The organism is Longibacter sp. (assembly GCF_051155795.1).
Classification (GTDB): domain Bacteria; phylum Bacteroidota; class Rhodothermia; order Rhodothermales; family Salinibacteraceae; genus Longibacter.
Genome location: NZ_DAXETW010000050.1, coordinates 1 through 43,806, shown reverse-complemented (window position 1 = coordinate 43,806; position 43,806 = coordinate 1). Strand labels below are relative to the sequence as shown.

Annotated in this window: 29 protein-coding genes, 1 tRNA gene and 1 pseudogene; 13 read left to right on the top strand and 18 right to left on the bottom strand. The window is 61.9% G+C overall.

What is annotated here, in order from left to right:
* From ACFCU0_RS06005 to ACFCU0_RS05975, 7 genes are all read left to right on the top strand, one after another.
* Positions 1-1,335: translocation/assembly module TamB domain-containing protein (locus tag ACFCU0_RS06005; RefSeq protein WP_434972759.1), on the top strand; the 1,335-nt coding region annotated here is incomplete at its 5' end.
* A gap of 70 nt (positions 1,336-1,405) precedes the next feature.
* Complete coding sequence (locus tag ACFCU0_RS06000; protein WP_434972758.1) at positions 1,406-2,812, top strand: AI-2E family transporter; 1,407 nt, start codon at positions 1,406-1,408, stop codon at positions 2,810-2,812.
* Between the two features lie 160 nt (positions 2,813-2,972).
* Positions 2,973-3,563, top strand: coding sequence for a hypothetical protein (locus ACFCU0_RS05995; RefSeq protein ID WP_434972757.1), 591 nt, complete (start codon positions 2,973-2,975; stop codon positions 3,561-3,563).
* An 82-nt stretch (positions 3,564-3,645) separates the two neighbouring features.
* Entirely contained in the window at positions 3,646-4,776 is a 1,131-nt protein-coding gene (tgt, locus tag ACFCU0_RS05990) for a tRNA guanosine(34) transglycosylase Tgt (RefSeq protein ID WP_434972756.1), read from the top strand.
* Between the two features lie 230 nt (positions 4,777-5,006).
* Positions 5,007-6,245 (top strand): 4-hydroxy-3-methylbut-2-enyl diphosphate reductase, encoded by a 1,239-nt coding sequence (locus tag ACFCU0_RS05985; protein WP_434972755.1) that lies wholly within the window; start codon positions 5,007-5,009, stop codon positions 6,243-6,245.
* 81 nt (positions 6,246-6,326) lie between these two features.
* Positions 6,327-7,058, top strand: a complete 732-nt coding sequence (locus ACFCU0_RS05980; RefSeq protein ID WP_434972754.1) for a class I SAM-dependent methyltransferase — start codon at positions 6,327-6,329, stop codon at positions 7,056-7,058.
* A 76-nt stretch (positions 7,059-7,134) separates the two neighbouring features.
* Positions 7,135-8,502 carry a dipeptidase gene (locus ACFCU0_RS05975; RefSeq protein WP_434972753.1) on the top strand — a complete coding sequence of 456 codons (1,368 nt, stop codon included), beginning with the start codon at positions 7,135-7,137 and terminating at the stop codon, positions 8,500-8,502.
* A 26-nt stretch (positions 8,503-8,528) separates the two neighbouring features.
* Here ACFCU0_RS05975 and ACFCU0_RS05970 read toward each other — a convergent pair whose 3' ends face one another.
* The 8 genes from ACFCU0_RS05970 to ACFCU0_RS05935 all read right to left on the bottom strand — a co-directional run bounded on the left by ACFCU0_RS05970 (position 8,529) and on the right by ACFCU0_RS05935 (position 24,501).
* A complete protein-coding gene (locus tag ACFCU0_RS05970; protein WP_434972752.1) occupies positions 8,529-10,235 on the bottom strand; it encodes a sodium:solute symporter in 1,707 nt (568 codons plus the stop codon).
* Positions 10,236-10,342: 107 nt separating this feature from the next.
* Positions 10,343-12,886, bottom strand: a complete 2,544-nt coding sequence (locus ACFCU0_RS05965; RefSeq protein WP_434972751.1) for a glycoside hydrolase family 3 N-terminal domain-containing protein — start codon at positions 12,884-12,886, stop codon at positions 10,343-10,345.
* 112 nt (positions 12,887-12,998) lie between these two features.
* Complete coding sequence (locus ACFCU0_RS05960) at positions 12,999-14,891, bottom strand: T9SS type A sorting domain-containing protein (protein ID WP_434972750.1); 1,893 nt, start codon at positions 14,889-14,891, stop codon at positions 12,999-13,001.
* 129 nt (positions 14,892-15,020) lie between these two features.
* A complete protein-coding gene (locus ACFCU0_RS05955; RefSeq protein ID WP_434972749.1) occupies positions 15,021-17,588 on the bottom strand; it encodes a family 16 glycosylhydrolase in 2,568 nt (855 codons plus the stop codon).
* A 98-nt stretch (positions 17,589-17,686) separates the two neighbouring features.
* Positions 17,687-19,279 carry a RagB/SusD family nutrient uptake outer membrane protein gene (locus ACFCU0_RS05950; RefSeq protein WP_434972748.1) on the bottom strand — a complete coding sequence of 531 codons (1,593 nt, stop codon included), beginning with the start codon at positions 19,277-19,279 and terminating at the stop codon, positions 17,687-17,689.
* 91 nt (positions 19,280-19,370) lie between these two features.
* Entirely contained in the window at positions 19,371-22,448 is a 3,078-nt protein-coding gene (locus ACFCU0_RS05945; RefSeq protein WP_434972747.1) for a SusC/RagA family TonB-linked outer membrane protein, read from the bottom strand.
* Between the two features lie 540 nt (positions 22,449-22,988).
* On the bottom strand, positions 22,989-23,996 hold the full coding sequence (locus ACFCU0_RS05940; RefSeq protein WP_434972746.1) for a LacI family DNA-binding transcriptional regulator: 1,008 nt from the start codon (positions 23,994-23,996) through the stop codon (positions 22,989-22,991).
* A gap of 169 nt (positions 23,997-24,165) precedes the next feature.
* Entirely contained in the window at positions 24,166-24,501 is a 336-nt protein-coding gene (locus tag ACFCU0_RS05935; RefSeq protein ID WP_434972745.1) for a hypothetical protein, read from the bottom strand.
* A gap of 546 nt (positions 24,502-25,047) precedes the next feature.
* Between ACFCU0_RS05935 and ACFCU0_RS05930 the strand changes: the two genes are divergently transcribed.
* Positions 25,048-25,131: transfer RNA gene (locus tag ACFCU0_RS05930), tRNA-Leu, on the top strand.
* Positions 25,132-25,218: 87 nt separating this feature from the next.
* Here ACFCU0_RS05930 and ACFCU0_RS05925 read toward each other — a convergent pair.
* From ACFCU0_RS05925 to ACFCU0_RS05910, 4 genes are all read right to left on the bottom strand, one after another.
* Positions 25,219-26,322, bottom strand: a complete 1,104-nt coding sequence (locus ACFCU0_RS05925) for a type I restriction endonuclease (protein ID WP_434972744.1) — start codon at positions 26,320-26,322, stop codon at positions 25,219-25,221.
* A 231-nt stretch (positions 26,323-26,553) separates the two neighbouring features.
* On the bottom strand, positions 26,554-27,456 hold the full coding sequence (locus tag ACFCU0_RS05920) for a formate/nitrite transporter family protein (protein ID WP_434972743.1): 903 nt from the start codon (positions 27,454-27,456) through the stop codon (positions 26,554-26,556).
* A 77-nt stretch (positions 27,457-27,533) separates the two neighbouring features.
* Positions 27,534-28,268, bottom strand: coding sequence for a hypothetical protein (locus tag ACFCU0_RS05915; RefSeq protein WP_434972742.1), 735 nt, complete (start codon positions 28,266-28,268; stop codon positions 27,534-27,536).
* Positions 28,269-28,408: 140 nt separating this feature from the next.
* The gene (locus ACFCU0_RS05910; protein WP_434972741.1) at positions 28,409-28,564 is read right to left on the bottom strand and encodes a DUF1328 domain-containing protein; all 156 of its coding nucleotides are present in this window, start codon (positions 28,562-28,564) and stop codon (positions 28,409-28,411) included.
* A 277-nt stretch (positions 28,565-28,841) separates the two neighbouring features.
* On the opposite strand from ACFCU0_RS05910, the gene ACFCU0_RS05905 reads away from it, so the two are divergent.
* A complete protein-coding gene (locus tag ACFCU0_RS05905; RefSeq protein WP_434972740.1) occupies positions 28,842-29,807 on the top strand; it encodes a hypothetical protein in 966 nt (321 codons plus the stop codon).
* A gap of 36 nt (positions 29,808-29,843) precedes the next feature.
* Here the strand turns inward: ACFCU0_RS05905 and ACFCU0_RS05900 are convergent, their stop codons facing one another.
* A complete protein-coding gene (locus tag ACFCU0_RS05900; RefSeq protein WP_434972739.1) occupies positions 29,844-31,733 on the bottom strand; it encodes a right-handed parallel beta-helix repeat-containing protein in 1,890 nt (629 codons plus the stop codon).
* A gap of 687 nt (positions 31,734-32,420) precedes the next feature.
* On the opposite strand from ACFCU0_RS05900, the gene ACFCU0_RS05895 reads away from it, so the two are divergent.
* Both ACFCU0_RS05895 and ACFCU0_RS05890 read left to right on the top strand, forming a co-directional pair.
* Positions 32,421-32,636 carry a hypothetical protein gene (locus ACFCU0_RS05895; RefSeq protein WP_434972738.1) on the top strand — a complete coding sequence of 72 codons (216 nt, stop codon included), beginning with the start codon at positions 32,421-32,423 and terminating at the stop codon, positions 32,634-32,636.
* Between the two features lie 301 nt (positions 32,637-32,937).
* Positions 32,938-35,937: a PAS domain S-box protein gene (locus ACFCU0_RS05890; RefSeq protein WP_434972737.1), complete on the top strand. Its 3,000-nt coding sequence runs from the start codon at positions 32,938-32,940 to the stop codon at positions 35,935-35,937.
* Positions 35,938-35,982: 45 nt separating this feature from the next.
* Here the strand turns inward: ACFCU0_RS05890 and ACFCU0_RS05885 are convergent, their stop codons facing one another.
* Positions 35,983-37,092 carry a DUF1028 domain-containing protein gene (locus ACFCU0_RS05885; RefSeq protein ID WP_434972736.1) on the bottom strand — a complete coding sequence of 370 codons (1,110 nt, stop codon included), beginning with the start codon at positions 37,090-37,092 and terminating at the stop codon, positions 35,983-35,985.
* 220 nt (positions 37,093-37,312) lie between these two features.
* On the opposite strand from ACFCU0_RS05885, the gene ACFCU0_RS05880 reads away from it, so the two are divergent.
* Complete coding sequence (locus tag ACFCU0_RS05880; protein ID WP_434972735.1) at positions 37,313-38,566, top strand: FAD-dependent oxidoreductase; 1,254 nt, start codon at positions 37,313-37,315, stop codon at positions 38,564-38,566.
* 661 nt (positions 38,567-39,227) lie between these two features.
* The gene (locus ACFCU0_RS05875; protein WP_434972734.1) at positions 39,228-39,641 is read left to right on the top strand and encodes a co-chaperone GroES; all 414 of its coding nucleotides are present in this window, start codon (positions 39,228-39,230) and stop codon (positions 39,639-39,641) included.
* Positions 39,642-39,795: 154 nt separating this feature from the next.
* Here ACFCU0_RS05875 and ACFCU0_RS05870 read toward each other — a convergent pair whose 3' ends face one another.
* The 4 genes and pseudogenes from ACFCU0_RS05870 to ACFCU0_RS05855 form a co-directional block, all read right to left on the bottom strand.
* Positions 39,796-41,625, bottom strand: coding sequence for a hypothetical protein (locus ACFCU0_RS05870; RefSeq protein WP_434972733.1), 1,830 nt, complete (start codon positions 41,623-41,625; stop codon positions 39,796-39,798).
* Between the two features lie 50 nt (positions 41,626-41,675).
* Positions 41,676-42,455, bottom strand: coding sequence for a protein phosphatase 2C domain-containing protein (locus ACFCU0_RS05865; protein WP_434972732.1), 780 nt, complete (start codon positions 42,453-42,455; stop codon positions 41,676-41,678).
* A gap of 32 nt (positions 42,456-42,487) precedes the next feature.
* Positions 42,488-43,354 carry a vWA domain-containing protein gene (locus ACFCU0_RS05860; RefSeq protein ID WP_434972731.1) on the bottom strand — a complete coding sequence of 289 codons (867 nt, stop codon included), beginning with the start codon at positions 43,352-43,354 and terminating at the stop codon, positions 42,488-42,490.
* Positions 43,355-43,524: 170 nt separating this feature from the next.
* A pseudogene (locus ACFCU0_RS05855) lies at positions 43,525-43,806 on the bottom strand (tetratricopeptide repeat protein); the annotation flags it as partial.

The window sequence follows — 43,806 nt, the reverse complement described above, 5'->3', positions numbered from 1 at the left end:
CTCGACCCAGCCCTCATCACGGACCCAACGGGCCTACTTTCCGCCGATCTGAAGGTGGGAGGAACGCTCGGCACGCCGGAACTGAGTGGGTCCGCGACGCTCGAAGACGGCCGAGTCAGTGTAACCGACCTGGACGTGCGCTACCGCAACGCCTCGGCCTCTCTCCGTTTCTCCGGAGAAGAGATCGTGCTCGACCGCGCCTCGGTCGACGACGACAGCGGGGGTCGACTGAATGCAGCCGGCCGGATCAACCTCGCCGAGTTGACGCTGGGCGAGTACGACCTGGACCTTGACGCAAGCAATTTCACCGCCATCGACACCCGCGCCTTCAACAAAGTGCGGCTGAACGGCGACCTGGAGGTGACCGGCACCACCGAATCCCCCGTCGTGAACGGCCGCGTTACGATCATCCAGGGAGATATCTACTACGCCGAGACCCTGTCCGATGCCGAGGCCGCCGACCTGGCCACCGTTCGGTTGAATGAAGACGATCAGCGACTTCTCGAACGCCGCTTCGGCGTCCGACTCAGCGAGGCCGATACCACGACATTCGATACGTACGAGGCCCTGGCCATGGACCTGAGCGTCAACATCCGCCGGGACACGTGGCTGCGTTCCCGGGCCAACCCCGAGCTCAACATCCAGTTTACGGGGACCCTCGACGTCCAGAAGGAGCCGTTCGCGGACGCACGCGTGTTCGGGGCGATCGACGTGGTCCCCGAGCGCAGCACAGTCCGGCAATTCGGACAGGAATTCCAGATCCAGGAAGGTGTCCTGTCCTTCAACGGTGACCCGGCTGAACCGTACCTGAACTTCACGGCGGTCTACCAGAAGCAGTCTCGTACCACGAACAGCACCGAGGTGGAGATCACCCTGTCCGCGCAGGGGCGGCCCGAGGACCTGGATCTGTCGCTCAGCTCGCAGCCGCAGATGGACACCCGAAACATCCTGTCGTACCTTGCAACCGGCCAACCTGCCGATCAGCTCTTGAGCGGTGGCGGCAACGGAACGGGAGATCTGGCGGAAAACCTGGCGATCGGACAGCTTACGAGCCTGGCGGAGAATTTCGCGACCAGCAACGTGGGACTCGACGTGGTCCGGATACAGTATCAGCCCAACGGCGGATCCTACTTCGTTCTGGGTCGATACGTGACGCCTCGGTTCTATGTCGCGATCGAACAACCGGTGGCCGCCGACCAGAGCCAGGCCCAGAACGTATCAAGCCTGGCGCCCGACCTGACGCTCGAGTACGAACTCACGGACAACCTGCTGATGCGCGCGCAGAGCCGTCAGCAGTCGCTCCGCTTCAATCTCCTGTTCGAATACGCGTACTAACCCGAGTCGCAGGGCCCGTGCCCCCTTCGCGGCTGGATGGCATCTGCTTTTCCCTTTCGTTCCGCAGCCCATGACTTCCCACCGCTCATACGCATCGTCGTCTGCTTCCCCGTCCGAGTCCGAGAGACCGGATGGAGGGGCCGGCGACGCCACCCCGGACCGGCCGGCCGGCGCAGCCGCCCCCTCGGCAGAGACGCGAACCGGCGTTGCAGGCGAGGACTCATGGTTCGAGCGGATGACGGCCTTCGAGTCGGTACTGATCGCCGGCGGCGTGGTCCTCTTCCTCGTCCTGCTCTACGAGATGGAAGTGCCCCCGCAGGACGGAAGCTTCCTCAACCCGCCCCTCGTTGCGATCGCCGGGGCGATCCTGCTATGGCCGCTTCGCCGGCACCAGACGGTTCGCGCGCTGCTTCTCGCCGGGGGCGCACTTCTCCTTCTGTGGACCATGAACCAGGTGGCCGGCATCCTGGTGATGTTCGTCGGTGTCTATCTCTTCGCCTACCTGCTGAACCCGGCGGTCTCGCACCTCCGGACGAACTACCGGATCCCGCGATGGTTGTCATCGCTCATCGCCGCTCTCCTCGCGGTCGGCGTCGTCGTGCTCTTCGTGCTGCTCCTCGCACCAAACATTGCCAACCAGATCGACGCCCTCTCGCAACGGGTGGTGGGTGGGGTCGACTCGCTCCGCGCCTGGCTGGCCACCTCCGCCATCCTGGACTCGCTCGAACAGGCCGGCGTGGTCGAGAAGCAGGAGGCGATCAGCCAGATGCAGCAGTTCGTCCAGCAACAGGCTCGTCAGTTGCCTGAGGCCGCCGAACGGCTCGCCCGGAGCCTGGGGTCGCTGCTCGGCTTCGTCACGCTCCTCGCGCTCGTCCCGGTTCTCATCTTCTACACGCTGAAGGACTATCCCGCCATTCGCGATTCCCTTATCGGCCTCTTCCCGACCGCCGGCGGACGACGCGACTACCTCGTGGAGGCGGGGAGCATCGTCGGGCGTTACCTGCGCGGCCAACTCGTCATTAGCGCCATCGCCACCTTCAACGTGTCGCTCTTCCTGTTCATTTTCGACGTACCCTTCTGGCTCCTGATCGGGTTAATGGCCGGCGTCCTCAACTTTATCCCGAATCTGGGGGCGATCGCGACGATGATCATTGGCGGGCTCATAGCGTTCATCTTCGGCGGACTGGTGAAGGCACTGATCCTGGTGGCCGTCTTGCTGGGCCAGGGCTTGCTCGAACAGAGCCTCCTCACGCCGAACATCATGAGCTACCAGGTCGGCCTTCATCCCGTCCTCGTGCTTTTCTCCCTCCTCGTGTTCGGTTCCTTCCTGGGCATCTTCGGCCTACTCATCGCCGTTCCCGCAACGGCGATCCTGACAACCGCCTACCGGGCGTACCGAGAAGAACTCACACTCGAACTCAGCGACTACGCCAGCCCGGATGAGGCCAACGGAGCCAACACACGCCCGAATGCGTGAAGACTTTCCAACATATTGGCTGTAGCATCGTCATGGACTGGAGTTTTTTCGGTAATGGGTTGGCGCTTTCCGGGGCGCTTTGTACGTTACCTTACCTCGTATGCGGCGCCCGTCGCATATGCACCCTCATGCCCCCGACGTATCAACCGAACCTGTCGCTTTGACGCGCACCTTTCGGTCCTCCCGCACATTCAGTCCCACCTATTCACTCCTTGGTCGATGGATTCGGCACCTGACCGGTGATCGGTTGCGGGGCGAAGCACTGTTCATTCTGACCATCACCTCGCTGGTGCTCGGCGTGCTGATGGCTCACTACCTCGGCTGGGCCCTGCTCCAGCCGGCGATGGATGCAGGCAATCCCGAGACCTGGCAACTCTGGTTCTGGTTTGCGCAGATCGGCTCGGTCGCCCTCCTATTTTTGATCGGCGGCATTGGATGGCGCCCCTCCGTGGAGGCGACAATCGACACGGACCGCGGCGTCCTCATCGTCGAGCAGGGCAACACGTCGGCGAAAGTCCTCGTGGACGAGGTCGAAGATGTCTCGATCGTCTCGCCCCGCCTCTATCACCTGCACTATCGGCACCACGCGGCGACGCGGCCTTTCATCAGCCGACCGGGACGCGAGGTTATCATCCTCCGAACGGGAGACGGCCCCGTCGCGCTATCCCTGGATGAGGCGGATGCCGGCGCACTGGTAGACCTCGTCCGCCGGCGCGACGAGGTCATGGTCGAGTCCGCAGCCGCCTCCTGAAGAGCGCGCAGCCTGCGAACCGGAGCGGGCGTCTGTCGTATCGCACGGTCCGCATTCTTCGACCGCTGCCCCTCCCCCCCTCGTGCAGTTTCACCTCGACCACACCGACGCCGGCACGGACGCCCGCGCCGGACGCATCGTTACCGATCACGGCGTGATCGAAACGCCAACGTTCATGCCTGTCGGCACGCTCGGCTCCGTGAAAGCGGTTGAGCCTCGGGAACTGCATCGCGACATCGACGCCGACATCATCCTGGGCAACACCTACCACCTCTTCCTTCGCCCGGGAACCGACGTCCTCGAATCGGCCGGCGGCCTGCACCGCTTCATCAACTGGGACGGTCCCATCCTGACGGACTCAGGCGGGTTTCAGGTCTTTTCGCTGGGCCACCGGGCCGAGTTGTCGGAAGAAGGCGTCGAGTTCCAGAACCACATCGACGGCGACAAACACCTCTTCACGCCCGAGTCCGTCGTCGATATGCAGCGCTCCATCGGCTCCGACATCATGATGGTACTGGACGAGTGCCCGGCTGCCGACGTGTCGAAGGAGTATGCGCGAACCTCCAACGAACTGACCCTTCGCTGGGCCGAGCGGTGCAAGACACGCTTCGAGGAAACGGAGCCGCACTACGGACACGAACAGGCGCTGTTTGCTATCGTGCAGGGCGTGGTCTACCCGGACGTACGGCGCGAGTCCGCCCGCGAACTAGTCGACATGGACTTTCCCGGCTATGCCATCGGTGGGCTCTCCGTCGGGGAAACCCACACGGAGATGTACGACATGGTTGAGGCGGTCACGCCGCTCCTGCCGGAGGACAAGCCGCGCTACCTCATGGGTGTCGGAACACCGGAGAACCTGCTGGAGAACGTGGCGCGCGGGATCGACACCTTCGACTGCGTAATGCCAACCCGAAACGCGCGGAACGGCACGATCTTTACGACGCGGGGACGGATGAATATCAAGAACGCGCAGTTCGAGAAAGACCATACGCCCATCGACCCCGGTCTCGACAATCCGGTCTCGCAGAACTTTTCCCGAGCCTACCTTCGGCATCTACACAAGACCGGTGAGATCCTCGGCCTCCAGCTCGCCTCGATCCAGAACCTCGCCTTCTATCTCTGGCTGATGAAGACCGCCCGGGAAAAGATCATCGCCGGACACTTCGACTCCTGGAAAGCCGACATCCTTCCCGAGATCAATCACCGGTGGTGAACGGGGTTCGGTTTGAAGGACTGTATATGGGGAGGTTTGTATGTGGGTAGGTGGTGGGCCCGGCGGTCGGTGGGCATGTTGAACGCTGAACCTTGAACGCCGACCTTGAACGCTGACGTTGAGCCCATCTTCCGAACCCGAGCGGCGTCCTTTCGTACGTACCGGCCAGGGCGTGAGTCACGTTTTACCGCGCCGACCTGTCCCTCTCGACACCGACCTCACCTGCTTCCATGAAACAGTTTGATGTCCCGGTTTTCTACCGGAGCCCCATCATTTCGAAGGTCAAGGACGCCCGGAAGTCCCTCGATCCGCGGAAGAAGGATCTGTCACCGTCGGTGATCGATTTCGGGCCGGTCCGCTTCAAGATTGCCCGGCATTTCGGATTCTGTTACGGGGTTGAGAACGCCATCGAGATCGCCTATCGGGCTCTCGATGAAAACCCAGACCGGCGCGTTTTTCTGCTGTCGGAGATGATTCACAACCCGCACGTTAACAACGATCTTCAGGAGCGGGGCATTCAGTTTCTTCGAACCACGAGCGGGGAGCAACTTATCCCCTTCGAGGAGCTCACAGAAGACGACGTTGTCATCATCCCGGCGTTCGGCACCACACTCGAAGTTGAACAAACGCTTGCTGACCTCGGCGTCGACACCGAGTCGTACGACACGACGTGCCCGTTCGTGGAGAAGGTCTGGCGCAAAAGCAAACAGATCGGCGATGACGACTACTCCATCGTCGTCCACGGCAAACGCTACCACGAGGAGACGCGGGCGACCTTTTCCCATGCGAAAGAGCAGGGCCCGGTCGTCGTCGTCCGGGACAAGTCCGAAGCCGAAGATCTCGCTCGGGTCATTCGTGGCGAGGAAGACGCCTCCTTCTTCTACGAGCGTTTTGACGACAGATACAGCGATGGGTTTGACCCGACCAGCGACCTCAAGCGCCTCGGCGTGGTGAATCAAACCACGATGCTCGCGACGGAGACGAAGGCGATTGCGAATCTTCTCCGAGAGGCGGTGATGGACCGTTACGGCGTCGACAACGTCACGGAGCACTTCGCGGACACCAGCGACACGCTGTGCTACGCGACCAACGAGAATCAGGACGCGACGCTGGAGCTGATCGAAGACGGAGGAGATCTCGGTATCGTCGTCGGTGGCTACAATTCGTCGAACACAAGCCATCTCGTCGAGCTTTGTGAGGAGCACATGCCGACGTACTTCATCCGCGGGGCCTCGGAGTTTGACTCCCCGGCGGAGATTCGTCACTTCGATCTGCACAAGCACGATGAGACGACGACCGAAAACTGGTTTCCCACGAACGACGGTCCGGTTGACGTCGTACTGACGTCCGGTGCCTCGTGCCCGGACGCGCTCCTCGACGAAGTCGTCCGTAAGATCGTCGCGTGGTTCCCCAACGCTCGACCGATTGACGAGGCCCTCGCCCCTTTCGACGAAGCCGAGGACGAGTAACTCTGGCCTGGCGCCGGTCTCCATCTCATCCGGTGTCCGATCACGCCGTACATTCCCCCCGACCGACTCGATCCGTCGCCGATGCCGTGGTACGACTCCTGGTTTGGTAGCGATGCCTATGAACTCGTGTACCGCCATCGGGACGCCGACGAGGCACGTGCTATCATCGATCTCGTGGAATCCTGCACCCAACCGGAGCCCGGCGCTCGCATCCTGGATGTTGGCTGCGGACGCGGACGGCACTCGATCGAACTCGCGCGCCGCGGATATCATGCCACGGGCATCGACCTGTCCGAGGCCTCCATCGAGGAGGCGCGCGAAGCGGCAGCAGAGGCCGGTCTGGAGGTCACGTTTAACGTCGGAGATATGCGCGAGCCCTACTGCAACGGGTGCGTGGACGGTGTTGTCAACCTGTTTACGACGTTCGGTTACTTTCAGGATGACGCCGAGAGCGAACGCGCCATCCGGGCGATGACAACCGCCCTACGTCCCGGCGGCTGGCTCGTGCAGGACTTTCTCAATCCCCCGCACGTCCGAGCCACGCTGGTTGAGGAGGACACCGTCCGCCGCAACGGCGCGCACATCCGGCAGCGTCGGTGGATCGACGACGGTCGCGTCCACAAACGGATCGACGTCGACGACGGCGAAACGACTCGCACCTTTCGCGAAAGCGTGCGCCTCTTCACCCTCGCAGACTTCGAATCCATGTACGACCGGGCCGGACTGTCCGTGAAGGAAGTCTTCGGCGACTACGACGCCTCCCCCCACTCGGAAAGTAGCCCCAGGACCATCCTGTACGCCGTCCGCAACTAATGCCCGAAGCCCCAACGCCCCAACGATTCAACGCCTCAACGATCATCCGCCCCAACGATTCAACGCTTTAACGCCCATGAACGAAGCCCTAACGTACGCCAACGATCATTTCGACCGGTTCACGGAGGAGTTGGAAGATCTTCTTCGCATCCCGTCCGTGAGCACCGATTCGTCGTACGCTGACGATGTAAAGGACGCCGCCAACTGGCTGTCAACGAATCTGTCCGAGGTCGGCGTCGAGCATGTCGAGATCGTCGAGACGGGCGGTCACCCCATCGTGTACGCCGAGCACCACGTGAGTGATGAGAAGCCCACGGTGCTTGTCTACGGTCACTACGACGTGCAGCCCCCGGATCCTCTCGAGCTATGGGAGACGCCCCCGTTCGAGCCGAAGCGCGAAAACGGTACGCTGTACGCCCGAGGCGCCTGCGACGACAAGGGCCAGATGTTCATGCACGTCAAGGCCACGGAGGCCTACCTGCAGCAGGAAGGGGAGCTGCCGGTGAACCTGAAGTTCCTGATCGAGGGCGAAGAAGAAACGGGCTCCGTCCACCTCGCGCCGTTTATCGAGCAAAACCAGGAGAAGCTGGCGGCGGACGTCGTCCTCATTTCCGATACGGCGATGTTTGCGCCGGGCGTGCCGTCGATCACGTACGGTCTGCGCGGTCTCGCCTACACCGAGGTCACGCTTCGCGGCCCGAATCGCGACCTTCACTCCGGGATCTACGGCGGCGCCGTCGACAACCCGGCGAATGCGCTCAGCCGCATGATCGCCGACCTGCACGACGACGATCACCGGATCACCATTCCGGGATTCTACGACGGCGTGCGCGACCTCACGGACGAGGAGCGGGAGACGTACGCGTCCCTCCCCTTCGACGAGGAGCGCTGGAAGGATGAGATCGGCGTCGACGCGCTCCGCGTCGAGGAAGGATACTCCGCCGTCGAGGCGATTTCAGCCCGGCCGACGCTTGACGTGAACGGGATCTGGGGCGGCTACACCGGGGAGGGTGCGAAAACCGTTCTGCCGGCCGAGGCCCACGCCAAGATCTCTATGCGCCTCGTGCCGAACCAGCGGACCGAGGACATCTACGACAAGCTCGAAGCCTTCCTTGACGAGCGGTGCCCGGACACGATGACGCTCGACTTCAAACGCCTGCACGGCGGGAAACCGGTCCTCGTCGATACCGAATCGTCCGCCATGCAATCGGCCAAGCATGCGATGGGCGAGGTGTTCGGGAAAGAGCCCTTCTTCGTCCGAAACGGCGGCTCCATTCCCGTCGTCGCCGACTTCAAGGATATCCTCGGCCTGGACAGCGTACTGATGGGCTTCGGACTTGACTCCGACGCCATTCACTCCCCGAACGAGCACTTCGGCCTCGACCGCTTCCAGAAGGGGATCGAATCGATCATTCGCTTCCACGACCACTTCGGGAACGGGTGATCTGATGCGCGATCCGACGCTGGCGGTCAGCTGAAATAGATCCAGATCACAGCCACGACCGCGAGCAGTCCGACGGTGAACTGAAGGTCGAGCCGCTGCCAGGCCGGGTCGGTCGCCGGCTCGCCATTGGCGGCTGCCGGCTCAGCACGATCCCACTCTGCAGCAGCGTCGTCGGTAACAACCTGCTCATCGGCAGTAGCATACGTCAGCCCTGCAACCTTCGCCGGTTGCGGGGTTTTCGTTATCAGGCTGACGCCGATCAGAAGCAACACGCAGATCAGGAACAGGAAGAACGCGAAGTGCAGAAAGTTGACCTCGGCGAACGTTTCGAGCATAGAGCCGGCAGCGAGTCCGTCCTTTGCCGGGCCGTTGTACAGCTCGAACCCGAGGCGCAGCACGCCGATCACGAACCCACCGAGGAGCGATGCCATGGCCCCTGTTGCGTTCACCCGTTTCGAGAAAATCCCGAGCAGGAAGACCGCCGCGATCGGCGGCGATATGTACCCCTGTACGCTCTGCAAATAGGTATAGAGCTGGCCGCTGATGCTATCCATGAACGGGATCCAGGCCAGACCGAGCACGGTGAGCACCACGGTGGAGAGCCGGCCGACCCATACGAGCTGGCGCTCCGTGGCGTCGGGGTTGAGTTCGCGGTAGACGTCCCAGGTGACGAGCGTCGAGCACGAATTGAAGACGCTGGAGAGGGACGACATGAGCGCCGCCAGCAGTCCCGCGACGACGATCCCTCGCAGGCCCACGGGGAGCAGAGCCCCGACCAGAACGGGCAAGGCCTGGTCCGGGTCGGCAAGTTGCAGCGCCCCCTGCTGGCTCAGCGCATACGCCACAATTCCGGGAATCACGAAAATAAATACGGGAAGCAGCTTGAGCCAGCCCGCGAAAATCGTCCCTCGCCGCGCATGATCAATGTTTTTTGCCGACAACGTGCGCTGCACGATGAACTGGTCGGTGCACCAGTACCAGACGCCGAGGATGGGAGCGCCGAACACGATGCCGGTCCACGGGAAGTCGGGGTGACTCATCGGCTTCCACATATCGAAGAAGCCTGTCCCGGCGGCCGCCTGCAGCTCGGCCCAACCGCCGAGCTTGCCGATTCCGATGACCGTCACTGCGACCGCCCCGCCGATCAGCACGAAAACCTGAACGAGATCTGTGTAGAGGACGGCGCGTAGACCGCCCAGGATGGTGTACGCCCCGGTGACGGTTACGACAATCAGCGCGCCCGTCCAGAACGGAACCCCGATGGCCGTGAAGACAACGCCGCCCGCGAAGATGGTGACGGAGATCTTTGTCAGGACGTAGGCGATGATGGAGATCGTCGCCAGATACCGGCGAGCCCCGGCGGAGTAGCGACGTTCGAGAAACTCAGGCATCGTGAAGACGCCGCTCTTCACGTAGAACGGGACGAACACCCAGCCGAGCAGAAGCAAGATGATCGAGGCGAGAATCTCGAACTGGCCCACAGCAACGCCACTGGATGCTCCCGTCCCCGCCAGGCCGATGAGATGCTCCGATCCGATATTCGATGCGAACAGGGACGCGCCGATGACGAACCAGCCGACGTTCCGGCCGGCGAGAAAGTAGTCCGCGGAGTTTTCCTCTCCGGACCGCTCCTGGATCGTCGCCCACGCGGCCACGCCGAAAATGATGAGGAAGTAAAGGACGATGACGCCCCAGTCTGCAAATCCGAGGGCGAGTTGTTCGACTTCCTCCATGGAGTTTCGGGTTGAGAAATTCGGATGGCGCCCCGCGTGGAGACGTACGGAGCCGGGCCGCTACGGAGCTCACAGAGACCCGAGCGATGGTTTTCCCCTTAGCAGGTTTACGGGGCTGGGGGTACTTCGAACCGTTCTCCCGTCACCTCCAGATCCCTACGCTGGTCCTCGATGCGAATCTGAAATGTCCCGGGTTCAACGACGGCCGCCCCGTCGCGACCGATAAAGCTGAGATCGTCGCGGGACAGGGTGAACGTCAGGCGACGGCCCTCCCCGGGCTCCAGATCGACTTTGGCGAACCGCTTTAGGCGTCGAGCCGCAGGCGTGACCGTGGCCACGCGATCGCTCACGTAGAGCTGGGCGACGTCTTTCCCCGCCCGGTCGCCCGTGTTCTGAATTGTCACCTCCACGCGGATCGTATCCCCATCACGCACGTCGGAGGCCGAGATCGTTGCCGGCGTCACCTGCAGGTCTCGGTATGCGAAGGACGTGTACGACATCCCGTCCCCGAAGGCGAACAGGGGCTCAGCTCCTTCCATCCCAAAGTCCGAGGCCAGGCGTTCGCTCGGCTTGTGGTCATAGGTCGCGTACCCCGTTGGCGTTGACGGGTACGTATAAGGTAGGTGGCCAGACGGATTGACGTTGCCGTACAGCACGTCCATGATCGCCTGCCCGCCTTCCGGTCCCGGGTTGGACCCGGCGAGGACCGCGTCGGCTGCTTCATGCGTCGCGCCAAGCGTACGGGGCCGTCCCTGCAGAAGGACGAGCACGACCGGGGTGCCAGTGGCTGCGATCTGTTGCAATAGCGTACGCTGCGCCTCCGGCAACATCAGGTCGCGAATATTGCCGGCCGTTTCCGCATAGGCGCCCTCCCCGAGGGCAACGACGGCAACGTCCGCGAGTCGGGCGGCAGCGACCGCTTCGTCCATACGGTCTGCCGTTTTAAGCGTCGCGCCCGGCACGTAGGTCATCTGATCAGCTCCGATTCGTTTGCGAATCGCCTCCATGACCGTTGGGCGACCATCATGAAACATCTCCTGAGATGCACCGCCGCCCTGCCAGGTGTACGTCCATCCGTTGTTGAGCGACTGCATCGAGTGAGCAGTCGGTCCCGTCACCAGCACCCGCTGATCGTTCGAGAGAGGCAGAAGGCCGTTCTCATTGCGTAACAGCGTGATGGATTCACGCGCCGCCTGAAGGGCCACCTGCCGATCCTCATCCGTCCCGATCGCCTCGGCCGCCTGAAGCCCGGTCAGTGGATTCTCGAACAGGCCGAGCTTCATCTTCACCCTCAAGATGCGCCGTGCCGATGCGTCAATTCGGGCCTCGCTTACCTCACCGCTTCGGACAAGATCCAGCGTGTGTTCGATGAACGACACATCCGAGGGGACCATGCTCATGTCGATCCCCGCCCGAAGAGCCATGCGCGTCGCCTCCCGCTCCGTCTCGGCGACCCGATGAAGACTGACCAGCTTCTTGATATCAAGCCAGTCGGTTACGATCACGCCATCGAAGCCCAGTTCACCCCGAAGCAGATCCGTCAGAAGATGCTTGCTTGCATGCACAGGGACCCCGTTCACCTCCCCGGAATTGACCATAATCGACGCTGCGCCGGCATCCACGCCTGCGCGAAACGGAGGCAGGTAGGTTTGCCGGAGTTCGATGTCGGGAATGTGAGCCGGGGTTCGGTCCCGACCGCTATCCGATCCAGAGTACCCGATGAAGTGCTTCAGGCACGTCGCCACATGATCGGGGTCGGAGAGATCATCCCCCTGCATCCCCCGGATCGCCGCAAGGCCCATCACGGTTGTCAGATATGCGTCCTCACTCGGTGATTCGTACAGGCGCGGCCAGCGAGGATCCCGCCCGACGTCGAGCACGGGCGCGAAATTCCACGGAATGCCGCTCGAGCGAACATCCCGCGCCGTGATGGCGGCCGCCGTTTCGGCGAGCGCAAGGTTCCACGTTGCCGCCATTCCCTGGCTCTGCGGAAAGAGAACCGCTTCCTGCGTATAGTTCGCTCCGTGGACCGCGTCAATGCCGTAGAGGACCGGTATGCCGAGATCGGACGCCATCGCCTCGTTTTGAATCGAGCGGATCAGCGTGTGCCAGTGTTCGACCGGGAATGCCGCGCTCACCACATTCAGAATAGACCCGACGTGGTGCTCGCGAACGATCCGACGAAGCTTCTCCGGGTCGATCGACTCGGGGTACACCTCTCCATCTGTCACCATGCCCAGCTCCAGCTGGGTCATTTGCCCCACCTTTTGCTCCAGGCTCATGCGCGCCAGCAGCCGGTCGACACGGGCGTCGACGGAATCTGTGCTAGACCCGGCCGGATTCTCAATCACTTCGGACGCATATGCTCCGCTTGACAGCCCCGGTTCATCAACCGGATCGGTCCTCATTTCCACAAGATACACGGACCGATCCAGCGGCATCGTCGCCCCTTCAGCATCGGCGACCTGCCCCGTCTGACTGACGTCATTCGACCCCATCGTGCCTTCGTCCGTGACCACCGGTGTAGTTCGTCCAGATTGCGTTTGCGCACATCCGAGCACGAGGACGGAAAGGAGCATGCCGGATGCAAGGAGCAAGAACGTCATTGGAGCGGTCAGGAACGAGAGCGTCTTTCGGGGTCGGCGCGTCATATGGTTCAATCAGATGCAAGGATCGGACAGGGCCGGTGAGCACGGGGCTTGTGGCAAATGGCGTGGGCCGCCCCGCCTCGATGGAAGGACATCCGCGAAGCGGCGGGTGCAGTCAACGTACGACCGTCAGTTTTTCGGTTCGAGAAAAGCTCCTCCCCTCGAAGCGAACGAAGTATACGCCGCTGGCAAGCGCCTGCGTGGAGAAGGTTGCCGTCGACGGCGTGTCCGGGTGTGACATCCCGGACGCCAGCGTCTGGATGCGCTGACCGAGGAGATTGTACAGTTGCACCGTTACGCGCTCTCGCTCCGCCACGAGATATTTCAGACGCACCGTTTGACCCGACCGGACCGGATTCGGCGTATGCTGCAGGATTACGAACGGCGACTGGGCCCCGACGGATACCGTAACGACATCCGAGAGGCTGGATGACCCGTCGAGGTCCACCTGGCGAAGGCGAAACTCGTACGAACCGGGGTCCAGATCACTCACGCGATATCGATACTGCTGGACTTCAGAGGTCGTCCCCGCTCCCTTCACCGAGCCGACGGTGCGAAACCCACCGGATCGTGCGACCTGAACGTCGAAGCCGGCATTGTTCGTCTCTGAAAGGGTTTGCCAGGACAGGACCGCGTCACGACCATCGAGGCGGACATCGAAGCCTGAGAGTTCAACCGGAAGGGGCCCGTCGGAGGTGAACGAGATAGCATCGATCAGCAGTTGTCCGCCTTCTGGATCGCCGACGCCGTCATCCGGCGTTGCACTGGTGATCGAGAACACGACACCGGCCACCGTTCCGTTGAACAGGCCATCCCCGCCGGCCTGACCGTTCTGGTTTCGCTGCAGGGCGTCAATCTCCACAGACGCCAGTCCGTACGATGAGGACCCCGGCACGCGAAGTTTGAGCCGGAATTCGTCGTCTACGTTCGGATCGTAACTCCCGTCGCCATCTTCATCTTCCTGGACGTTTGCCTCGAGAACGAACGACGTACCCGGCGACCCAGCGTTGAACTTGTAGTAGAAATTCAGGCGCGGAGACGCAAATCCGGATAGATCCGCGTTGATGTCGTTCTTACCAAAGCCCCCGATGAAGCCCCCCTGACTGCCATCGCCAGATGCAAAATCGGCCGTGAGAGCAACGTCACCGCCGTTCTGGGGCGGTGTATCGCCGCTTGTGCCGAGGGATACACCCGTTTCGCCGGCGAACGTGAAGTACTCCGAGACGTCATCGTCCTCCATGTCGTCAAACGTCGTCAACGTACCGAGCGGAGGCTCCGGCTCAATGGGATCGCCGTCGGAGAAACTGATGTAGTCGACGACAAGCTGTCCCCCCTCGGCATCGCCGGCTCCGTTGTCCGGGGTCGCTTCGCTAATGGCGAATACGACGCCCGCCACGGTGCCGTTGAATACGCCGTCACCGCCAGACTGGCCGTTCTGATTGAGCAGCATGCGTTCGATCTCTGCTGAAGCGAGCGTGTACTGCGACTCGCCCTGTACACGAATGAACAGGCGAAATTCGTCGTCGACGTTCGGGTCGTACGCGCCGTCTCCATCCTCATCCTCCTGAATGTTCACCTCGAGGGTGAAGGCCGTCTCCGGGCTGCCGGCGTTGAACTTGTAGTAGAAATTCAGCCTTGGAAGCGAGAACGCGGACAGGTCGACGTTGATGTCGTTCTTTCCAAAGCCGCCGACGAACCCCCCCTGACTCCCATCGCCCGCTGCAAAGTCGGCGGTGAGTGCCGCGGTGCCCCCGTTCTGGGCCGGCACCTCCGTCCCGGTACCCAGCGTCACACCGGTCTCACCGGCAAACGTGAAGTATTCCGAGACATCATCGTCCTCGAAGTCGTCATATACCTCCGTCGCAGGCTGGGCGAGGCTGAGCGTGGAGGCTCCGAAGGCAAGAAGGAACAGGGTTCCGACCACAGCAACGAGCGTCCTACCTGCGATCCCGTATGTATCAGTGTCCCGCCGCGCGGAATGTGGAGTCGTAGTGTCAGATCGAATCATGGGTGCCTCATCGTTCAGTGAAAGGGGTACTGGCTGATGCCGCTCCCGGCTCGAGGCGCGGCTTTCCGTCGTGTATGTGCTGTCGTTTATGTGCTGTCGTGTATGTGGAGTCCTTCCCTGATTCCGTGGTCAGTTCGCCGGGCGGTAGAATCGAACCCAGTCATACTCTGCCCGGACGGGGAAATTGCTGTCGTCGATTTCCCCCGCGAAGCTCGGCGAGTTGGAGACCCAGAGGTTCATCATAATCTGCATCTGCAGGTCAGGGATTTCGCCGGGGCTCGCCCCCTCGACCGTTGCCTGCTTTACGAGCTGACCGTCCCGGTACCACTTGATTTCACCGGGAAGCCACTCAAACGCGTAGTTGTGGAATTCCTCGGACGCGTCGTACGAGAGGCCCGCGGTTTCCGGAAACGGCGGCACCTGGTACGCGTCGTTGTTCGTCGCGCCTTCCGGGCCGTCGTTGTAGTAGATGTTGGTCAGCATCGAGCGGTTGTTTTTCCCCACGATCTCGATGTCGATCTCCTGCCACGGGTTGTACCGATAGGCGAAGAAGGACGAGACCGTGCCGCTCGGACCGGCGGACTTCATTCGTACCTCGTAGCAGCCGTAGCTGTAGAAGCCGGTCTGGTTATCCGTCCGAAGTTCGGCGCCGGTATACGGCTTGCCGTTGAACTGCTCTTTCTTCAGGTTCAACACCATCTTGCCGTCCTCGTAGGTGATGTTCTCCGGTCGGAAGGTGGCCAGATTTCCGTTGAACGTGGCGTTGCCGCGATCCCAGAACGTTTCGTTGGGCGCGTCAAAGTTGTCCTCGAAGAACAGCTCGTAGTCGCTCCCGCACGCACTCTCGACCGTCCCACCGCCGGATCCCAGATCGGTATCGGAGTAGATGATGTCATCGATCGTGAGCGTAAAGGACTCCGCCGGCAGGTTGCCAATGGCAAACACGAGGTTGGCAATTCGTGAAGACAATTGCCCGTCGCCGCCGCTGTTGACGGCATTGTCATCCTCAAAGGCGCTCAGCGGAACGCTGATTCGGGTGTAACCCGACGCGCTTGGCTCTACGACGTACTCGTACTCGAACTCATCGTCGGTCGCACCGCTACCATCGAAGGCGTCATTGCCGTCCTGGTCCTCCTGCAGGTTGATCTCCAGCGTATACGTCGACGTCGCATCCGACTGCAGGTACATCGTGAAGTAGGGGTCGCTCCCCAGGTCGGAGACATCGACACCGTCGTTTCCGTTGCCGAACTCCTTACCGAACCCGGCAAAGCCACCGCCTCCGCCGCCATCGATCGTGGCCTCGAGGGCCGACATGCCCCCTGCGTCCATGGCGGCGTCGGAGCTTTCGGCGAGGCCGATCCCGGCCCCGCTGCCCTGGAAGGTGAAGTACTCATCGGCTTGAATGCCATCCTCGAAGTCATCGTAGAGGATTCGGCCATCCCCATCGGCATCGCCCCGAAACGTGTTCTCACCTGCAGAACCATCGGAGACCGTAATCGGCTGCGTGGTCGTGTCGGAGGCGCCTTCGTCGTCCGTCACCGTCAGCGTCACGGTATAGTCGCCCGCTGCGGTGTATGTATGGGAGGGGGACGGGCCGGACGCGGTCGAGCCATCGCCAAAGTCCCAGTCCCGCGAAACGATCGAGCCGTCGTCGGTGGATTGATCGGTGAAGTTCACCGCGTCGCCCACCGCCGGCGCATTCGGTGCGAAGATGAAGCGGGCGGAGGGCGACTGGTTGCCCCCCTCCTCCCCGGGGATATTTTGTCGACGGGCGAGCCGGTCTACCGATAGCGTACCGGTGAAGCTGTCCGAACGACCCAGGAAGTCCAGCGAGGCCCCGTCGTTGACCAGGAGGACCACTTCGCTCAGGTTCGTCGGATCGACGGGCGCACCGTCGAACTGGACGAAGAGGTCGCGAAAGTCGAAGTAGTAATCCTGATACTCGCCGTCGGCCGGCACCTCCTTAATCAGGGGGGTCGCGCTGCTGTTGGCGTCGGGAAGGTCGCCGGCCTGGTTCAGGGCCATGCGAACGATCGCGGGCCCGGGGCTATCGGCGGAAACCTTCATTCGAGCCACGACCACGGGGGTCGCGCCGAAATCCGGCAACTCCGTCAGGGTGTGAGCCACCCCGGGAAATTGTCCCGGACCGCCAGCGTCCGATCCGGGCACTGACAGCTCACCGTCTACAGCAGCAGCGCCCTCCAGGCCGTTGAACCCGAAGAAATCGTCCACGATACCGGTGCCTGCGTAATCCGTGATCAACTCGTCATCGAAACCCACGAAGCCGAACAGCTGGATCGTCACGTATCGCCGACCGGCGGTAAAGACCACCTTCTCTGTGAAGCTCGAGCTTTCCTCGGTCGGAGAGAAGGTGACGTCGTACACCGAACTGCCATCCGCCGGCGATCCGCTTTCCTCGACGAGTTCGATGGTGAAGGGCCCCGGCACGTCCCCGGGCTGCGGCCGCGTATCAAGCGCCGTGTAGGTCAGCGTCAGCTCCTGCGTCGTGTCCGCCGCTCCGGGGCGCACCTCAAAGCCCACGCGGGAGGTGCTCGGAGCGATGAAATTGTCGCCATCGTCGTTCATGCCCCCCTGGTCGCAGCCGGACAGCGCTGCGAGCGTAGCAACGCTAAGGATGCTGAAGAACAATCCCAGAACGATGGTTCGGAACGGCGATGGAGTGGTAGAAGCGTGCATGTTCATGTCAGCCAGGCGCTAAGGATGAAGCAAAAATGCCGAGATAGAAGATCGGGGGCACCACAGGAGACAGCCTCGCGGGACCGTCGTTGCCGTGCTTAGTATCCGGGATTTTGTTTCAGCAGCCCGGCGCTCAGGTCGATCTCGCGCTGAGGGATGGGCATTCGCTCATGCGTGCCGCCGATGAACCCCGCATCGCTCAGTACGTCTTCTGCACGACCCTGACGGACGAGATCGAAGAATCGCAGGTCTTCCATCGCCAACTCCAGGCGCCGCTCCCGGTAGATCGCCTCTCGAAGCTCGGCCTGGTCGTTCGTCGTGACGTCAGGCAACACGCCGGCCGGGTCGTTATTCGGGTTGTTGTCCGTATCCCTCGCCCGGGCACGGACTCGGTTCAACGACTCACGCGCATCGGGCAGATTCCCGTTCTCATTCGCGGCCTCGGCGTGCCACAGCAGAACGTTGGCGAGGCGAATGTAGCGCACGTTGCTGGGGCCGGCGAACACACCGATTCCCTGTGCCTGCGGGTATTCGTCCGTCGGAATCCAGACCTTCTCATTGTGGTATCCGGACCGACTGCTTCCGCCGTCTACGACGGTTCCGTCCGGCATCTGCTCTCCCGGCTCGATGATGGTCGCGTCGCGCCGGGGGTCGTTGTTGTCGAACGCGTCGTAGAGGTCCTCCGTCGGGTTATTGAAGCCGAACCCCCAGGTCGACCGGCTCGCCTGGTAGACATTGCCGAAGTACCCTTCCACCTGATTCGGAAGCGTTGCGTAGTTGATCTCGAAGATCGAACCCGGGCCGTGCTCGCCACTCAAGCGAAAGATGCTGGAGAAGTCGGCAGCCAGCTGGTATTCCCCCGACGTGATGACCTCCATGGCAAGCGGCTCCGCTGCCGGCCAGTCCTTCTGAAAGATGTGGGCCTTCACGAGAAGAGCCTTTGCGGCATTCTCCGTCGCCCGACCGTATTGCTCCGGCCCCCGTTCACTCTTGGTCGGAAGCTCGTCCGCTGCCGCCTGAAGATCCGTTTCAATCTGCACCCACACATCCGGCTCCGGCGTGCGTTCTTTATCGGCACCGCCGATGGTCACCACGTCGTCCACGATGACGATCCCCGGCCCGGTGTTCGTTTCCGGATCCATGCCAAAGGACTGAAGGAGGTAGAAGTAAGCGTAGGCGCGCAGAAAACGGGCCTCCGCGATGATGTCCGCCTTCTCCTCAGCGTCCATGTCAATATCCGGCACACGGTTGATCACGCGGTTCGCTCGCGTCACGACCTCGTAGAGGCTGCTCCACATCTTCGCGATGTACAGGTTGTTCGGATCGAGCGTGAATGTCTGCACGTCATCGATATCCGGCTGGTCGTTGCGGCTCTCCCCGCCCTTGAAGGCGTCGTCGGACGCGACGCTGCCGAACACCATATCGTAGCCGGCGAGAAACTCCGGGGCACCCTGATAGGTGAGCCGCTTCTGCTGCTGAATCGCAGAGTAGACGCCGGCGATGGCCCGATCCGCATCCTCGGCGGTCCGGAAGAAGTTGGCAGAGGTCTGCTCGCCTTGCGGCTCGATGTCGAGCATGCTGTCGCACCCGCCCATAGAGACGCTGAGCGCGGCAATCAGAAACCCGATGACGAGCGTCGAAAGCGAAGGAGAAGGGCGACGTACGACCGTCGAAATCGCGGGAAGAATCATGGATACGAAGCGAGGTCAAGGTGATTCGGAAACGATGCCGGCACGCACACAATCGGCGCGCGGCAGAAGCGGGGTGCAGTACGGCCGGCGACTAAAACTGAAAATCGATACCGACCGTGTAGGTGCGGGCCTGAGGGTACACCCCTCGGTCAATCCCGCGGTCGAGGACACCACCCCGTTCGCCGATCTCCGGGTCAAACCCGTTGTATCCGGTGAACGTGAGCAGATTCTGCCCCCCGACGAAGATTCGGGCTTTGCGAACATCCGCGCCGACGGCCTCAAAAAGGCGTTGCGGCACCGTGTAACCGATCGTCAGGTTTTTCAGTCGCAGGTACGACCCGTCTCGGACGTACCGATCGGAGATGCGGGTATTCTGATTCGGATCGTTCACCGTAAGGCGAGGCATGTCCGTACTTGTCCCCGGCCCCGTCCAGCGCCCGAGCGCCTCTTCTTCCAGGTTGAAGATCCCGGATCCGAGGGTGTAGTACTCGTAGGCAGCGAAGAGCTCATTCCCTTCCACTCCCTGCAAAAAGAAGCTGAGGTCGAAGCCTCGATACGTCACCGTCCCATTGAGCCCGTACGTGAAGTCGGGAAACGGATTGCCGAGGAACGTCCGGTCGGCGTCGTTAATGACGCCATCGCCGTTCAGGTCTTCAAAGCGAATGTCGCCGGGCGCCGTGTTCTGGTCCTGAAAGGCGGCATCGTCGATCTCAGCCTGCGTCTGGAAGAGGCCGTCCGTGACATAGCCGTAGTACGAGCCGATCGCCACGCCCGGCACCGTCCGCGTGATCAGCCCCTGACGATACGCACCGCCCTCGAGGTCACTCGACGCACCGAGACTCTTCACCTCATTCGATGCCTGCGCGATGTTCGCTCGGACGTCGTACGTGAGCTCGCCGTCGAGGAGCTCGTCCGACCAGCCGAGCAGTACCTCGAAACCGATATTTTGGATATCACCCGCATTTTGCACCTGACCGAACCGCTGCGCGCCACTCGTCGATAGCTGCGGGACGTTGATCAGGACGCCCTTCGTGTTCTTGACGAAGAAGTCCACCGTCGCCGTGAGGCGCGAATCGAGGAGCGTGGCGTCGATCCCTGCACTCGTCTGGCGGGACTCCTCCCATTTGAGATCAGGGTTGCCCGATCCGGCCACCGTAGCGCCGGGAAAAACGTTCGCATTCGTGCCCAGGGTATAGTTTCTGAACCCTTCGATGCCGGTCAGAAAGAGGAAGTCACCGATCCCGTCATTTCCGTTGATGCCGTACCCTCCACGGATCTTGAGATCATCGATGAAGCCGACCGACTCCATAAATGCTTCTTCGGAGACGCGCCAGGCAAGCGAGAAGGACGGGAAGAAACCGAACCGGTTGTTTGCCCCGAATTTACTGGACCCGTCGTAACGAGCAACGGCTGTGACGAGGTACCGGCTGTCGTATCCGTAATTGACGCGGCTGAAGTACGAGAGAAGACGTGACCGATCGAGATCGCCCGTTGCGCCCTGGCTCGCCGATCCCTGCTGCAGGTAGCGAAGCGATGGGTCGTTGTTGGGAAGCCCTGTCGTGTTGGCGTCGATGAACTCGTACGTATTCCACTCCGCCGACGTCCCGCCCAGCACCGTGATGTCATGCTTTGCGTCGAAGACGCGGGTGTAGGTGGCGGTATTGGTCCATATCAGTGACGACCGTCGATCTGTGTAGCGACTGACCGTGTTCGTCAGCCGCGAGAACTCTGGGCTAACCTGGTAGATCGGCGTGAACGAGTAGTTGTCGCCATAGCGGAGATCGACCCCGATATCCGATTTGAAGCTGAGCCCCTCAATCGGTGTCACGTCGGCAAATACGTTTCCGGCGAGACGTGTCGATCGATCTTCCGAGTTGTTGAAGTCCAGCACCGCCACTGGATTTCTGGCGTTATTTCCAAACTGGCTAAACGTGTAGTTGTCGGTCGTATTCAGACTCGGATCCCGGACGGGCTCCGTCGGGGAAAACTGCAGCGTCCCGATCATCAGATTGTTCACGTCGTCGTTCTCCGGAACGACGTTTCGGAAATCTCGGCCGATCGAAAGGTTCTCTCCGATGGTGAAGAGGCCGGACTCGGGCGTATACTCGCTGTTCAGCCGAAAATTGATCTGTCGGTAATCTGACGTTTTAACGATGCCCGCCTCGTCTGTAAAGTCACCGCTCACGCGAACCGTGAAGCCGTCGCCGCCGCCCGACACGCCCAGCGTGTACTTCTGGAAGGCCCCCGTCTGAAAGATCTGGTCCTGCCAGTTGGTCGACTGCCCCCGGAGCGCTGCCGGATTATCATAAACGGGTGCCTGATTTGCGTTAATGGCTGCTTCGTTTCGGAGCGTGGCGTACTCCGCCGCCTCCAGCATGTCGATCTGGCGGGGCACCTCGGAGACGCCGTACTGCGCGTTGAAGTTGACGCGCGTCTCACCGGCCGTCCCCTTCTTCGTCGTAATGAGAATGACCCCATTGCTACCCTGGGTGCCGTAAATCGCCGCCCCGGCTGCATCTTTGATCACGTCGATCGACGCGATATCATTCGGGTTCAGGTACTCCGGACGATCCGGAAGGGGCAGCCCGTCCACCACGTACAACGGATCGTTGTTACCGGTCGAAGCGACGCCACGGATGCGGACGCTAAAGCCCTGCCCGGGGCTGCCCGAGTTTTGCGTAACAACCAGGCCGGGCACGGTCCCCTGCAGCGCCTCTGCTGGATTCGTGAGCGCACGGTCAGCGATGTCCTGCTCCGAGATCGACGAGACCGCTGTCGTCAAATCCTGCCGTTTCTGCTCACCGTATCCCACGACGACCACCTCATCCAGGCCGATGGCACCTTCGATCAGGGCAAAGTCAACTTCGGTTGTCTCCCCATCCACCACTTCGACGCCGGTTTGCGTCTGCGCCCGGAATCCGATGAACGAGGCGCGGAGATCGTACGTCCCGGGTTCGACACCGGGGATCGTGTAGGAGCCGTCGACATCCGTCGAAGAGCCTTTCTGAGAGCCTGCGATGACGACATTCACGCCGGGCAGAGGGTCGCCGGTGGCTTCCTCGACGACTGTACCGACGATGGTGCCGGTCTGCGCAAGTGCTGCCTGCGGCATCGCGAGCAAGCTGGCAAAACAGACGGCGAGGATCAGGTGCAGATTCTTCCAGACCATGAGAACGGTAGATACAGAGCGTGGGACAGGTCTCGTGCTCTCTGACGCGTCGGTACCGGAGATCGGCGATGGAAGCGGTACCACCCGCTCCGCTAATCAACAGAAAAGCGCTTCCACCGCCCGCCTCTCGCTGTAGTGAGCGAAGCAGCACGGCCGACAACTCAGTGAGCGCGGCAACAAGTCCGGCGTGCCCGTTGACACGAATGAAACCGGTTTCATCACCGCAGTACCACGATACTGGTACGTCCTGCAAAAGCGCAAACCACCCGTAACGATTTCTTCTAAACCCGGCCCTGACGGCTCTGGGGCGTCTTTTCCTGGTGTTCGGATCGCGGCCTCATCGAAACCTGACCGGCCACACCGGACCGAAAGCGCATACGTTGAAATCCAAACCTGTATTACATGGAGCGCCAGACGCCGACATAGCTTCGGCCCCAGGGCAGCCGTTTTCGGATGGGTCGATAAAGAAGACGAACCCGACCGGTTCGTCTCATCTGGGCGGTAAAGACGCCGCCCCGGGGAACGTGCGACAGGCGGTGCTCAGGTGCTACTTCGAATGACCAGCTCGGAGGCGAACAGCTTCTCTCGGGCTTCGGGCACATGCTCCCCGCGGACGCGGGCGATCAGCCGCTTGGCCGCGGCCCGCCCCAGGTCATACACCGGCACGGAGATGGTCGTCAGGGACGGACTTGCGTAGCGTGCGCTGGGGATGTCATCGAACCCGGCCATTGCAAGATCGTCGGGGATCCGCACACCGGCTTCCTGCAGCGCGGACATGGCCCCGATGGCCATATAGTCGTTGCACGCAAAAACGGCGTCTGGAAGGGTATCGAGGGCAAGGATTTCCTTCCCAGCCTGGTAGCCGCTCGCCTGGGTAAAGTCACCCTGAATGTGCGTCACCGATGCCGGGTCCAGGCCCGTGTCGGCAACGGCCTTGCGGAGCCCGCTCAGGCGCTCACGGACATCGTAACTGTCCGGGGGGCCGGTGATGGTCGCGAGGCAACGGTGTCCTCGTTCGAGGAGGTGCGAGACCGCCTTGTAGGCGCCTTTCCGATTCTCAAAATCGAATGCGTCGTGCTCCGTCCCGGCCATCGCGCTGTTCATAAAAACGACCGGCACATCCGGGGTTCGCTTTTCCAGCATCGCCTTCGCCCGAACGTGCGTTGTCATCACGAGCAGGCCGTCCACACGACCCCGAAGTGCCCGGATGGCCGCCTCGCCTTCTTCGAGGCTATAGTGCGAACTGGAGATCAGCAGGTAGTACTCCGAGTCCTGGGCGACGTCGTCGATCCCGCGCATGATCTCGGAGAAAAACTCGCCGTGCGGTGCAGGCAGCACCACGCCAATCGCTTCGGTTCGCCCGTGACTGAGGCTCTTCGCTGTGGCATTGGGCTCGTACCCCATTCTCTCGGCGATACGGCGAACCCGCTCGACGGTCTCCGGGCTGACGAGGTCCGTGTGGTTGAAGACGCGCGAAACGGTCGTCGCCGAGACGTTCGCCTCGCTTGCCACATCACGAATGGTGACAGCCATGGGGGAGTACGTCACGTCGGTGTGAGGTAGAATCGTCGGACGGGATCGCCCGAGCACGTGACTACCTCTACTGCCCTCCCACCGAAGGGATTCCCGGCGGCACAGATCGTGCTGCAGATGTCCCCAGACAGAACCGGCTGTTTTCGCCCTGTCGTTTACGCTCTTTGACTTCTCGTGCGATCCGTTACCAGTCGATCTCGGGCAAAACGGTCCGCGCAGCCTCCAGTGCCGCGGCCTCACGATCGGTGGCAGTTCGCGAAAGGAGACGAAGGCGACGCGCGTAGTCGGCCGTGTCGTGCGTTGGAAGCGACAGCAACAACAGCACACGCGCCGCCTGGTCCACGGTCCAGCCGGACGGGTCCCAGTCTGCGTTCAGAGCTGCGGCCCGGTCGAGATCCACATCGGAGAGGTCCAGCGGAGCCGTGCCGACGTGGCGCGGTACGTCGCTGAAGGCCGGCAAGAGGCGGGCGTCGCGGGCACCGTTCGCGATCGACGCTGCCGTTCCCGTCAGCCACTCCATTTCAGAAGGGCGTACGCGGCGCCGGAGCCAACCGGTCAGACACTCCCGTACGACGACCGTCGCCGCCGCTTCTTTTGCTGCCGCCCCGGGTGCCGCTGTCCCCGTGGCGGGACCGTTCGACGGGCGAGCAGAACGCGTTGCCGGCCGGGATGTCGCACGCCTCGTCGGTCGAGACGGGGACGTATTCACATCCCCGGAACGCGGTACGAAACCGGCGGCATGGGGAACGTCGGGGAGCGTCGGTGTGGGCGTGGAGGCAGACATGGCGGATACGACGTCGTGCAACGGGGGAACGTGCGTCGCTCGCGTGGCGACGGAAGAGCAAAAATGCCGCTCCCGAAACACCGCCGGCTGATCCAGACGGCCTCTCCGAATGCGCTTTTGGATGAAACTGCCTTAAATTGGGCTGAACCGAAGGAAATATGCGGTCTGGTCGTGCGAAAACAGTCTACCCAGATGCCTTCCCGACCTGCCGCGGTCCGTGCCTGTCCGCGGAACCCTCGCCCGATCGTTGACTTTATCAATGTCGCAATTTGAAACGACGCTGCCCGAGTGGCGGAATCGGCAGACGCGACGGATTCAAAATCCGTTGTCCGCAAGGACTTGTGGGTTCGAGTCCCACCTCGGGTACTTTCAGAGAAGGCACCACCGACACGTTCGGCGGTGCCTTTTTATCGTGGCCTGAAGCATTATCGTGGCCTGACGCTTTGCGCGCAATTACTCGGTATCGTAAAATTCGACTGTCTGCTTCAATCGTTCTGCGTGCTCATATATCTCGTCCAGAGAATCGATCGGGACACGCTGCTCATTTTTATCCGCGTCGAATAATCCGAGATACTTCTGGGTGGCCTGGAATCTCAGGCGGCAGATGGGCTGGCGATTATTGTCGTCAAGAAGAACACCGAAGTAGGACTTGACGTCTCGGTGAGCAACCCGATTGACATTCACCACCTCACGCATAATTGCGCGCACGATGCGGAAGGCTTCCATCTCCTCCTCGGTAGTTACTACATCTCCTTCCTTTGAGACAACGCCTTCGGGCAGATCTTCTTCATCTGCGACTGATTCGATACCGTCACTGTCGGGGGCAGGCTGAGCCCCAGCCTCCTCTTCAGCTAAAGCCGTGCTCAGGCGACCCCTAATTTTGTCACTTACAAACTGTCGCAGAGCGTCGTGAACGATGCTTTTAAATTGAGCTCGTACATTCTTTGTAATGCGGCCGTCGTAGACCTGACCCGTCATATACCGCACGAACTCATCGCCCGGTTCATCCCATTGAACCTGCAAGTATTCCAGCAGTGCCTTGCGGTATTTGAGGTCATGCGCGGCAGACAACATGTCTTCGAGATCGAACGAAGACTTCCGTAAACGCTTAAGTTCACCAACCTTTGAGTCATCCACATGAAGCAGGTCGAACGTCAGGAAAGGACGCTCGTCCATCTTATTTTCCTGCTCCAAATCGGTGAAAAACTTGTACTTCAAACCATTCGTCAACACGCCAATCTTCGCCTCCGTGACGTGGAAGTACCGAAAAAGTTGTCCGGCATGGTCTGGGTCCAGCGGTGCACCAGCATGCTTGCACTCGAACAGCATGACCGGCTTATCATCAACCCGTATCGCGTAATCGACCTTTTCCCCCTTCTTGGTCCCCACGTCCGCCGTAAATTCCGGCACAACCTCCCTCGGATCGAATGGATCATACCCCAATGCTTTGATGAACGGCATGATTAGAGCGTTCTTTGTCCCCTCTTCGGTTTCTAAATGATTAATCTGGTTCTTAGCACGTGAGGAAAGTGAGGCGATTTCTTCTATAAAATCCATCCGTCTTCTCTCTGATCATTATACCTATCTTGACTTTTAGCAATTACACGTCCACGGACGACTAAGTCAAAGGACAGAAACGTTTGTGCGCTAAAGCGTCCGGAGGCGTCGGTAACCCGTCCCCAGACTACACTCCTCACGCCCCCCCATTCTCCCCTTCTCCCTCTCCCTCTCCCCGCACACCCCAAACCACATCCCAAACCTCACCCCCCAAACCTCACAGCTCACCTCTCACCCCCTTTCCCCGAGCAGGCATTCCTTCCATGACAGGATCCGGTGATCCGGGAGGGCGCGGGCACCGGTGTCCTGTTCTGTCTGCGCAAAGTTGAGGATGGCGACCAGGAGCACGCCACCGACCGTGTTGCCGAGAACCGACGGGACGAGAAAGTCCAGCGCGAACGATGCCCACGTGATCGTCCCGCGGAAGACGGCGAACATCGCTTCGGTGGACCCGACGATGCAGTGCGCAAGATCGGCGGCGGCGACAACGTAGATCAGCGTAAACGTGATGAAGAAGCGTCCTGTCGTGCTTCGCGCCGCGAAGTTGAGCCAGACCATCCCCGCCACGAGCCAGCCGGCGAAAACAGCTTTCCAGAAGACGTCCGCCCAGGGCAGCTTCACGAAGTGCTCGCCGTAGTGGAGCCCTACATCGATCATCGCAGCATCGAAAACACCCGTCGACGCGAAGATCCAGGCACACGCTCCCGCGCCGAGCAGGTTGGCGAACAGGACCACGGACCAGATGCGAATGAGCCGCGGGATGCTGGCCCGCCGTGCGAGAACGAGGGTGACCGGCGTCAGCGTGTTCTCGGTGAACAGTTGATAGCGGCCCATCACCACGAAGAAGAACCCGACCGGGTACATCAGCCGGGAAACCAGCGGAGCCGCCTCCCCCGTCAGTCGAGCCTCGACGGCGACGATCGCGAGGAAGGACAGGCTGATGGAAAGTCCGGCCGCGAGCCCGCCGAGGAAAAGAAGTCGCGTCGACCGCGAAAACTCATGGTCCGCCTCGGCCACGAGCCGACGAAAAAGCTCGTCCGTGGAGAACCGGTCGCTCACCACGCTTCCGGTGTCGGGGGCGGAGATCGCGGCGTCGCTGGCGCGGGATCCGCCGGAGCTCTGGGATTCGGGCATCGGGTCGAACCGGGTTAACGGATAGAAGGAAGGAGGAAAAGGGAGGTCTGAGTGATCTCCCGGTGCCGCAGAGGAGATTACTCGGCGGGACGGTCAGTGAGCGTATCGCGGGCCACGAGGGCGGACTGGAGGGAGTCCGTGGCGCGCTCGACCTCGACCCCAAAAGCGGCAATTCGCCCGGCGAGATTCGACTTGCTCTCGTGAAAGGCCTCGTTCTCCCCCGCCGGCAGACGAACGACCTCGCCATCGAGGCGCTTGTGCTCGTCTCGCAGCCGCTGAATCGTCTGCCAGTGCGTCTGCGGTGCGGCCGTTCCGGCCTCGTCCAGCTCAAGCGCCATACGCTCAATCCGGCTCGAGAGCGTGTTCAGGCGATCGGACACAGCAGACTGGAAGTCCGCCCGCGAGTTGATCGCGCGAAGCTGTACTTCACGGAGCCGGTGCTGAAAGGCGTCGAGGCGGTCATGGACCTCGGAACGGCGGTCGGTGCGGACGGTCTCCTCCCTCGCCTGAAGGGCCTTCAGGTCCTGCCGAAGCGAGTCACGAAGGGTTTCGAGCTCGCCGAGGGTCGATCGCAGGTCGGGTTCGATCTCTCCCTCCCGCGCCTGGATCGTTTGACGCACCTCCGAAATACGGGCATCTGCCGGTTCGAGCATGGCGCGGATCTCTCCCTCGAGCGACTGGGACTGCTGCAGAATCTCCGTTCGCGTGTCCGGTGTGGACGACGACGCGTCGTCGGTCTTTCCCTCACCGCAACCGACCAGCGCGAGGGTACAGGCGAAAAGAAATGTGAAAGGTCGGGAGTGGATAGTCATACGGAAAGCAGTTTTGAATCAAGATGCGAAATCAGCGGGCAGACCTGTGCGGTGCGCGGCATCGGCGACATCGACCCGCCGAGGAAATGGCCGATCGGCTCCAGGGAAGGAACGGACAGGCCGAAGCGGAGGAGAATCGCTCATCCCCTACCGAAGATCAGCGACACCACGAACAGAACCAGGAAGACGAATACGAGAATCTTCGCAACCCACGCCGAAGTACCCGCGATGCCCCCGAATCCAAAGATCGCTGCAATGATCGCGACGATAAAGAACAGCAGGGCGTAGCGAAGCATGACGTGCGATAGCCTATGATTAGGGCAGCCATGATAAAAAGAGTGGGTCGTGCCGGCTCCCCGCCATTGGGGTGCGTCGCCATCTTCTCCGGTCTATGACAGCCTGCCGTACGGAGCGACTCCTCATTCTTTTCGCGAACGTGCCCTCGCTGTCAGCAAAGTGACATCCGTAACGCCTCGCTTCCAGCATGCGACCCAGACGTAACGCTCGCATCGCGCCGCACAGCGCGACCGCTTTCCTTGCCGTGTCAATCCCTGAACAGACACTTTCGAACCAATGACCCGCCCACGAATCCCTCCCTTCTGGACGCTTCTTCTTCTCGCATGCGGCGTGACGCTGACGGCCTGCACGGAGGGCTCCACCGAGGCCGGGGAGGCAGCACCTTCCACGACGCCGGCGGGAACGAGCCTGCCGGTAGATGCCTCTTTCCTCGCGGATCCGATCTGGGACGATGGAAAGGCAGAGATTGCCTTTTACCGCGTGGAGCGATCGTACAACGTGTACGAAGAGCCGGAATCCGTCACGTTCGACGTCGGCACGTACGTCGTGAAGCAGAACTTCTCGCGGGAGACCATGGCGAAGACGACCGACGGGTCCGGCACGCCGGCCTTCAAGGCAGCGACGTTTTTCGAAATGAACAGCGGCAGCTATCAGTACAAGCGAAACTGGGTCGTGAATGCGCGACGGGCGGACCTTGCGCCGCTCAAGCACTCTTTTTCCAGCTTCGACTGGTGCTCGAATCTTTATCGTGAATACGCCTTCCACGGGGATGGCGGAGTCACCTTTCGCAAGCGGAGCGATGACTATGGCAACCAGGAGCGCCGCCTCGACGTCTCGGGGAACGCGTTTAACCGGGTCGTGCCCCCGGCACTTGTGCCGCTTCTCGTACGATCCCTCACGTTTCAGGACGAGAGCCCGGTCCCCTTTTTCGTCCTGAATGCTGACGGCGGCCCCGTCCGCGCCCGGGCCGCATTGATCGACACCGCCACGATCGACACACCTGCCGGTTCGCGGCGCGGTGAGCGCATCCGCGTGACGTACGACCACCCGGCACCATCGCCGATCGCCGGCAAAACAGCGGAGTCAGAGGTGTACGCTCGAGCGATGGATTCCGAGCGAACCCTTCTCTCGCTGAAGGCAGAAGACGCAAGCTACAACATGCGGCTCGTCGAACACCTTCGGAGCGCCTACTGGTCGGAGAACATCTGGCCGATCCTCGACCGCGTGTCCGCGCGACCGTAGACGCTGCCGACAGGGCCGTCCGACAACGCGTTCGCGTTAGCGCACGACCGTCAACTTCTGGGTCTGCACGCGTCCGTTCCCCGTGAGACGGAGCAGATAGGTACCCGCGGCCAGGTCGTCGACCCGGATGTTCACGGCAGACGAGCCACGGGGGACATTCGCATCCAGCGAGCGTACGCGCCGCCCGAGCAGGTCGAACAGAACGAGGGAGGCATCGTCCATGTCTGCCGGAACGGACACGTCCACCGTCGCCACATCGGCGACCGGATTCGGCGTCGGGCGGGCGAGGCTGAAGGCCGCGCGGGACCTCAGGCGGACCTCCACCCGGCCGACAACGCGTGCATTGCCGTCTACGTCGACCTGCCGCAGCCGGTACGTGGCCGTGCGGGCTCCGGCGGGCAGTCCCTCATCCGTGAAGCGGTAGGTGGAAGACGCGGTGGTGGTGCCTGCGCCAGACTGATACCCGGCCTCCTCGAAAGGACCGCCCTCTACGCGACGCTCGATGGAGAAACCAGCGTTGTTGGTTTCCGACAGCGTTGTCCACGTAAGCGTGACAGAACGACCGGCGTTCGCCTGTGCCGAAAAGTTGGCAAGTTCGACCGGGAGTTGGCTTGAGGGTGCGGACAACTCGCTCGTGTTTCCGTCGGCATCCGTCGCCGTCGCCGTCACATAGTCCGACTCCGTGACGGAGACCAACGACTGAAACGTCGTGGTCTTCGGACAGGGCGGGGCTCCGCACCCACTGTAGTCCGAGGAGGTGTATGTCTCCTGGGTTAGGATACCAAAACCCTCTTCCTGATCAGCGTCGGCCCGGTAAACGTTGATCTGAAGGGGATATGCGCTGGCGCCCGACGTTGATAGCGACGGGTCGCTGTCGACGTAGTAGGTGATCGTGACGTCGCCGGTCGACGGGTCCACGCTCGTTGCCTCGATAACGGGATGGTTTTGAAGGCGATTGGCACCGTCATCTGCATCGCCGGCGTCATTTGCCGTTCGGCCGTCCGAGTCTTCCGTGCCGCCCTCAAGGTCAATCCCAACACCGCCATTCAGACGCAGCGCATTTCCCGTGATCTGATTCTGTACATCCGGCGGCGTAAGGGATGATACTTCAACCCCGTCCCCCCCGTTATATGCAATCACGTTGCCCTGAACCAGAACATCGTCTGCGTTGATCGATACGCCGGCCTCTCCGTTACCGAGGGCGTTGCCATCCTTGTCGACGCCGATCCGATTATTCGTAATCCGGGCGTCGTCCGTCACCGAGAGCCCCCGTGCGGCATTTCCCGAAATGATGTTGTTGTCAAACGTCGTTCCCTGGGCGCCTGCGCCGACGAATGCGCCCCGGAAGTTCCCTCCGGCCGTGACGCCATCCGGCTCTACGCCGAGGTGTGCGTCGATAATACGGTTTGCGCCGTCATCCAGAACGATTGCTGTGCCGTCGAAATTGGTAATGGAGATGCTTCTCAAGATGAGTTCGCCACCACCGTTCAGATCGAACGCGACACGAAGACCGTTCGCGCCGGTCCCTGCGTTGCCTCCATCGATCTGAATCACCGGCAGGTTGGAGAAACTCGACGCCGAGGTACCGTCCATTTCAACCGGCTCGGTGATTTCAGGCAGCGGGCTGCTGACACCGATGAAAAACGGATTGGACGACGTCGAAGAGTTCGGCGTATCGAACTCGATCACGTCCGGACCCGCGCTGCCGTTGGCTGCATCATTCGCCTCGACGATGGCTTCGCGGAGCGTGCACTGATCTCCCGACGTTGACGGAAGAGCGTCGCACGTCCCATCCGGCGACCCACCGCCTACATCAATATTTGTATTGACGGTGAATGTGGTCTGCGCCTGGGAAGGCCGGGGAGCCACGAAGCAAACGAGGAAAGCACCGAACGCAAGTGTCGTAACGAGTCGGAAAATAGGCACGATTGAGGGCTGTAGAGAAGAGGGATCGGGGAAGGCATGACGACGCGGACGTCGGCAGAAAAACATACATCCGCACGTCACCCTGTACGTATACAATGCGGGAAAACCCTCTCCCTCCGGTCAAAGGGACGGTAGAACATGACGGGAGCGCGTCCGCTTAACTTGCAGCCACACGTCCATGCCGCCAGGAAACGTGTCCAGACCACATAGAACAGGGCGCCCGAACCCGTACCGTTCAGGCGCCCTGCTTCTCTCTCACTCCATCCGCACTCTAATGCCGTTCCGGCACCAAAGTACGTTCGTCTCGACCCGTACTCGCATGGACGCGAACAGGGACGGACGGTCGGTTCCCTCGCCGGTCAGTCGGCCGGCTGGGGGATAGTCGGTTGCCTCTTCGTTCTGGTCGTGTCGTCTTGGTTTCTCCGTACAACGTGCTTCATCGTTGGCTTCCTTGTTTGCGGTGGCGATTGCCATCTTGCTGTGATTCCGATACCTTCTGGGCGACGGGCGGGGTCCACCGAATCTTAACGCAACCGATACTCACGGGTCACTAAGCTGTTACGTGTGGATCCGACGGACCCGATGGTTGGCTCATTGCACCTGCGCGAATCGACTCGGCGCCGCCGTCGTTTAGCAAGTATCCTGAGCCATCATTTCCCCCATTTGATTGAGCAGCATCCTGCGGCCATGAGCAATACGTATCGAGGATTCGAGCTATCCGGCTCCGACGCACCGGACCCCGACCAACAGACAGTATCCGCTACACGAGGCCGCATTACGCTGCGCGTCCACCTGAGCGAAGGGCCGATGCCGCAGGGATGGACACTTCAGGATGTTCTCCGATTTGAAATCGATCGGCTAATCGACCCGAAGGCGATTCGCGACGTTGAGCACCTGAATTAACCACCTGGACGGCCGTTGCCATGTTGTCCATTTGCAACATCTCCGCTTATCGGCCTCCGGCGGAAGGTATGGCATTATAATCGCATACCTACTTGAATGAATTCCGATGCCTCTGCACTCCTTATTTTCGATTTGGATATTACGATGTGAAGTAGTATCCTAAAATAATACATGCTTGCATCGGAGATTTCGCCGGTCTTGCACACGCGTGTTGTGCGGACCGGGTTCACGGTGGGTATTCTGAATTGGTCGGGTACCGATTCGACCCGCCGGCCGCCCCGGACGTTTTCACCCCCTGCGCATGTCTTTTCCCCCCGCCGCCCATTCATCGCGCCTGATCGCGTATCGAGGTGTCATCCTCGTTGCGGTCCTGGCCCCGATCAGTATCTGGCTTCCGGCCATGTGGGTGCTGTTTGGTGGGGCGTTGGTGGCGCTGGGGCTGGAAGTCGCTCTGGCACGGCGGACGGATGCACGACGCACCCGCTCCGAGGGCGTGATTGAGTCCGCCGTCGATCACCTTCCCGGCGTGTTTATCGTTATTGCGCCAGATCTGACCGTGCGGCGCTGGAATGACGGCTTCCGGAGCGTATCGGGATATACGACGGCGGCCGTGAAGGGCCAGTCCATCACGGCGTTTTTCGACGAGGACGACCGTACGACGGTCGAAGACGCATTCGATGCCGTTCTCTCCGGAGGAACGCAGCGTTTTGAAGCCACGCTTCTGACGCAGGGCGGCCGGCGCGTTCCGGTTCGTGTGACAGGGACGCAGGTGACAGGGTCCAACGGGCCGGTCATCGTAGCAACCGCCATTAACATGCTCGAGCAGAAGCGGACCGAGACCGCCCTCGAGCAACAGGAGCACCAGTACCGCCTGCTGGCGGAGAATATTTCCGATGTGGTGACGCTGCTCGACCGGAACGGCCGCCGCCTTTATGTCTCGCCGTCGATCAAGGACCTCGTTGGACGTCACCCCGAACGGTTGTTTGGGACGCTACCGTTCGACCACATCCACCCGTCCGACGTTGCGCGCGTAAAGGACACGTTTACGTTTGCGTTGGAGGGCACAGGCGAGGTGCGTACCGAGTATCGCCTTCAGCATGAAGACGGGCACTACATATGGGTCGAGTCTATCGGCCGGGCGACCGATAACGATCAGGGCGAAGCCGCGCTGCTGGTGGTGACGCGAGACGTCACGACGCGGAAGAAGCGCGAGGACGATCTCGTCGAAAGCCGCGAACGTCTCTCCCTCCAGAAGCGTCGGCTCCGTCTCCTCTACGACGTCATCTCCCGCCAGGACCGTCCCACGGACGAACAGCTGCAGCGCGTACTGGATCTCGGCACGGATCTGCTCGGTGTCGACGTCGGCATCGTCAGCCGGATCCGGGATCACGTATTCACTATCGAGGCATCCACGGCCAGCGGGGAGTACGCCGTCGGGAGCGTGTACGATGTTGCCGACACCTACAGCGCCTTCACCGTCGAGCAAGACGATGTCGTCGCGATCGGCAACATGGGCGACAGTCAGTTTGCGAATGAGGCCTGCTACGAGCGCTTTGCCCTCGACCAGTTTCTGGGCGCACCGATATACATCGACGGGTCGCTCTACGGAACCCTCACGTTCGCGTCCAAGCGTCCGCGCAGCCGCCCGTTCACGACGGATGACCGCGACTTTCTGCAGGCCCTCGTCCAGTGGGTCCGCGCCGCTCTGAAGGCCCGGGTGCAGGAACGTGCGCTTGCCGACAGCCAGCGTCTCCTGGAGAAGACAGAGGAGGTGGCAAACGTCGGCGGCTGGATGTACGAGGACCGTACACAGAGCTTCACCCATACGGACCACCTCGCCACCATCTTCGAGGTCGATGACGGGTACCGGTTTCACCCGGACGACGGCCCCAACTTCTTCGGTGAGGCGGCGTGGACCCGGGTGCTTCGCAACATGCACCGGGCGTACAAGGAAGGCCGCCCGTTCGACATTGCCGTTCCGGCCGTTACCGGCGAGGGTCGACGCCGATGGCTTCGCGTCACCTGCGAAGTCGAACCCGGCAGTGATCGCCCGGACCGCATATGGGGTACGGTTCAGGACATCACCGATCGACGCGAGGTCGAAGATGAGCTCCGCGTGACGGCGCAGCGTCTCGGGGCGCTTCTAACCAGCCTGCACGAAGGCGTGCTCGTGGAAGACCAGAACCGTCTCGTCCGACTGGTGAATCAACCGTTCTGCGACCTGTTCGACATTGGCGAGGACCCGACAGACCTGATCGGTACCGATGCCCGGGCGCTGGCACTGCAGTCGACCCGAGTCCTGAACACCCCCGAAGAGACGCTCGACCGCCTCCGCGACCTGATGCGGGCCCGCGAGACCACCGTCGGGGAGCGCGTCGAACTGGCAGACGGCCGCGTTCTGGAGTGCGACTACGTGCCCATCCACATCGACGGCACCCGGTTCGGCCACCTCTGGAAGTACCGTGACGTGACGCTGCGCGAGGAACGGGAAGCGAAGCTCCGCACGGCGAAGGAAGCTGCCGACGAGGCCCGCGATGAAGCCCGTCGTGCCGAACGGCTGAAGTCCATTTTCCTCGCAAACATGAGTCACGAAATCCGGACGCCCCTCACGTCCATCATCGGCTTCGCAGAGGTTCTGGAGGAAGAAGTCCCGGATCCGTACGATCACCTTGCCGGACTTGTCGGCACGAGCGGCCGTCGACTGCTCAACACGATTTCTTCGGTGCTCGATCTCTCGAAACTTGAGGCGGATCGCTGGAAACTAGACGCTGAGCCCATCGACGTGGTCGACGAGATCGAGGAAGCACTGGAGGTCTACCGGCCGCGCGCTGAAGATCGCGACCTCAACCTGTCCGTGGACGCCGCGGATGCGCCCCTCTTTGCCCGCGCCGACCACGCCGCTCTCCAGCGCGTTCTCGACAACCTGGTCGGCAACGCGCTCAAATTTACGCCGGAAGGCGGGCGGGTCACGCTGCACGCGCGGACCCGGGCTGATACCGTACGGATCGCGGTCGAGGACACCGGTCCGGGTATCAGCGAGGAAATGCAGAAGCACCTCTTCGAGCCCTTTGTGCAGGACCCGGACGAGCGCAGCGAGACGGCGACGGGGAGTGGGCTGGGCCTCGCCATCACGCGGCGTCTCGTGAATGCCATGGACGGCTCGATCGACCTCGATACGTCGTACACGATGGGGACCCGGTTCGTCATCCAGCTTCCCGGATCCATGAACGCGGAGGAACCGGCCATGCCCCCGGAAAACGGGCAGCGCTCTGCGAACCGGGTGATGGAGGATGAGGCGTAGCCGGCGTAGATGCGTGGGTGCCGCATGGTCGTCATGCGGAGCTCATCACTCGCCCGAACCAGACGCCTTCTTCTCCGTCATGCGCTCCTGCAGCGTATCCGCGAGCTCGGCGCTCGGTAGCAGCCCGGCATCGGGGAGGCGGCGGACCAGTTCTGCCCAGCGGTCGTCCTGTGCGTAGGCGCGGCGAAGGAACGGAACCGCATCGTCCACGCGACCTTCCGTTGCCAGCGTAATCCCGACCCAGAAAGGCGCCTCCCCGTTTGTCGCCTCATCTGGGACGAGCCCCATCGCCGTTCGATAGCTCTCCATCGCCGCATCAATGTTGCCGTCTGTGACGTGCCCGTCGCCCTCGTTTAGCTTCTGGTAGGCGCGCTGCAATCGGACGAGACGCTTCAGTTCTTCAACCGGCTCCGGGTGGTCCTCGATGCGAAGGTCGAACAACCGGTCATTCCACGGCTGACCGGTGGACTCGGCCCGCACCACAATCAGAGCGGCCGATTGTTTGCCGCGCATGTCACCGCCCTCGTTCTGTGCTGCTTCGAGCGCCGCCACGAGGCGGGCGGCGAGGTCTCCCTCGCTCGATTCGTACGCGTCCGCCATCGCGCCCCAGACATCGTCGCTCTCCATGAGGTTGGCCTGCACAGAGTAGCCGGGTCCCGTCTGATGCCCGGCGGCCTCGATCGCATTCTCTCCGGTGTGGACAGCAACACGTCCACGGGCATCAACCATGGCGACCTGACGCACGGCGCGGGCATCGTCGGTCGATACGAGCGCCTTCAGCGCCTCGTGGGATGTGCGCCCGTGCGACATCAGTTCCAGGCCCAGCGGACCGTACCGTGGATCGACGAACGACTGCGTCGCCACCGCCCCGACGCCGGCACGGGCCCACGGGACAACCGATCCCACGCTGAACCAGTGGGACTGAACGGCGACGCCAATCTGCCCGGTCACCGAATCGCGCGCGACGATGCTGTACGTGGCGACCGGGCGGCGGGGCACGTCTTTCCGTCCGTAGGTGTCCGCCGAGGCGCCGTCCCGTTCCACAGACGGTTCGTCGGGTACCTGCGCCTGCACGGCACAAGGGACGGTACAAACAACGAGAACGATCCCGATCGCGAATGTCAGCGCGAGCATGCAGCGGCGAAGGATGCCCATCGAAGAGAGGGTAGCTGTTGGAAAGGAAGTAGCGGATGCCGGCTCAAAGAATAACTGCAACGCGTGGAAATGACCAGCGCGACTACGTCTCCATGGTTATCGGATCCGGCGGCGCCGGGGCGAACATCCGTCGGGACGGAGAGGTAGCGGTACGTGGGTCCCGGCGACGGGACCAGGGGTCGACGAAAGGTACCATACCGCGCGGAATCAACACGAAACGATGGCTTCAATTTCTGTTCTCGGCGGCGGCATCAGCGGCGTGACGACCGCGGTCATGCTTCGGCTTCTCGGGCACGGGGTCACCATTTACACCGATCGGCGAACCGACCGTGCGTACGGTTCGCATGATCCGATGACGGCGAGCCTGTACCCCGCAGCGTCCGTCATCCCCCACGCCGTTACCGTCGACAACCCGGCCGACCACCTTGCGGACACGCAGGCCTTCTTCGAGGTGCTGCGCCATGCCAAGGATTTCGGGGTTCGTCGACAGCTTCATTTTGAGGTCTTTGAGGCGCCAGAGCCGGATCCAGATTACGCACCGGCGCTTATCGACTATCGCCGGCTTGCCGACAGCCCCCTCTGCCCCCCGTCCCGCCGCGGTGCGGGCCCGCTTCACGGGTGGCACTTCCAAGTTTATTTCGCGGAAACACCCGTCTACCTTCGTCGACTGTTCCGCCTGTTTGACGGGCTCGGGGGGCGGATCGTCCGTCGCACGGTCACTCCCGACACGCTTGCCGACATTCCGGGAGAGGTCCTCGTAAACGCGCTGGGCGGTGCCGCGCCAACGTTGTTTCCAGATGAGCGTCCGGCATCCTACATCCGCGGAATCCTCGTCCTGGTCCCGTCGACCGGTCTGCCGCGACACCGCGACACCGGACAGCACCTTTCGTACAATTACACACCATCCAGCACGGCCTACGCTCAGGCCGACGGTTCCCCGGCAGGCGTCTACGCCTATCCTCGCCGGGATGTCTGGGTCCTTGGCGGCACGAAGCAGGACGGACACCTGGATCGTGACGGCCGGTGGGTCGGCGAGCCGCTCGTTGGCGAAACAGTCGATCTCCCGGTTCCGGGCGCCGATGATGGCAGGATTCCCGTGCCGCGACCCATCCTCGACATGAACCGCGAGATCCTCGTGGATCTGACGGGCGAGGCACCGGATATGTCTGACGCGCACGCTGTGTTTGGATACCGGTACGCCCGGGACCCGGACGGGGATGGCGTGCGCCTAGGTACCGGTCGTTCACCCGACGGACGACTCGTGGCCCACAACACGGGGCACGGAGGCGCCGGTGTAACGCTGTCATGGAGCTCCGCACTCCGCGTGGCCCGTGCGCTCCAGACGGCGGGCGTACCCATGAACGGAGCCACACCGGCCGGCGGAGGCATGGACGCGATGACCGAGGCACCCGTGCGGTTGGTGCGCCGTCTTCGAGAGGTCGCAGGCGATCGAATCATGGCATCTACGACGTAATTGATGGATCGATAATCCGGTTATGGATAATCTCCCCTTCATCCACCCCGCCCAGGCATGGAGATTGCATTACATATGTGTTGAGTAATCGGGGGACCGTTTGGCCGCGATACCCCGCGCTTTCTCCGAAGTGTCGGTTAATAATTCTGCAGAATTGACGAATTTTCGGGGCAACGGGTATTAACGTACTGCAAAATGCTTTTGAACGGTTTCAGAATTTCGTACGATGAAATCGTTCCGGCATTTTCCATGCTCTTTCTGTCCCCAATCCCTCGCACGTGACGCCATGGACAATCCTGTCGACCGCATGATTCGGTTGATGACGCTGGGTGCCGGCCTCGTCGGTATCCTGGTCTACACCGTTCTTGAGTTGCTCTAAATCCCTCTTTCACGCGTCGCGCCGGTAGCGCTTTCGACCGGTGCGACGGCTTACTGCGAGACCGGCCGGTAAGGCCGTCCGCCATCGCAGACCCCTGAGCCGTGGATACGGCTGCGTCCCCACGCCTTCTCTGGCGACTTCCCGTCTTTTCGAAACGGTATCACGAGCTGAGCATAACGACGGCGAACCTGTGTCCGAACCCGCCGTTCACAGGATCGCGCGTGGATTCCTCACGGGACTGCGCTCCTTCGTCTGTGTTTCCAGCCCAGTGGTACCGTTTTTATGTCCGAACTGATTGTCATCGGTGATCGCGTCCTGATCAAACCACAGGAGGGCGAGCAAAAGACGAAGTCCGGTCTCCTTCTCCCGGCCGGAGCAGCCGAGCAGGAAAACGTGCGGGGGGGACGCGTCGTGAAAACCGGGCCCGGGTACCTCACCCAGAATCCAGAGTATTCCGAGAACGACTCCTGGCGGCCGTCGGATACGCCCGTCCGCTACCTTCCCCTCCAGGCCGAGCCGGGAGACTACGCGTACTTCGTCCGGTCGGAAGCCGTCGAACTGAAATACGATGCCACCGACTACCTCATCATCCCCCACTCGGCCATCCTTGCCCTCGTCCGAGACGATATGACGTCGGAGGAGAAGTCGGACACGACGATCGAGGATATCGAAGACCTCTGGGAAGACGACGAGTAGTCTCCTCACGCCAGCTGCGCGCACGCAGTATTCTTTTTAGGATCATGGACGTATGCTCCATTGGCTGAGACAGCCGATACACATCACTGTCTCACGCTGATACGTGTGCATGCAGGATCGCCTCCATCTGCCGTGTGCAAACGGTAGAGCGCGTCTACGCAGATTCCCACCAGGGGCCGTCCGAGGGAGTCGTTGCAGAGGATCCGGACGCATTCTCACGGGCTGGTGCTATGTTGGAGGGCGTCGGCGGACCACCCCGGCGGCCTCGACGCGGGAGCGACACCAGATAGAGGAGCCAGGCGACATAGCGACCTGCGGATAGTCGCGGAAGGTCGTTCCGCCGCTCTTCCACCTCCTCCCGCTCGCGCGTCTGTACCTCGATCTTCTCGCGCGCGCGGCGCGTTTCGGCGTCGATGTCTTCGACGCGGTGCTCGACGTAGCGCCGAAGCCTACGCTCTTCCGCCGGGGATAGCTCGTCGGGCAACTCATCTTCCGCCTCTCGGACCAGCGTTGCACGCCACATGGCGATTCGCGCACGGGTTTTATCGCTCAGCCGGCGAAGCTCACCAAGCCGCTCCGCTGTCGCTTCGTACGCCGTGCGAATGTTGGCCGACTTCAACCGAACGACGTGCTTGTGGGTAAGACCTTCGACGTCTCGCAGTTCACCAATAAAGTGGTGCTTCAGGTGATCGTAGATGACCTCTTCGCGGAGCTCCTGGAGCCGCTCCTCGCGCCGTTCGTCTACGGAATCGAGCACCTGCCGGCGACGGACGGATAGCGAATCGATCTGGCGGCGAATATTCTGGATCAGGCGCGTGATCCGTTCGGACTCGCGGGCGAGCCTGCGGCGCCGCCGCACAACCGGGTGACGTCCGTACCGGAGCCCGGCAACGACGCCGAGGGCGATGATCCCGGCCAGCGCTACGACCACGCCGTATGCGGGCGTCATAACGCGTCCGGCGACCGCTGCCACGAGCAGAACCGTTGCGAGGAGCGGAGCCCAGGCTCGCTCCACCGGATCCCTCCGTGCCGCCGGCGTCCGCGAGCGGTCGCGCGAGCGCGAGGGAACGTTTACGGCCGTCAGGGACGCGTCCCCTCGGATTACGTGTTCGAGCGCGGGCACATCCTCCGGTTCCAGGTAGCAGGCCGTGCGCAGTGCATCGGCGAGCGGGGCGAGGTCGTCGTTGCCCCGTAGCTCAGCCAGCAGCGGCGACCCATCCGGATCATAGAAATCGCCGTCTCGAAACAGCAGGTTTTCGCCCGTGTCGTATGCCTGCCATAGTTCAGGGCGAACCGCGCACGCGCGAAGTCCGGTGTAGACCGCAAGCGCAGAGAACCGATCCACGCGCGGTCCAAAGTCGCGCTCCGTTCGATCCGGGTGCTGGTAGTTGCGATGGCCAACTTCGGGGCTGGTCTCCCCGTCCAGTTCGGGCACGTACATTGTATCGTAATCCACGAGCTGGATGACGGGCTTCTCCCCGTCCGTGGCCACGCGCACGTTGCCGTGTTGCAGGTCCCCGTGGGCGATCTCAGCCTCTTCGAGTCCTGCACACAGCTCACGCCAACGCTCTGCGAGTCGCGCGATGCATCCCCGATCGTCCAGGTAGTTACCCACGAACCGGTTCAACCCAGCCCCTTCAACCCACTCCATCTTGAGCACGGGATAGATGTCGCCGTGAACGTGGATGCCCCTGGGCTGATAATCGAACGAGACCGTCCAGGGGAGATCCACCGCGGACAGATACCGCGATATGGCAGCGTACCGTTGCTGCTGATCCGGAACGTGGGCGAGGAAGCACTTTGTCGCGTAGCGGATGCCCCGTTCGGTTGTCATGGGAAAAACGGCCGCAAAGGCCCCCGTAACCGGTTGTGGCAGTCCGAGCACGTTCTCCCGGGGAGACGCGGTCTGTAGCTGCGGGTCCGTAAACGCGGACGCCGGATCCTGAACGGCTTCCTGATAGTCGCTCGGCGTGGGGTAACTCATGGACGAGGTCGTTCGGACGGATTCGCCGATCGGCGGTGCTGCGGGTGGGATTAAGATGGCTTCGCTGCGACCTGGATCCGGACGAGCGTCGCGTCGTCGTTTCGGAGGGCGCCGTTGTCTCGGGCGGCCTCCACCTGCGCGCGGAGGCAAGCGGGATCGTCCGGCAGGGCCGGCGTCGCGTCGAGCAACCAGGCTGCGACAGCGTCGGTGGCGAGGATGAAAACGTCTCCGCGTGTCCAGGTGCCGTGTTCTATGTCCGGCGCGGGCCTCGCGTCGCTCGACCGGCTGTTCAGCAGACCGGGGCGATGCGAAAATGCCTCCGGGTCATCGACAGGCCAGGCGTCTCGGCCCCCGGCCTTTTCGTGAATCAGGATACAGTCTCCGACCGAGAAGGCGGAGTACGCGCCATCCGCGTTCAGCATCAGCGTGAGGCATGTCGCGAAGGCACCCTCTCGCTGCTTTTCCTCCACGTACCAGGGGACGGGCGAGGGGTCGTCGGCAAGGGTCGCGCTCCAGTCGTTCCGGGCAGCATCGACCGACCTCGACCATTCCGTATCCGTAAGGTCATCCACCCTCACCATCCGGCGGGTCAGGCACGATGCCCACAGCCGCGAGTAGACGGACTCCGTGGCACCGTCCGCGACGGCGACGCGAACGGGAAAGGTGTCCGCGTGCACAGCGAAGGCGTCCTCGTTCTCGTCCGGCGTGCTGCCCTGCTTCGGAATGGAAACGGCAACGACGTCCACGGGCGGACCTGAACGGTCCACGCTGGGGGCGTCCGTTGTGGGTTCTTTTGCGGAGTTATCGCTCGACAAGTCCTCAGCGGTCATATCGACGGAGGAGGCCCGCGGAGACGGGACGTTTACCGGAGCGTGCTCGGCCGGGTGCCAATCTCAAGGAACGTGACCAGCGACACCGGGTCGGCGTTAAACACGAAACCGCGTGTATCCAGGTCGACGTGCAGGCCCTCCTGCTCCGCAGCCGCACGCATCGAGAAAGGCAGCGTACTGGACATCTGGAAGAGCGTTTCGGCGTACTCGTCGTCGTGCGGAAGTTCGCTCCGATCCGACGGCAGAAGCAGGGCAGGCTCTTCCGATTCGGAAAGATGAACGTTGAACAGGAGTACCTCGCCGTCGTCCGTGGCAAACGACCGGAGTTGTTGCGCATAGCGAAGCGGGTCACCGTCGGTGGCCTCGCCGTCCGTTACGTTCAGCACGACGGGCGGAAAGCTCGATGGATGCTCGTCAATCCATGTTCGCACCGACTGCGCGGCGAGGTCGAGCGCCTGGCACATGGGCGTCCCGTTTTTCGCGTGCGGGTCGAACCAGATGGGTGTTTTCACCCGGCGATCCTGCTTTTCCCCCTGATCGTTTGTCGTCGTTTTGACCCGTTCCTCCATGCGGCGGGGTCGTTCGGCCAGGTGGCTAATTGGAATCAGCCCAGTACCCGTATCGTACTCATCCGCCGGGGTGATGAGGTGCTGCACGCGTTCCCCATATCCGATGATGCCGACGTCGAAGTAGTCTCGTACACCTTCCTCCTTAGCGCACCGAAGCACCAGGTTTTGCAGCAGGCGGTTAACCGTGTCCGCAAGGACGCGCGCCTTGCTCGGTGCGGCATCTCCTTTGGCTTCCGCCCCTCCGAACGTGTCCTGCATGGATGCCGATTGGTCCAATAAAAACAAGAATGCCGTTGGCTGCTGACGGCTGATTTCGGCGGAATACGGCATGTACGAGTATCGAATGCGTGAGCAGTACGGGAACCGGAAACTCGCATCGGTCATGCAGAAAAACGTTCCGGCGTCTCACGACCGTAACGCGCACGCGAACTGCGTGAACGTGGTGCGGAGACGCCGGCAACAGGACTCACATGCCTCTTCGCGAGGCTGAACGCGGTTGCTTAGCTCAGATCATCAAGTAGCTCGCGGGCTTCCTTCTTGTGTTGCGGGTCGTCCGGATCGTCGTTTTCCATATCGAGAACCCTTTGCAACTCGGCCCGGGCCTCCTCCTCGCGATCCATCTTGAGATAGGTGCGGGCGAGCTCGATGTGGTGCACGATGGTATCCTCCTTTTCAATTGCCGTTTTGAAATCGCGCACGGACTGTTCGAAGGATGCTTCCGGGAGACCGCCGTAGACCGTCCGCACGATGGTGCGCGAGAAGAATCCGAGGTCCGCTACTTC

Coding starts and splice junctions, on each gene's coding strand:
- ACFCU0_RS05915 (WP_434972742.1), bottom strand. CDS start 28,268: ATGACTATCCACTCCCGACCTTTCACATTTCTTTTCGCCTGTACCCTC.
- ACFCU0_RS05860 (WP_434972731.1), bottom strand. CDS start 43,354: ATGCCGTATTCCGCCGAAATCAGCCGTCAGCAGCCAACGGCATTCTTG.
- ACFCU0_RS05890 (WP_434972737.1), top strand. CDS start 32,938: ATGTCTTTTCCCCCCGCCGCCCATTCATCGCGCCTGATCGCGTATCGA.
- ACFCU0_RS05895 (WP_434972738.1), top strand. CDS start 32,421: ATGAGCAATACGTATCGAGGATTCGAGCTATCCGGCTCCGACGCACCG.
- ACFCU0_RS05910 (WP_434972741.1), bottom strand. CDS start 28,564: ATGCTTCGCTACGCCCTGCTGTTCTTTATCGTCGCGATCATTGCAGCG.
- ACFCU0_RS05905 (WP_434972740.1), top strand. CDS start 28,842: ATGACCCGCCCACGAATCCCTCCCTTCTGGACGCTTCTTCTTCTCGCA.
- ACFCU0_RS05980 (WP_434972754.1), top strand. CDS start 6,327: ATGCCGTGGTACGACTCCTGGTTTGGTAGCGATGCCTATGAACTCGTG.
- ACFCU0_RS05865 (WP_434972732.1), bottom strand. CDS start 42,455: ATGACCGCTGAGGACTTGTCGAGCGATAACTCCGCAAAAGAACCCACA.
- ACFCU0_RS05955 (WP_434972749.1), bottom strand. CDS start 17,588: ATGCACGCTTCTACCACTCCATCGCCGTTCCGAACCATCGTTCTGGGA.
- ACFCU0_RS05945 (WP_434972747.1), bottom strand. CDS start 22,448: ATGGTCTGGAAGAATCTGCACCTGATCCTCGCCGTCTGTTTTGCCAGC.
- ACFCU0_RS05885 (WP_434972736.1), bottom strand. CDS start 37,092: ATGGGCATCCTTCGCCGCTGCATGCTCGCGCTGACATTCGCGATCGGG.
- ACFCU0_RS05950 (WP_434972748.1), bottom strand. CDS start 19,279: ATGATTCTTCCCGCGATTTCGACGGTCGTACGTCGCCCTTCTCCTTCG.
- ACFCU0_RS05920 (WP_434972743.1), bottom strand. CDS start 27,456: ATGCCCGAATCCCAGAGCTCCGGCGGATCCCGCGCCAGCGACGCCGCG.
- ACFCU0_RS05985 (WP_434972755.1), top strand. CDS start 5,007: ATGAAACAGTTTGATGTCCCGGTTTTCTACCGGAGCCCCATCATTTCG.
- ACFCU0_RS05975 (WP_434972753.1), top strand. CDS start 7,135: ATGAACGAAGCCCTAACGTACGCCAACGATCATTTCGACCGGTTCACG.
- ACFCU0_RS05870 (WP_434972733.1), bottom strand. CDS start 41,625: ATGAGTTACCCCACGCCGAGCGACTATCAGGAAGCCGTTCAGGATCCG.
- ACFCU0_RS06000 (WP_434972758.1), top strand. CDS start 1,406: ATGACTTCCCACCGCTCATACGCATCGTCGTCTGCTTCCCCGTCCGAG.
- ACFCU0_RS05970 (WP_434972752.1), bottom strand. CDS start 10,235: ATGGAGGAAGTCGAACAACTCGCCCTCGGATTTGCAGACTGGGGCGTC.
- ACFCU0_RS05925 (WP_434972744.1), bottom strand. CDS start 26,322: ATGGATTTTATAGAAGAAATCGCCTCACTTTCCTCACGTGCTAAGAAC.
- ACFCU0_RS05875 (WP_434972734.1), top strand. CDS start 39,228: ATGTCCGAACTGATTGTCATCGGTGATCGCGTCCTGATCAAACCACAG.
- ACFCU0_RS05965 (WP_434972751.1), bottom strand. CDS start 12,886: ATGACGCGCCGACCCCGAAAGACGCTCTCGTTCCTGACCGCTCCAATG.
- ACFCU0_RS05935 (WP_434972745.1), bottom strand. CDS start 24,501: ATGGAGTGGCTGACGGGAACGGCAGCGTCGATCGCGAACGGTGCCCGC.
- ACFCU0_RS05960 (WP_434972750.1), bottom strand. CDS start 14,891: ATGATTCGATCTGACACTACGACTCCACATTCCGCGCGGCGGGACACT.
- ACFCU0_RS05880 (WP_434972735.1), top strand. CDS start 37,313: ATGGCTTCAATTTCTGTTCTCGGCGGCGGCATCAGCGGCGTGACGACC.